The organism is Actinoplanes awajinensis subsp. mycoplanecinus, assembly GCF_001509495.1.
Lineage (GTDB): Bacteria > Actinomycetota > Actinomycetes > Mycobacteriales > Micromonosporaceae > Actinoplanes > Actinoplanes palleronii.
The window spans coordinates 1-41,609 of sequence record NZ_LLZH01000291.1 but is presented as its reverse complement, the minus strand read 5'-3'; the positions used below and the strand labels follow the sequence as shown (position 1 = coordinate 41,609).

The 41,609-nt window shown below is 72.6% G+C and carries 39 protein-coding genes and 1 pseudogene; 20 read left to right on the top strand and 20 right to left on the bottom strand.

The window, feature by feature from the left end; genetic code table 11:
- Positions 1-98 precede the first annotated feature (98 nt).
- Both ADL15_RS32770 and ADL15_RS32765 read left to right on the top strand, forming a co-directional pair.
- Positions 99-1,502 (top strand): alpha-amylase family protein, encoded by a 1,404-nt coding sequence (locus ADL15_RS32770; RefSeq protein WP_067699249.1) that lies wholly within the window; start codon positions 99-101, stop codon positions 1,500-1,502.
- A 112-nt stretch (positions 1,503-1,614) separates the two neighbouring features.
- The gene (locus ADL15_RS32765; protein WP_067699248.1) at positions 1,615-4,227 is read left to right on the top strand and encodes a LuxR C-terminal-related transcriptional regulator; all 2,613 of its coding nucleotides are present in this window, start codon (positions 1,615-1,617) and stop codon (positions 4,225-4,227) included.
- A 48-nt stretch (positions 4,228-4,275) separates the two neighbouring features.
- Here the strand turns inward: ADL15_RS32765 and ADL15_RS32760 are convergent, their stop codons facing one another.
- Entirely contained in the window at positions 4,276-4,722 is a 447-nt protein-coding gene (locus ADL15_RS32760; protein WP_067699246.1) for a DUF7144 family membrane protein, read from the bottom strand.
- A gap of 326 nt (positions 4,723-5,048) precedes the next feature.
- On the opposite strand from ADL15_RS32760, the gene ADL15_RS32755 reads away from it, so the two are divergent.
- Complete coding sequence (locus tag ADL15_RS32755; protein ID WP_067699244.1) at positions 5,049-7,679, top strand: LuxR C-terminal-related transcriptional regulator; 2,631 nt, start codon at positions 5,049-5,051, stop codon at positions 7,677-7,679.
- On the opposite strand, the gene ADL15_RS32750 is transcribed toward ADL15_RS32755, so the two are convergent.
- Positions 7,651-8,499: a YhjD/YihY/BrkB family envelope integrity protein gene (locus ADL15_RS32750; protein WP_157441738.1), complete on the bottom strand. Its 849-nt coding sequence runs from the start codon at positions 8,497-8,499 to the stop codon at positions 7,651-7,653. The genes ADL15_RS32755 and ADL15_RS32750 overlap by 29 nt on opposite strands.
- Before the next feature lie 152 nt (positions 8,500-8,651).
- On the opposite strand from ADL15_RS32750, the gene ADL15_RS32745 reads away from it, so the two are divergent.
- The 7 genes from ADL15_RS32745 to ADL15_RS32715 all read left to right on the top strand — a co-directional run bounded on the left by ADL15_RS32745 (position 8,652) and on the right by ADL15_RS32715 (position 16,870).
- A complete protein-coding gene (locus ADL15_RS32745) occupies positions 8,652-10,574 on the top strand; it encodes a phage holin family protein (protein WP_067699240.1) in 1,923 nt (640 codons plus the stop codon).
- A 58-nt stretch (positions 10,575-10,632) separates the two neighbouring features.
- Complete coding sequence (locus ADL15_RS32740) at positions 10,633-11,469, top strand: class II glutamine amidotransferase (protein WP_067699238.1); 837 nt, start codon at positions 10,633-10,635, stop codon at positions 11,467-11,469.
- 72 nt (positions 11,470-11,541) lie between these two features.
- Positions 11,542-12,900, top strand: coding sequence for an amino acid permease (locus tag ADL15_RS32735; protein ID WP_067699236.1), 1,359 nt, complete (start codon positions 11,542-11,544; stop codon positions 12,898-12,900).
- A gap of 17 nt (positions 12,901-12,917) precedes the next feature.
- On the top strand, positions 12,918-14,135 hold the full coding sequence (locus ADL15_RS32730; RefSeq protein WP_067699261.1) for an arginine deiminase: 1,218 nt from the start codon (positions 12,918-12,920) through the stop codon (positions 14,133-14,135).
- Between the two features lie 22 nt (positions 14,136-14,157).
- The gene (gene argF / locus ADL15_RS32725) at positions 14,158-15,159 is read left to right on the top strand and encodes an ornithine carbamoyltransferase (protein ID WP_067699234.1); all 1,002 of its coding nucleotides are present in this window, start codon (positions 14,158-14,160) and stop codon (positions 15,157-15,159) included.
- Positions 15,160-15,162: 3 nt separating this feature from the next.
- Positions 15,163-16,092, top strand: coding sequence for a carbamate kinase (locus ADL15_RS32720; RefSeq protein WP_067699232.1), 930 nt, complete (start codon positions 15,163-15,165; stop codon positions 16,090-16,092).
- A gap of 52 nt (positions 16,093-16,144) precedes the next feature.
- The gene (locus ADL15_RS32715; protein WP_067699230.1) at positions 16,145-16,870 is read left to right on the top strand and encodes a metallophosphoesterase family protein; all 726 of its coding nucleotides are present in this window, start codon (positions 16,145-16,147) and stop codon (positions 16,868-16,870) included.
- 315 nt (positions 16,871-17,185) lie between these two features.
- On the opposite strand, the gene ADL15_RS32710 is transcribed toward ADL15_RS32715, so the two are convergent.
- Complete coding sequence (locus tag ADL15_RS32710; RefSeq protein ID WP_067699228.1) at positions 17,186-17,677, bottom strand: hypothetical protein; 492 nt, start codon at positions 17,675-17,677, stop codon at positions 17,186-17,188.
- A 58-nt stretch (positions 17,678-17,735) separates the two neighbouring features.
- Positions 17,736-18,458 (bottom strand): ZIP family metal transporter, encoded by a 723-nt coding sequence (locus tag ADL15_RS32705; RefSeq protein ID WP_067699259.1) that lies wholly within the window; start codon positions 18,456-18,458, stop codon positions 17,736-17,738.
- A 152-nt stretch (positions 18,459-18,610) separates the two neighbouring features.
- Between ADL15_RS32705 and ADL15_RS32700 the strand changes: the two genes are divergently transcribed.
- On the top strand, positions 18,611-19,195 hold the full coding sequence (locus ADL15_RS32700; protein WP_067699226.1) for an Rv1733c family protein: 585 nt from the start codon (positions 18,611-18,613) through the stop codon (positions 19,193-19,195).
- A gap of 85 nt (positions 19,196-19,280) precedes the next feature.
- A complete protein-coding gene (locus tag ADL15_RS32695) occupies positions 19,281-20,666 on the top strand; it encodes an MFS transporter (protein WP_067699224.1) in 1,386 nt (461 codons plus the stop codon).
- On the opposite strand, the gene ADL15_RS32690 is transcribed toward ADL15_RS32695, so the two are convergent.
- Genes ADL15_RS32690 through ADL15_RS32680 form a run of 3 tightly spaced genes read right to left on the bottom strand, consistent with a single transcriptional unit; the run spans position 20,641 to position 22,329 of the window.
- Complete coding sequence (locus tag ADL15_RS32690) at positions 20,641-21,489, bottom strand: YihY/virulence factor BrkB family protein (protein WP_232344702.1); 849 nt, start codon at positions 21,487-21,489, stop codon at positions 20,641-20,643. The two genes, ADL15_RS32695 and ADL15_RS32690, sit on opposite strands and share 26 nt — an antisense overlap.
- Positions 21,486-21,923, bottom strand: a complete 438-nt coding sequence (locus tag ADL15_RS32685) for a DUF7144 family membrane protein (RefSeq protein WP_067699222.1) — start codon at positions 21,921-21,923, stop codon at positions 21,486-21,488. Before ADL15_RS32685 ends, ADL15_RS32690 begins: the two co-directional genes overlap by 4 nt.
- 13 nt (positions 21,924-21,936) lie before the next feature.
- Complete coding sequence (locus ADL15_RS32680; protein ID WP_157441737.1) at positions 21,937-22,329, bottom strand: hypothetical protein; 393 nt, start codon at positions 22,327-22,329, stop codon at positions 21,937-21,939.
- Positions 22,330-22,445: 116 nt separating this feature from the next.
- On the opposite strand from ADL15_RS32680, the gene ADL15_RS32675 reads away from it, so the two are divergent.
- A complete protein-coding gene (locus tag ADL15_RS32675) occupies positions 22,446-22,988 on the top strand; it encodes a hypothetical protein (RefSeq protein ID WP_067699218.1) in 543 nt (180 codons plus the stop codon).
- Positions 22,989-23,124: 136 nt separating this feature from the next.
- On the opposite strand, the gene ADL15_RS32670 is transcribed toward ADL15_RS32675, so the two are convergent.
- The 7 genes and pseudogenes from ADL15_RS32670 to ADL15_RS32645 form a co-directional block, all read right to left on the bottom strand.
- Complete coding sequence (locus tag ADL15_RS32670; protein ID WP_067699216.1) at positions 23,125-23,754, bottom strand: MarC family protein; 630 nt, start codon at positions 23,752-23,754, stop codon at positions 23,125-23,127.
- 7 nt (positions 23,755-23,761) lie between these two features.
- A complete protein-coding gene (gene arcA / locus ADL15_RS32665; protein ID WP_067699213.1) occupies positions 23,762-25,018 on the bottom strand; it encodes an arginine deiminase in 1,257 nt (418 codons plus the stop codon).
- Between the two features lie 18 nt (positions 25,019-25,036).
- Entirely contained in the window at positions 25,037-26,482 is a 1,446-nt protein-coding gene (locus tag ADL15_RS55810; RefSeq protein WP_232344678.1) for a basic amino acid/polyamine antiporter, read from the bottom strand.
- A gap of 38 nt (positions 26,483-26,520) precedes the next feature.
- Positions 26,521-27,141: a S1C family serine protease gene (locus ADL15_RS56885; RefSeq protein WP_067699211.1), complete on the bottom strand. Its 621-nt coding sequence runs from the start codon at positions 27,139-27,141 to the stop codon at positions 26,521-26,523.
- 85 nt (positions 27,142-27,226) lie between these two features.
- Positions 27,227-27,352, bottom strand: a pseudogene (locus ADL15_RS57160) (hypothetical protein); the annotation flags it as partial.
- 252 nt (positions 27,353-27,604) lie between these two features.
- Complete coding sequence (locus tag ADL15_RS32650; RefSeq protein WP_067699209.1) at positions 27,605-28,090, bottom strand: DUF1269 domain-containing protein; 486 nt, start codon at positions 28,088-28,090, stop codon at positions 27,605-27,607.
- 243 nt (positions 28,091-28,333) lie between these two features.
- Positions 28,334-29,635 (bottom strand): diacylglycerol/lipid kinase family protein, encoded by a 1,302-nt coding sequence (locus ADL15_RS32645; protein WP_067699207.1) that lies wholly within the window; start codon positions 29,633-29,635, stop codon positions 28,334-28,336.
- Positions 29,636-29,766: 131 nt separating this feature from the next.
- Here ADL15_RS32645 and ADL15_RS32640 point away from each other — a divergent pair, with 131 nt between their 5' ends.
- The 5 genes from ADL15_RS32640 to ADL15_RS32620 are packed head-to-tail and all read left to right on the top strand — an operon-like array spanning position 29,767 to position 32,604.
- Entirely contained in the window at positions 29,767-30,624 is an 858-nt protein-coding gene (locus ADL15_RS32640) for a M48 family metallopeptidase (RefSeq protein WP_232344676.1), read from the top strand.
- 35 nt (positions 30,625-30,659) lie between these two features.
- On the top strand, positions 30,660-30,884 hold the full coding sequence (locus ADL15_RS32635; protein ID WP_067699206.1) for a hypothetical protein: 225 nt from the start codon (positions 30,660-30,662) through the stop codon (positions 30,882-30,884).
- Positions 30,881-31,558, top strand: coding sequence for a potassium channel family protein (locus ADL15_RS32630; RefSeq protein WP_067699204.1), 678 nt, complete (start codon positions 30,881-30,883; stop codon positions 31,556-31,558). Before ADL15_RS32635 ends, ADL15_RS32630 begins: the two co-directional genes overlap by 4 nt.
- A gap of 36 nt (positions 31,559-31,594) precedes the next feature.
- Positions 31,595-32,047, top strand: coding sequence for a DUF7144 family membrane protein (locus tag ADL15_RS32625; RefSeq protein ID WP_067699202.1), 453 nt, complete (start codon positions 31,595-31,597; stop codon positions 32,045-32,047).
- A gap of 29 nt (positions 32,048-32,076) precedes the next feature.
- Positions 32,077-32,604 (top strand): HdeD family acid-resistance protein, encoded by a 528-nt coding sequence (locus ADL15_RS32620; protein WP_067699200.1) that lies wholly within the window; start codon positions 32,077-32,079, stop codon positions 32,602-32,604.
- A 50-nt stretch (positions 32,605-32,654) separates the two neighbouring features.
- Here the strand turns inward: ADL15_RS32620 and ADL15_RS32615 are convergent, their stop codons facing one another.
- The 6 genes from ADL15_RS32615 to ADL15_RS32590 are packed head-to-tail and all read right to left on the bottom strand — an operon-like array spanning position 32,655 to position 38,771.
- Positions 32,655-33,995 (bottom strand): dipeptidase, encoded by a 1,341-nt coding sequence (locus tag ADL15_RS32615; protein WP_067699198.1) that lies wholly within the window; start codon positions 33,993-33,995, stop codon positions 32,655-32,657.
- Between the two features lies 1 nt (position 33,996).
- Complete coding sequence (locus ADL15_RS32610) at positions 33,997-34,398, bottom strand: hypothetical protein (protein WP_083972037.1); 402 nt, start codon at positions 34,396-34,398, stop codon at positions 33,997-33,999.
- Positions 34,395-35,822, bottom strand: coding sequence for an APC family permease (locus ADL15_RS32605; protein ID WP_067699196.1), 1,428 nt, complete (start codon positions 35,820-35,822; stop codon positions 34,395-34,397). The genes ADL15_RS32610 and ADL15_RS32605 overlap by 4 nt, the downstream gene beginning before the upstream one ends.
- A complete protein-coding gene (locus ADL15_RS32600; RefSeq protein WP_067699194.1) occupies positions 35,812-36,294 on the bottom strand; it encodes a DUF2231 domain-containing protein in 483 nt (160 codons plus the stop codon). Before ADL15_RS32600 ends, ADL15_RS32605 begins: the two co-directional genes overlap by 11 nt.
- Positions 36,295-36,330: 36 nt before the next feature.
- On the bottom strand, positions 36,331-37,539 hold the full coding sequence (locus ADL15_RS32595) for a threonine/serine exporter family protein (protein ID WP_067699192.1): 1,209 nt from the start codon (positions 37,537-37,539) through the stop codon (positions 36,331-36,333).
- A complete protein-coding gene (locus ADL15_RS32590; RefSeq protein WP_067699190.1) occupies positions 37,536-38,771 on the bottom strand; it encodes a threonine/serine exporter family protein in 1,236 nt (411 codons plus the stop codon). Before ADL15_RS32590 ends, ADL15_RS32595 begins: the two co-directional genes overlap by 4 nt.
- Before the next feature lie 117 nt (positions 38,772-38,888).
- Here ADL15_RS32590 and ADL15_RS32585 point away from each other — a divergent pair, with 117 nt between their 5' ends.
- Both ADL15_RS32585 and ADL15_RS32580 read left to right on the top strand, forming a co-directional pair.
- Complete coding sequence (locus ADL15_RS32585) at positions 38,889-40,388, top strand: MFS transporter (RefSeq protein ID WP_067699189.1); 1,500 nt, start codon at positions 38,889-38,891, stop codon at positions 40,386-40,388.
- Positions 40,388-41,500, top strand: coding sequence for a M24 family metallopeptidase (locus ADL15_RS32580; RefSeq protein ID WP_067699187.1), 1,113 nt, complete (start codon positions 40,388-40,390; stop codon positions 41,498-41,500). The genes ADL15_RS32585 and ADL15_RS32580 overlap by 1 nt, the downstream gene beginning before the upstream one ends.
- Positions 41,501-41,609: the final 109 nt, after the last annotated feature.

Below are 41,609 nucleotides of genomic sequence, written 5' to 3'. Positions count from 1 at the left end.
GGATTCGCCCTGGCGGCGAACCGGCTGCCCCTGCCCTGCTTCGCAGGGAATCCGTTTCCTCTCCGGCCTGAAGGCCGGAGTATCCACGGAGGTATCCGATGACACCGGTGATCTACGAGATCGACACCTGGCCGTGGCTGGCCGGCCTGGGCAAGGGCGTCACCCTGGCCGACGTGCCGGGGCACGTCTGGGACGAGGTGGCCGCGCCGGGCCTGGACGCGGTGTGGCTGATGGGAGTGTGGGAGCGCAGCCCGGCCGGGCTCGCGGTGGCCCGGTCCAACGACGGCCTGCAGCGCAGCTTCCACGAGGCGCTGCCCGACCTGACCGCCGAGGACGTGGTCGGCTCGCCGTACTGCGTGCGGCAGTATCGGGTCGACGACCGGCTGGGCGGGCCGGACGGGCTCGCGGTGGCCCGCTCCGAGCTGCGCAAGCGTGGGCTGAGGCTGATCCTGGACTACGTGCCGAACCACGTCGCGCCGGATCACCCGGCGCTGGCCGAGCACCCGGACTGGTTCATCCAGGGCACGCCGGACGGGTTCCACGTCGGCGGCCGGGTGATCGCGCAGGGGCGGGACCCGTACTTCCCGCCGTGGCCGGACGTGGCGCAGCTGAACGCGTTCTCGCCGGGGATGCGGGCGGCCACCCTGGAGATGATGTCCGGGATCGCCGATCAGTGCGACGGCATCCGCTGCGACATGGCGATGCTGCTGATCAACGAGATCTTCGCGCGCACCTGGGGTCACCTGGCCGGCCCGGCGCCGGCCGAGGAGTTCTGGCCGCAGGTGACCGGGGCCCTGCGGGAACGGCACCCCGGGCTGGTGCTGATCGCCGAGGCGTACTGGGACACCGAGTGGATGCTGCAGCAGCAGGGCTTCGACCATTGTTACGACAAGCGGCTCTACGACCGGCTGGTGCACGAGGACGCCGGCTCGGTGAGCAAGCACCTCTCCGCGGACCTGGCGTATCAGAACGGCCTGATCCGGTTCCTGGAGAACCACGACGAGCCGCGGGCCGCGGCCACCCTGCCCGGTGGGCGGGAACGGGCCGCCGCGGTCGCGATCGCCACCCTGCCCGGCGCGACGCTCTGGCACGACGGCGAGTTCGAGGGGCGCCGCGTCCACCTGCCGGTCTTCCTGGCCCGGTTCCCCGACGAACCGGTCGACGCGGGCCTGCGCGACTTCCACCGCACGCTGCTGCGCGTCGCGGCGTCCGTCCGGCGGGGGGAGTGGCGGCTGCTCGGCACCGAGGGCTGGCCGGACAACCAGACCCACCAGGACCTGCTGGCCTGGTCCTGGTCCGGGCACCTGGTGGTGATCAACCTGTCCGACCATCCGTCCCAGGGCCGGGTCGAGCTGGACCGGCCGGACCTGGCCGGCCGGGCCTGGCGGCTCACCGACCAGCTGGACGGCCGGGTGTTCGAACGCGGCGGCAGCGACCTGGCCGAGAACGGGCTCTACGTCGACCTGCCGCCCTGGGGAACACATGTTCTTACCCTGGAGTGACCAGGTTGGTACCGAACGTCACGGACTATCCGATCCGGACGATGCGCCGGGGTGCTAGCGCCGGAAGTCTGAACGAGGAGATCGGACGGGGTCGGCCTCGGAGGTGACAAAGGTGTCCATCGAAGTGATCGTGGATCCACCCGGCACTGCCGGATGCGATGGGGAAGGCTCTCTGCTCGCCTCGAAGTTCACGGTGCCGGCCGCTCCACCGTTCATGGTGGCCCGGCCGGCGCTGCTGGACCGGCTGAGTGACGGGGTCCGCGGCCCGGTCACCCTGGTCACCGGTCTGGCCGGCAGCGGCAAGACCCAGCTGTTGGCGTCCTGGGTGCGTGCCCGGGTGGTGGACTGGCCGATTGCCTGGATCACCTGCGAGAGCGGTGACGAGCCGGCCGCGACGTTCTGGTCGTACGTGCTGGAGGGGTTGCGCCGCGCCGGGGTGCCGGTGCCGGTGCCGGCCGTGCCCGGCGCCGCGGCCGGCCGGACGATCCTGGCCCGGCTCGCCGCGGCGATCGACCGGCAGCACACCCCGGTGGTGCTGGTCCTGGACGGCGCGGCCCAGCTGCCCGGCCGGGACTGGGCGAGCGGCCTGGAGTTCCTGCTCGAGCAATCCCGCGGGCTGCGCGTGGTGCTGGCCGGCCGGTGGGACCCGCCGCTCCCGCTCTACCGCTACCGGCTGGCCGGGCAGATGCGCGAGGTGCGCGCCGCGGACCTGGCGTTCACCGCCGACGAGACGGCCCGGCTGATGGAGTTGCACGGTGTGCCGCTGGCCGATACCGACCTGTCCGCGCTGCTGGAACACACCGAGGGCTGGGCGGCCGGCATCCGGCTCTGCGCCTGCGCGATGCAGGGCAGCGCCGACGTCACCCGGATGGTCACCACGATCTCCGGCGACGAGTCGACGATCGCCGAGTACTTCATCGGCGAGGTGCTGCGGACCCAGCCGCCCGACATCCGGCGCTTCCTGCTGGAGACCAGCCTGCTGGACCCGTTCTCCGCCGACCTCGCGGCCGCGGTCACCGGCCGGCCCGACGCGGCCCGGCTGCTCGCCGTGCTGACCCGGCGGAACGCGTTCATCCAGCCGGTCGGTGACGGCACCGATTTGTTCCGGTACCACCGGCTCTTCGCCGAGCTGCTGCGTGCCCAGCTCGCCTGGGCCGAACCGGACCGGGTGGCGGCGCTGCACCAGCGGGCCGCCGCCTGGCTGGCCCGCAACGGCCGGCTCGCCGACGCGGTCGGGCACGCGGTCATCGCGGCCGACTGGGGCACCGCCGCGTCCATGGTGATCGAGGACTTCGCGGTCGGCCGGCTGATCGTCGAGGGCAGTGCCGGACGGCTCGGCACCCTGCTCGCCGGGCTGCCCGACCACCTCGACCTGCCCGAGGTGGTGGTGGTGCGCGCGGCGCTGGCCTACGGCGACGGCCGGGTGGACGAGGCCCGGGAGCTGTTCAGCTACGCCGGCAACCTGCTCGCGATCCAGGGCAGCGACTGCGGCGAGGGGCTCACCCTCACCTGTTTCCTGATGCGGCTGCTGCTGCTGGCCGGCGGCCCCGAGCCGGAGCAGGTCGAGGAGCTGGCGCCGGTCGCCGACGCCTTCCTGTCCGTGGTCCCGGCCCGCAAGCTGGCCCGGCACCCCGAGCTGCGGGCGCTGCTGCTGGCCGCCGAGGGCGCGGCGCGCAGCGCGTGCGGCGACGTGGACACCGCCGTGCAGGTGCTGACCGAGGCCGCGGCGGTGGCGCCGGCCGGCTGCGAGTCGCTCAAGGTGGACTGCCTGCGCACGGTCGCGGCGCTGGAGGCGTACCGGGGGCGGCTGAGCCGTGCGGACAGCGCGGCCCGGCAGGCGCTCGACCTGGCCGCGCAGTGCGGCCCGGACGCCGGGCACTGGCCGGTGGCCGCCGAGGTGGCGCTCGCCTGGGTGGCCCTGGAGCGGTACGACATCGAGTCCGCCGACCGTCACCTGCGCACCGCCCGGCTGGGCGACGACCCGCTCGCCGTCGCCGTGCACGCCGTGGTCAAGTCCCGCCGCCTACAGGTGCGCGGTGAGCTGCGCGGCGCCCTGAACGCGCTCACCTCGATCCCCGGCGCGCCCCGCTGGCTGCGCCGGGAGATCGACCTGTCCCGGGCCCGGCTGCTGATCACCGCCGGTCAGGTGGACACCGCGGCCGAGGTGCTCGCCGGATACCCGGTGCCCCGCACCCCGGACGTGGCGGTCCTGGACGCCGCGATCTGGATGGCCCGCGGCGACCCGGCCCGGGCGCACGAGGTGGCCCGGACGGTCGCCGACGCGTCCGGTGTGTCCGCTCCGGTGTCCCTGGACGCCTGGCTGCTGCTGGCGATGCTGGCGGCGAGCGAGGACGACGCGCCCGGCGCCCGGGAGGCGCTGCGCCGGGCGTTGCGGGTGGCCGGGCCGGAGAACGTCCGGCGGCCGGTGCACCAGGTGTGGGGCGTGCTGCGGCGGGTGCTGCGCGACGACGAGAAACTGGCCGCGCTGGGCAGTGCCGGCCCGGCACAGGCGGTCGCCGAGCCGGTGGTGGTCGAGGCGCTGAGCAAGCGCGAGCTGGACGTGCTGCGGGGGATGGCCGAGATGCTGCCGACCGAGGAGATCGCCGCCTCGATGTTCGTCTCGGTCAACACGGTGAAGACCCACGTCCGCAGCATCCTGCGGAAGCTGTCCGCCTCCCGCCGCAACGAGGCGGTCCGCCGGGCCCGCTCGCTCAAGCTGATCTAAATCCGACCCTGGTGGAGGGCCGGCCCTGATCGAGGGCCGGCCCTCGATCTAGGGGCGGTGGCGGCGGACCTCGCTGCCGTGTGCGGTCAGGGCGTAGATGACCAGGATGTCCATGCTGATCAGGATGGTGCACCAGACCGGCGAGGCGGCCAGGAACAGCAGGTGCAGCAGGGCACCGAGGAAGGTGATCAGCACGCCGAGGATCCGGCCCCAGAGCCGGCCGAGCAGCACGCCGGCCCCGGCGGTCAGCGAGAGCAGGCCGAACAGCAGGTGTGTCCAGCCCCAGACCTGGTAGTCCATCTCCAGTAACAGGCCGTCCGAGGTGACCAGGTAGAACCGCTCGTGATAGAGCGCCACGGCGCCCTCGATGCCCTGGAACAGGCCCAGGGTCAGCAGCATGATGCCGCCGAACACCACCAGGCCCACCCAGCCGGTGACCGGCGGGGCGGGTGACGTGGCGCCGGACGGTCGTTCGCTCGCATAGCTGGTCGACATGCCACCAGGAAACGGCGGAACGGGCGGTGCCGCCTCGTGCGCCAGGGGTGAAAGCCCGGCGTGCGTTCTTCGATACTTGCGAATACCGATGGTTGCTGCCCGCGTACTTTCTGTGATTCGGTGTCCGGGTGACACATGCCGGTGCATCACTTTTTGTCAGCGATCTGCTCGGGGGCGGGGGGAATTGCTGGGGAAAAGAGGGATTCATCTTCACTCTGCGTGATGGTCACTGTCGGGGGTTCAGGACGACGAGCAGGTACCACGGGGGTGTCCGTTCGCGCCGGATCGCCGCCGTGCCCACGCCTGCCAGGGGTAGGGGGCGACACATGCGCGACCACGTGGGCAGCGGCCCGCCGGCGGCGACCGACCGGGCGGGCCGGCCGAGGCTGCCGCAGGGAGTGATCTGGCGGGACCGGCTGATCCGGGCGCTGGACGCCGGAACCCGCCGTCCGGCGACGCTGATCTGCGCCGGGACCGGCTGGGGCAAGACCGCACTGGTCTCGGCCTGGGCCGGGGCCCGCGGGCACGCCGGCCCGATCGCCTGGCTCACCCTCGGGCCGGAGCACAACCGTCCGCACGTCTTCTGGTCGGATCTGCTGCTGGCCCTGCACACCGGAGGCGCGATCCGGGACGGCCACCGGCCACCGGACCGCGGCCCGGCCCTCGCCGTGGACGCGCTGGCCTTCCTGCGCCGGATCGGCTCCGGGCCGGCCGTCGCACCGGGCCCGCTGGTCGTGGTCCTCGACGACCTGCAGCAGGTCACCGACCCGCGAGTGCTGGACGCCCTGGCCGGGCTGCTGCGCCGCCCGCCGGCCCGGCTGCACCTGGTCCTGATCACCCGGGCCGAACCGGAGCTGCCGCTGCACCGGCTCCGCGCGGCCGGCGACCTGACCGAGATCCGGGACCACGACCTGGCGTTCCGCGTCGAGGAGGCCGCCGAGCTGGCCGCACAGACCGGGCGGCACCCGGACATGCCGATCGACGAGCTGGCGGTCCTGGTCCGGGCCACCGAGGGCTGGGGCGCCGGCCTGCGCCTGGCACTGGACGCCCCGGCCGGCGTCGGCCCGGACGAGGCGGCCTCCGACTACCTGGTGCGCGAGGTGCTCGACGGGCTACCTCCGGACCTCCGCGAGTTCCTGCTGCACATCAGCCTGCCGGACCGGATCTCCGGCGGCCTCGCCGAGGCGCTCACCGGCCGGCAGCACGGCCGGCAGCTGCTGGAACAGCTGGAACGGTCCCACCTGATGATCGAGGCGGTGGGCGGCGGCGGCTGGTTCCGGTTCCACCGGCAGTTCCGGGCGGCGCTGCGGCAGCGCCTCGCCGAGGAGCGCGCGGACGTGCCACCCCGGCTGCACCTGCTGGCGGCGCAGTGGCACGCCCGGGCGGGCAGCCCGCTCGCCGCGCTCAGCCACGCCGCGGCGGCCGCCGACTGGGAGCTGGTCGGCCGGCTGGTGGTGGACCACGGGATGCCGCTGTTCGCCTCGGCGGACCGGGCCGAGCTGGTCGCGCTGCTCCAGCGCATCCCGGTGGACCGCCTGACCCGCAGCGCCCCCCTCGCGGTCTGCGCGGCGCTGCTGACCTACGCGCTCGGCGACGTGGCCGGCCTGGCGTCCCAGCTCGACCGGGTCCGGGCGCTGCTGCCCGAGCTGGGCGACGGCTACCGCGCGGTGATCGAGCTGGCGCTGCGGACGATCGAGGCCGGCATCGTGACCCGCTGGCAGGGCGACATGCCCCGGCTGGTCCAGGCCACCACCGAGATCCTCGCCGCGCTGGCCCGGCTGCGCTGGGACCAGGTGCCGGCCATGCCGCAGTACCGGGCGATCACGCTGCTCAACAAGGGCATCGGGCTGCTCTGGTCGGACCGGCTGGACCACGCCGACCGCTACCTGTGGGCGGCCGCCACCACGGCGCGGGCGTCCGGGGCGCCGCTGCTCGAGGTCAGCGCGCTCGGCCACCTCGCGTGGCTCGGCATCATGCGGGGTTCGCTGAGCGCGGCCGAGGAACATGCCACCGCCGCCCTGGATGTGGCCCGCCGGATCGAGGCCGGTGACCGATCCGCGGCCGCCGTGGCGTACCTGGCCCGGGCGGTGATCGAGGTGCAGCAGGGCGGTGACGTCGAGGCCGAGGCGACCCTGCGCAAGGCCCTGCACGCCTCCGGTGACCAGCCGGAGGCCGCGGTCAGCCTGCTGTCCGGCGCGGTGCGGACCTACCTGCTGGTCGGCCGGGGAGAGCCGCACAGCGCGCAGGCCGTCCTCAGCCGGCTGGCCGGCGAGGCCGGGCCGCGGCTCGACGCTCCGCTGCTGCGGCGCGTCGTCGACCTGGCACAGAGCGAGATCGACCTGATGCTGGACGACCCGGTGCCGGTGCTCACCCGCTACGCCCGGCGGCGCGACCTGTACCCGGGCGAGCAGGTGCGGCTGGCGCAGGCGTACCGGGCGACCGGGCGGGCGGCGGAGGCGGACCAGGTGCTGGCCGTGGTGCGGACCGGCCCGGACCGGCTCAACGCGGTCTCCGCGTGGCTGCTGACCGCGCTGGCGGCCGACGCGCAGGGCCGGGGCGGCCAGGCCGGCGAGGCGCTGACCCGGGCACTCTCGGCAGCCGAGCCGGAACGGATCCGGCGGCCGTTCCGGCACTTCGACGCGGACCGGGTGCTCGCGCTGGCCGAGCGGCAGCAGTGGCTGACCGAACCGCGGGGCCCGTCCGGCGACAGTGTCCTCGCCGAGATCACCGGGGAGATCCCGGTGGCCGGCGCCGGGCAGTCGGCCGGGCCGCTCAGCGAGCGGGAGATCGACGTGCTGCAGTACCTGCCGACCGTGCTGACCGCGGCGGAGATCGCCGAGAACCTCGGGATCTCGGTCAACACGGTGAAGGCGCACATGCGCTCGATCTATCGCAAGCTGGGCGCCGGACGCCGCCGGGAAGCCGTGGTCACGGCCCGTCAGCTGGGCCTGCTGTGAGCTCACCCCGGCCTGCGGTGATCATGCCGCCGATCACCGCGGACAGCAGCAGGCAGAAGGACAGCACGTAGAGCCAGCCGATGAAGGTGAACGCCAGCCCGATCGTGCCGTACTTGTCGGTGCTGGACTGCAGCGCCCGGGGCAGGTAGATCGCCCCGGCGCCGCGCACCGCGATCATCAGCAGGGCGAACACCACGCCGCCGGCCAGCAACGGCCCGCGCGGCGCCCGCCCGCCGAGGAGCAGCCACGGCAGCAGGATCGCCAGCGCGCCGTCCGCGATCACCGCGACCAGCACACCGGACGCCCGCGGGGCCGGCAGCAGCGAGGCCAGCCAGGCCAGGAAACGGGCCGACAGCAGCAGCGCGACCAGGGCCACCACCGCGCCGACCTGCCGGCCGGTCGCCGCCACCCCGGTCGGTTTGCGGTGCACGCCCCACACCGCCTGGTAGGAGCGGACCAGCGCCCGGCTCAGCCCGGTCGCGGAGAGGATCACGATCAGGCACCCGACCACGCCGAACGCGCTGCTGCGGCTGCCGCTCAGCGCCGCCTGCAGCAGCCGCTCACTGGCGTCCGGCAGCCGGAGCAGGTCGGTGAGCTCGGCGCGGTGGGCCGGCCCGAGCAGCGCCGCCAGCATGATCAGCAGCGGGAAGATCGAGGTGAAGGACTGCGCCGCGAGGGTCATCGCCCGATCGAAGATCTGCACCCGGACCAGCTCGCCGAGGCCGTGCAGCACCAGCGCGCCGAGCCGGCTGCCGAGCACCAGCGCCGCGCGCGGCCGCAGCCCGTGCGGCACCCGCTCCATCCAGGCCGGCTCCGGCATCGCGGTCACCTCCGGGCTCACTGTCGCCGGTCCGCCGCCGGGCCGACCCATCCCGGGTGGGTGAAACCGCCGGGGGTACGACCGGAGCACCCGCCCCGCGTTCATCCCGCCGGTGTGAGGCCGGCCCGCCCGCCGGGCGGCAGGCTGTCGACATGCGGGTCACGGCGCAACTGGGCACGGTGGCGCTGGGTGCGGTGGCGCTCGGGTTCACGGTGGCCGTGCTCCCCGGGATCAGTGCGGAGAACGGCCTCGCGGTGCTGACGGCGGCGATCCTGGTCGGGTTGCTCGGCGCGGTGCTGCGGCCGGCGCTGGTGAAGCTGCTCGCGGCGACCGGCTGGGCCGGTGTCGTGGCCGGCTGGCTGGTCAGCCAGGCGTTGCTGGTCTACGCCGCGCTGGAGCTCACCCCCGGGGTGCACGTGGACGGGTTCGCCAGCGCGTTCGGCGCGGCCTGGCTGGGTGCGGCGGTGATGAGCGCGGGGCTCTGGGTGGTCACGGCGGGACAAGACGGTGTGGTCACCCAGCACCTGCTCCGGGTCAACCGGCGATTCCGGCGCAGCGTGCCCCGGACCACCACCCCCGGCGTGATGATCATCCAGGTCGACGGGTTGTCCGCGCCGCTGGCCCGGTGGGCGATCGAGGCCGGGAACCTGCCGACGCTGGGCCGCTGGCTCGGCGCGGGCAGTCACCTGCTGGCCGAGTGGCACGCCCAGCTGCCGGCCACCACACCGGCCAGCCAGGCCGGGCTGCTGCACGGCGCCAGCGACCGGGTCCCGGCGTTCCGCTGGTACGAGAAGACGTCCGGCCGGATGATCGTCACGAACCGGCCCCGGGACGCCGCGCTCGTCGAGTCCCGCTGCTCGGACGGGCACGGGCTGCTCGCCGACGGCGGGGTCAGCGTCAGCAACGTGTTCTCCGGCGACGCGCCCACCTCGCTGCTGACCATGAGCACCGCGCGCCGCGCCGCCGCCGGCCCGGCCCGGTACGTGAGCGCCTACCTGCTCGACCCGTTCGGGCTCACCCGCTCGCTGGTGCTGACCGTCGGCGAGATCGTCAAGGAGCTGCACCAGGCCCGCCGGCAGCGGCTGCGCCGGGTGCTGCCGCGGATGCGCCGCGCCTGGTCGTACGTGCTGTTGCGGGGTGCGACGAACGTGCTGCTGCGGCACCTGAACCTGGCCGTGCTCGCCGAGCAGATGATGCGCGGGGCGCCCGTGGTGTACTGCGACTTCGTCGACTACGACGAGATCGCCCACCACGCCGGCCCGGCCCGGCCGGAGGCCCTCGCGGCGCTGGAGGGCATCGACGCGGTGCTGGCCGTCCTGGCCGGGATCGCCGAGGCGGCGCCCCGGCCGTACCAGTTCGTGGTGCTCTCCGATCACGGGCAGAGCCAGGGCGCGACGTTCGCGCAGCGCTACGGGATCCGGCTGGAGGACCTGGTCGCCGGGCTGACCACGGCGGGGGCGGTCGTCGCGCCCGCGGAGGACGAGCAGGCCGGCCGGGCCCGGGCGCTGCGGGCCGGGCTCACCCGTACCGTGAAGAACGACGCGGACCCGGCGGCGGACCGGCCGCAGATCGTGGTCGCGGCCTCGGGGAATCTCGCCCTGATCTATTTCGCCCGGCGCGCCGGCCGGGTCAGCCTCGAGGAGATCGAGCAGGAACACCCGGCGTTGCTGCCCGGCCTGACCGGGCATCCCGGGATCGGCTGGGTGCTGGTCCGCTCCCGGCGCTGGGGCCCGATCGTTCTCGGACCGGCCGGCCGCCGGCGCCTCGCCGACGACCGGGTCGACGGGGTGGATCCGCTGCTCGGCTTCGGCCCGCACGCCGCCGCCGACCTGCGCCGGCACGACAGCCTCGCGCACACCGGCGACCTGGTGGTGAACAGCCTCTGGGATCCGGTCAGCGGGCAGGTCGCGGCGTTCGAGGACCTGATCGGCTGCCACGGCGGGATGGGCGGGGCCCAGGACCGGCCGGTGCTGATCCACCCCCGCGACTGGGAGCCGCCGGGCGCGCTGAACTCCGCCGACGAGGTGCATCACTACCTGCGCGGATGCCTCGCGAAGCTCATCCCGCCGGGGTGAGCCCGCCGGCCCGGAACCCGGTGACGATGGCCCGCATCGACACCGGAAGGAGCCGTCCATGTGCCGCTGGCTGGCCTACTCGGGCACGCCGATCCGCCTGGAGGAGCTGCTCTACAAGCCGCAATATTCGCTCATCGACCAGAGCCTGCACTCCCGGCTCGGCGTGGAGACCACCAACGGCGACGGGTTCGGGGTGGGCTGGTACCCGGTCGACGGGCCGCCCGCCCCCGCGCTGTTCCGCGGGACCGGGCCGGCCTGGAACGACGCGAACCTGCGCGAGATCGCCGGGTCCATCTCGTCGCCGCTGTTCCTGGCGCACATCCGGGCCAGCACCGGCACCGCGGTGCAGCAGACCAACTGCCACCCGTTCCGGCACGAGAACTGGTTGTGGGTGCACAACGGATCGATCCGTGAGTTCAGCACGCTCAAACGGGACCTGACACTCGCCGTCGACCCGCGGCTCTACCCGTCGCTGGCCGGCTCTACCGACTCCGAGGTGATGTTCCACCTGGCGCTGACGTACGGCCTGCGGGACCGCCCGGTGGCCGCGGTGGAACGGATGGCCGGGCTGGTCGAGGCGGTGGGCCGCGCGCACGGGGTCGCCGATCCGCTGCAGATGACCGTGGCCACCACCGACGGTGACCGGATCTGGTGCTTCCGGTACTCCAGCGAGGGCCACAGCCGGTCGCTGTACTTCAGCACCGAGACCACCGCGCTGCAGGCGCTCTACCCGGAGAACCGGCAGCTCCGCGCGCTCTCCGAGGAGACCCGGCTGGTGGTCTCCGAGCCGCTGGGCGACCTCGAGGGCGCCTGGCAGCCGGTGCCGGAGTCGAGCTACGGCGTGATCCAGAAGGGCGCCGACGAGATGGGCCGGTTCACGCCGGCCGCGCCCTGAGTCATCCCCGCGGAAGGATGCCCCGCCCGGCAGACCCGGGCGAGGCTGCCCGCAGACCGAACGGAGGGCCCGATGAACCGGAGCCTCGGACTGCCCCAGGCGACCGCCCTGATCCTCGGCACCATCATCGGTGTCGGCATCTTCAACCTGCCGTATTCGCTGTCCGGGATCGGGCCGATCAGCATCGTCGCGATGGGGCTGACCACGCTCGGTGCGCTCGCGCTCGCCGTGATGTTCGCGGTGCTCTCCCGGCGACTGCCCGCCGACGGCGGCCCGTACGCCTACGCCCGTGCCGCGTTCGGCAACACCGTCGGGTTCGTCAACGCCTGGTCGTACTGGATCACCGCGTGGGCCGGTAACGCGGCGATCGTCACCGGCTGGGTCTTCTACGTCGAGCACTTCGTCAACAAGGACTCGGTGACCGGCTGGTCCATCGTGATCGCCCTGATCGGCCTCTGGATCCCGGCGCTGATCAACCTGACCGGTGTGAAGAACATGGGCGCGGTGCAGCTCTGGACCACCGTCGTCAAGTTCATCCCGCTGCTGATCATGTCCACGGTCGGGCTGTTCTTCATCAGCACCGCGAACTACCAGCCGGCCAACGTCAGCGGCGACAACGACTGGCAGGCGATCGGCAGCGCGATGGCCATCTGCCTGTTCAGCTACCTCGGCGTGGAGTGCGCCGCGGTGGCCGCCGCGAAGGTCCGCGACCCGGCCCGCAACGTGCCCCGGGCCACCGTGCTCGGCACGATCGGCGCCGCGGTGGTGTACCTGCTCTCGATGATCGCGGTCTTCGGCATCGTGCCGACCACCACCCTCGCCGAGGACCAGGCGTCCTACTCGGTGGCGGCGAACACGATCGCCGGCGGCGGGACCTGGGCCGGCGACCTGACCGCCCTCGCGGTGATCGTGTCCGGGCTCGGCGCGCTCAACGGCTGGACCATGATCTGCGCGGAGATGCCGCTGGCCGCCGCGAAGGACGGGGTGTTCCCGGCGATCTTCGGCAAGCTGTCCGCCCGCGGTGTGCCGACCGCCGGGATCCTGTCGTCGACCGTGTTCGGCAGCCTGGCCATGACGGTCAGCTACATGGGCGCCAGCGGTGCCACGGTGTTCAACACCCTGGTGCTGATGACCGGGATCACCGCGGCCATCCCGTACGCGTTCTCTGCCCTCGCCCAGCTCAAGTGGCGCCTGCAGGACCGCCGGCTGGGCAACCGCGCCCAGTTCGTCCGGGACTCCACGATCGCTCTGCTCAGCCTGATCTTCTCGATCCTGTTCGTCTGGTACTCGCGCAACACCGGCCACGACGACTGGTACGTCGTCTGGGGCCCGTTCCTGATGGCCGGCGCCGCGTTCCTGCTCGGCGTGCCGGTCTACCTCGCCACCCGCAACCGGATGACGGCGCCGCCGCCGGTCCCCACCTACGAGTGATCACCAGGGAGATCACCATGAGTTTCCACGTGGATTCCGAGACCGGCCGGCTGCGGCAGGTGATCCTGCACCGCCCCGGCGTCGAACTGAGCCGGCTCACCCCGGACAACGTCAAGGACCTGCTGTTCGACGACATCCTCTGGGCCCGGCGGGCCCGGGAGGAGCACGACGCGTTCGCCGAGGTGCTGCGCGAGCGCGGGATCGAGGTGCACTACTTCGCGAAGCTGCTCGCCGACGTGCTGGACATCCCGCACGCCCGCACCTGGGTGCTGGACCGGATCATCACCGACGACACGGTCGGTCCCACCCTGGTCGGGCCGCTGCGCCGGCTCGCCGAGCAGGCCGAGAGCGCCAAGCTCGCCGACTACCTGATCGGCGGGGTGCTCAAACAGGAGCTGGCCGGCTTCACCGTGAACAGCCTGCGCTGGGAGCTGATGGGCGCCGACGACTTCGTGCTCACCCCGCTGCCCAACCACCTGTTCCAGCGGGACAACTCGGCCTGGATCTACGGCGGGGTCAGCGTCAACCCGATGGCGATGCCGGCCCGGCACCGCGAGTCGGTGCACAGCTCGGCGATCTACCGGTTCCACCCGATGTTCACCCTCGCCGACTTCGACATGTGGTACGGCGCCGACGACCTGCCGCACCAGCCGGCCACCCTGGAGGGCGGCGACATCCACGTGCTCGGCAACGGCGCCGTGATGATCGGGCTGGGCGAGCGGTCCACCGCGATGGGCGTGGAGAACCTGGCCCGCAACCTGTTCCAGGCCGGCGCGGCGACCAAGGTGATCGCCATCGAGCTGCCGCACTCGCACGCCATGATGCACCTCGACACGGTGATGACCATGATCGCCCGGGACACCTTCGTGATGTACCCGTACCTGCAGGGCGCCCTGCGGTCCTGGACCGTGCTGCCCGCCGACGACCCGGACGGGCTGGAGGTGGTCGGCAACGACGACCTGTTCGCCACGATCGCCGAGACCCTGGGCATCGACAAGATCCAGGTGCTGGAGACCAACGAGGACGTCCGGGCCGCCCAGCGCGAGCAGTGGGACGACGGCAACAACTTCCTGGCGGTCGAGCCGGGCGTGATCGTCGGCTACGAGCGCAACGTCACCACCAACACGTTCCTGCGCCGGCACGGCATCGAGGTGATCACCATCGCCGGCGGCGAGCTGGGCCGCGGCCGTGGCGGGCCGCGCTGCATGACCTGCCCGATCGAACGCGACGCCTGATCCTTCGTCGAAAGGCCCGACCATGTCCGTGAACCTGCGCAACCGCAGCTTCCTCAAGGAACTCGACTTCACCCCGGACGAATGGCGCTTCCTGCTGCGGCTCGCCGCCCAGCTCAAGGCCGCCAAGTACACCGGTACCGAGGTGCCCCGGCTGACCGGGAAGAACATCGCGGTGATCTTCGAGAAGACCTCCACCCGGACCCGGTGCGCGTTCGAGGTGGCCGCACACGACCAGGGCGCGCACGTCACGTTCCTGGACCCGGTCAGCACCCAGCTCGGCCACAAGGAATCGATCGCGGACACCGCCAGGGTGCTCGGCCGCTTCTACGACGCCCTCGAGTACCGCGGCTTCGGCCAGGAGGGCGTGGAGACCCTGTCCCGCTACGCCGGCGTGCCGGTGTGGAACGGCCTCACCGACGAGTGGCACCCCACCCAGACCCTCTGCGACCTGCTCACCATGCGCGAGCACACGGTCAAGCACGACAACGAGATCACGTTCGCGTTCCTCGGCGACGCGCACAACAACGTGGGCAACTCGCTGCTGGTGGGCGGCGCGATGATGGGGATGGACGTGCGGATGGTCGCACCGCAGTCGCGGTGGAACCCCGACGAGGTGATCAAGGCGGCGCGGGCGATCGCGGAGACCACCGGTGCCCGGATCACCCACACCGAGGACGTCGGCGAGGGGGTGCGCGACGCGGACTTCCTCTACACCGACGTGTGGCTGTCGATGGGTGAGCCGAAACAGGCGTGGGACGAGCGGATCGGGTTGCTCAAGCCGTACCAGATCAACAGGGGCGTGGTGCAGGCCACCGGGAACCCCGCGGTGAAGGTGATGCACTGCCTGCCGGCGTTCCACGACCGGCGGACCAAGGTCGGCGAGGAGATCTTCGAGCACACCGGCCTGGACGCGCTGGAGATCACCGACGACGTGTTCGAGTCGCCGTACTCGATCGTCTTCGACCAGGCCGAGAACCGGATGCACACCATCAAGGCGATCATGGTCGCCACGCTGGGGGCCTGACCGATGCGCATGGTCATCGCGATCGGGGGCAACGCGCTGCTGGAACGCGGTCAGCGGCCGGACGCCGCGGTGCAGCGCGCCAACGCGGTCCGCGCGGTCGAGGCGCTCGCTCCGCTCGCCGGCGATCACGAGATCGTCATCACGCACGGCAACGGGCCGCAGGTCGGGATGCTCGCCCTGGAGTCGGCGGCCGACCCGGCGCTGCAGGTGCCGTACCCGTTCGACGTGCTCGGCGCGCAGACCCAGGGCATGATCGGCTACTGGCTGCTGCAGGCGTTGCAGAACGCGCTGCCCGGCCGGCAGGTCGCCGCGATCCTGGATCAGACCCTGGTCTCCGCGGCCGACCCGGCCTTCGGCAGCCCGGCCAAGTTCGTCGGGCCGGTCTACGACGAGCAGACCGGCAAACGGCTGGCCGCCGAGCGCGGCTGGACGGTCGCCGCCGACGGCCCGCAGTGGCGGCGGGTGGTGCCGTCGCCACAGCCACAGCGGATCGTGGAGACCCGGATCATCCGGTCGCTGCTGTTCGAGGGCACGGTCGTGGTCTGCGCCGGCGGCGGCGGGATCCCGGTGATCCGTGACCAGGACGGGCAGCTGCGCGGCGTCGAGGCCGTCGTCGACAAGGACCTGGCCACCGCGGTGCTCGCCGAGTCCCTCGACGCCGACGCGCTGCTGCTGCTCACCGACGTGCCGGCGGTCCAGCGCGGCTTCGGCGGCCCGCAGCCGTCGCCGATCGCCCGGGCCACCCCCGCCGAGCTGCGGCGGGAACGGTTCCCGTCCGGCTCGATGGGTCCCAAGGTGGAGGCGGTCTGCCGGTTCGTCGAGCTGACCGGCGGGGTGGCCGCGATCGGCGCGCTCGACGACGCGGCGGCGATCCTGTCCGGCAAGGCCGGGACGGTGGTGACGCCGAGCGGAGAGGGCCTTCCGCCCCGGTGAACGCCTCCGTCGCGTCGGCCCGGCCCGGATCACCTCCGGCCGGGCCGGTGTCATGCTGACCGTCGCGCACGTCTCCGACCTGCACCTCGGCGCGCACGATCCGGACACGGTGCGGTCCCTGATCGCCGACGTGACCGCCGCGCGGCCGGTGCTGACCGTGGTCACCGGCGACGTGACGATGCGCGCCCGGGTGCGCGAGTTCCGCCAGGCCAGGACGGTGCTCGACCGGTTGCCGCAGCCGCTGCTGGTGGTTCTCGGCAACCATGACCTGCCGCTGATCAGCCCGCTGCGGGTGCTGTGGCCGTACGGTCGCTTCCGGACCTGGATCACCAGCGATCTGCAACCGGTGGTGCGGGTCCCGGGCCTGACCGCGGTGGGGCTGTCGTCGATGCCGCGCTGGCGGTGGAAGGACGGCCGGATCACCCGGCGCCAGGCGGCGCGGATCACCGGCACCTTCGGCGCCGCCGCGGAGCAGGACCTCCGGCTGGTCGCGCTGCACCATCCGCCGGGCAGTCTGGCCGGCCGGGGCCGGCTGCGGGAGGCGGTGCGCGAGGCAGGCGTCCACCTCCTGGTCGCCGGACACACCCACATTCCTGACGTACGACCGGAGCACGGCACCGTCGTGGTGGTCGCCGGCACCGCGACCAGCCATCGCACCCGCGGCACCGGTCAGTCGTGGAACCTGATCCGGATCAACTCCACCACGATCACCGTCTGCGAGCGGTATGCCACCGGCACCGGCTGGAGCACCGGCCGAGTGATCAAAGTCAGCCGCTAGCGGCCCCCGGCTGGCCGCGACATGCGCCGCAGTCCGGTCCAGTTGCGGTCCCCGGCTGGTCGTGAGGGGTGCCTCGGCACGCCGTTGGCACCCCTCACGACCAGCCAGACCCGCGCCGCGCACCGCAGTCCGTTCGGTAGCGGTTCCCGGCTGGTGCTCAGGGTTGTCTCCCGGCCGTTGAGACACCCCTGAGCGCCAGCCGGGGGCGGGAGGCGCGCCGCGGTCCGGAGGGGGCGCGGTGTCGCGTCGCCTCACGGGCGGGACTCGGCTCGTAGCCTGCGGGCGGGCGCTCCGTACTCGTACCGGATGAGGGTTTCAGTGGAGCGCGGTCTTGAGCAGGATCATGGCGGCGCCGAAGGTGCCGGCGACCAGGGTGGACACCAGGCGTTCCGCGGTGGTGAGGCGGCCGTCCGCGCCGATGCGCCAGCCGGCCACACAGAGCAGCAGCGTGCTCATGCACAGCGAGAGGATCTCCGCGGTGAGCAGGCGGGTGCCGGTGAGCCGGACCGCGATCAGGGTCAGCAGCGGCAGCACCGACGCGGTGACCAGCTCCCAGCCGGAGGTCAGCTGCTCGCGGACGGTGTGCCAGGCCGGTCGGTGACCCTCGTGGATGCGCTCGGCGACGATCCGGGCGTAGCGTTCCGCGGCCCAGTAGACGATCAGGGTGACCAGGACCGCGATGACGTCACGCCACGCCCGGTCGGCGTGCGCGGCGACCAGGACGGCGGCGCCGACGATGATGCCGTAGATGCCGGCGGCGGTCGCCTCGGCGGACTCGTGGGTGAGGCGGATGCGGCTGCCGGTCATGGGTCGAGCGTCGCCGGAACACCGGCCCGGATCGTCACCCCGCCAGGGTGAACCGGGCTCAGATCGCGGACAGCCCCAGCGAGACGGCGAAGCCGACGACCACGAACGGGCCGGTGAGCACACCATCCACCTCGTACGCCTCGGGCAGCAGCGTGTCGGAGAGCATGGCCAGCAGCGCGCCCGCCGCGAACGCCTGCGTCAGCGCGCCGGTGAACTCCCCCTGCGGATCGAGCAGGGCGTATCCGGCGGCCGCGGACAGCGCGGAGACCAGCACCACCGAGGACCACATCAGCAGCACCCGCCGTTGTGGCCAGCCCGCGGCGCGCAGCCCGCTGGACGACGCCATCCCCTCCGGCAGGTTGGAGAGCACCACGCCGGCCAACAGGGCCAGGCTGACCTGGCCCTGCAGCACGGTCAGGCCGAGCACGAACGACTCGGGGATGCCGTCCAGCACCGAGCCGAGCAGGATCGCCAGCGGTGAGCCGGTGGACTGGGCGCCCTCGGCGTCCTTGCGCTCGCCGCCGCCGCGCCGGCTCAGCAGCCAGTCACCGGCGGTGAAGACCGCCGCGCCGAGCAGGACGAACACACTGACCGCTGCGACCGTACGGGTCCGCAGCGCCTCGTCGATCAGCTCGAACGAGACCGAGCCGAGCAGCACGCCGGTGCCGAGGGCCATCACCGTGGCGATCACCCGCCGGCCGAGCCGGAACCGGTACGCCAGCAGCGCGCCCACCAGCAGAGCCGACGCGCTGACCAGGCCCCAGAAGAACGCCTCCGCCACGGTGCCGGCCCCTTCCCGGGCCGGCCCGCGCCGCCCCGGAACCACGGTGACGCGGCCGGTTCCCCGGCGAATCATCCGCGGCGAATGGCGACGCCCGGTGACGCCGGAACGGATTCTCGAGTCCGGGCGACGGCTGGGGGAGGAACCGCGAAATGATCGGTCGAGGGGCCGCCCGCCGGTTCGGCGGGGAGCGCAACGTGCTGCGCCGCACCACCGACCGGGTGGAGAGCCTGCTGGTGTTCGTGCTGGTGTTCACGTTCCTGGCCGGCGCGCCGCTGCTGGCCTGGCAGGCCGGGGAGGCCAGCTACCGCTCCGACGTGCGGGCCCGGGAGTGGGAACGCGACCACATCTTCCGGGTGGACGCGGTGCTGGCCGAGAACGCCGGCGCGTTCGGTCCGCAGGGGACCGCGTCCACCCTGCCGCTGGCCGCGCGGGCCACCTGGGCCGCGCCCAACGGTGCGCCGCGCGCCGGGATCGTGCAGGTCGACCCGGGCGCCCGCGCCGGCGGCCGGGTGCAGATCTGGGTGGACGAGACGGGTGAGCAACGGGCCGGGCCGGCCCGGCGGCGGCCGGTCTCCCAGGCGGTCCTGGTCGGTGCGGCGGTGGTGCTCTGCCTGGCCGCCGGGCTGACCGGCCTGCACCGGATCGGCCGGGCACTGCTGGACCGCGGGCGGGACCGGGCCTGGACCCGGGAGTGGCGCGAGGTCGGCCCGCGCTGGAGCGGCGACCGCCGGTGAAAGTCATGCGCCCCGGAGGATGCCGGGAGCCGCACGCCGGGGCAGTGTGCGCCGGGACCGAGCAGACCACGGAGGCGGTGCAGCGATGACCGGACGTTTCCCGGCGGAACTCAGACGGGCCCTGATCCCGTTCGCGCTGGCCCAGTTCATTTGCAGTTTCGCCGGCTCGAACATGAACGTGATGATCAACGACATCAGCGAGGACCTGGACACCACGGTCGCCGGAGTCCAGGTGGCCATCACGATCTTCCTGCTGGTGATGGCGGCCCTGATGATCCCGGGCGGCAAGCTGACCGACCGGATCGGCCGCAAACGCTGCCTGACGATCGGCCTGCTGATCTACGCGGTCGGCGCGCTGCTCAGCTCGGTCGCACCGGGCCTGGGCGTGCTGATCCTGGGCAACTCGATCCTGGAGGGGGTCGGCACCGCGATGCTGATCCCGCCGGTCTACATCCTGACCACCCTGCTCTTCACCGACCTGGCGTCGCGGGCCCGGGCGTTCGGCATGATCAGCGCGCTGGGCGGGGTCGGCGCGGCGGCCGGGCCGCTGATCGGCGGGCTCATCACCACGGTGTTCAGCTGGCGGGCCGCGTTCGTGTTCCAGGCGCTCGTCGTGCTGCTGATCGCGGTGCTCAGCCGGCGCTGGGTGCGTGACCCGCTGCCGCCGGACCCGACCCAGCCGACCGACCCGGCCGGTGCGGCGCTCTCCGCGCTCGGCCTGGTACTGGTGGTCTCCGGCATCCTGCTGGCCGACAACAACCTGCTGCTGTCCGTCGGCCTGGTGGTGGCCGGCGCGGGGGCACTGACCTGGTTCTTCTTCTCGATGCGCGCGAAGGAACGGTCCGGCCGGCCGGCGCTGCTGTCCACCGCGCTGTTCCGCGACCGGACCGCGAACCTCGGCATGATCACGCAGTGTCTGCAGTGGCTGATGCTGATGGGCACGTCGTTCGTGGTCTCGGCATACCTGCAGGTGGTCCGGGGCTACAACGCGATCGAGACCGGGCTGGTGTTCACCGCCACCACGGCCGGGTTGCTGCTCTCCTCGCTGGCCGCCGAGCGGTTCGCGAAGCGGCGCGCTCAGCGGACCCTGATCGTCGGCGGCTTCCTGATCACCGTGGTCGGGGTGGTGCTGCTGATCTCGCTGGCCTTCGCCTGGCACTCGGTGTGGGCGTTCGTCCCCGGGCTGTTCGTGACCGGGTTCGGGCTGGGCGGCATGCTCACCCCGTCGGTGAACGTGGTGCAGTCCGCGTTCGGCGAGGAGCTCCAGGGAGAGATCTCCGGGCTGTCCCGCAGCGTCTCCAACCTCGGGTCGGCGCTGGGCGGCGCGGTGGCCGGGACGATCCTGGTGGCGGTGGTGGGCAACCGGCCGGGCACGGCGTACGCCCTGGCGATGCTGGCCGTGGCGGTGGCCGGCGCGATCGGGCTGGTGGCGGCGTGGTTCCTGCCTAAGACCGAGCCTGTTCGCGCGTGAGCAGTTCCTGGGCGTGCCGGTCGGCCTCGGTGGGCCGGGCCGGGTCCAGGCCGCGGGGCCAGAGCCGGGCGTGCCGGACCGCGGCCACCTCGGCCGCGCCCACCAGCATGTTGCTGAGCAGGTAGAGCAGGGTGAACAGGCCGGCCACGGTGGCGAAACCGCCGTAGACCGGCCCGGCCCGCCGGATCAGGCCGGGCAGCAGCACCGCGCCGAGCTGGACCAGCAGGATCACCGCGCCCGCACCGAGCAGCGCGGCGGGCCAGAGCGACCGCAGCGGCGCCGGCCGGTCCAGCAGCACCCACGCGACCAGCAGCAGCACGACGAAGGCGCCGGCGAGCGCGCCGACCGCCGGCAGCGTGGCCACCAGCACGATGCCGGCCAGCAGGGCCGCCAGGGCGGCCAGCACCCGCAGGTAGCGGGAGACCAGGCCGGACCGGTCCCGGTAGGGGACCGCCGCGAGATGGTTGAGCGTCTGGTGCGCCGAGAGCACCACCCCGGCGGCCGCGTAGGCGAGCCCGGCCACCCCGAGGGCCAGGGCGGCGTACGACGTCGGCATCCCCGCGATCGCCGCGTCCACGTCCGCGCGCAGCGGCACCGGCACGATCGCGTCGACCACCTCGCGCCGCAGCTCCGGCCGGTCGGCCAGGATCTGCGACACGATCGTCACGCCGAGCAGCAGCACCGGGAAGAGACTGAGGAACCCGTAGTACGTGATCAGCGCGGCCTCCCGGGGCCCGCCGTCGTCCAGGTACTTGCGCAGCACCGCGTACCCGAAGCCGGGCACGCGGTGCCGTCGCTGCCAGTCGTCGAGCCCGCGGATCACGATCCGAAGGCGGCCGGCGTCGGCGGGGCCATGGCGTCGGCGACCTCGTCGCCGTGCATGGCGGCCGCCCAGGCGATCAGCGTGGCCAGCACGACCGCGATGATCGACCACACCGGGAAGACCGCGATGAACGTGAAGTTCACCAGCGCGGCCAGCACCGCGAGCTGGATCGCCACCACCCGCGCCCAGGTCAGCCCGCGGATCAGCCCGGCGCCGGTGACCAGGGCGAGCACGCCCAGCGCCAGGTGCATCCAGGCGAGCGCGGTCAGCGACACCGGCAGCAGCAGGTCGGCCCGGTCGCCGGCGATGAACTCCGGGCGCAGCAGCGTGACCAGCCCGACGGTCAGGTGTATCGCGCCGAGCAGGACCAGCAGGATGCCGCCGAACAGCACCCAGGCGACCCAGCCGGTGGCCCGGCTCTCCTCGATCTCCATCGTGAACCCCCGCTCAGCAGGTCGAGGCCATGGCGTCGCGCAGGGTGTGCGCGCTGGCCCGGACCGAGGTGACCGAGGTGCGGACGGTGGCCAGGTTGGCCACGCTCGGATCGCCCTGCGCGGCCCGCAGGTCGGCGCCGAGCTGGTCGACCGCCGTGCGCAGCGCTTCGGCCTGCGGCGCGAACTGGGCCTTGGCGTCCAGGTAGAGCTGGTTGAACTGGTCCTTGAGCTGGGTCAGGTACGGCCGCAGCGCGGACAGCCCGTTCTCCGAGACGTTGGTGTTCCGGATGTGGTCGACGGTGTTCTGCACCGACGCCAGGCTGTCGCAGACCGGTGGGGTGGACGGCTCCTCGGCGGCGCAGCCGGCCAGGCCGAGGAGGAGCACTACGACGAGGAAACGCTTCATGACCGGAGCGTGCCGCGTGGCCCGGCGAGTGGCTTCACCCGCGCCGGATGAGGCGGCGCCGGGTCCGCCGAACCGAGGATCGGGGGAGAGCACAAAGCAACCAGAAGGGGCAGCAGATGGCCATCGGACCGGTACAGCTGATCGTGCTGGGCTTCCGGCACCCGGACTTCCACGGCGAGGTCATCGCCGAGTTGGAACGGCTGCGGCAGACCGACACGGTACGAGTGATCGACGCCCTCGCCGTCTACAAGGACGCGCAGGGCGAACTGGAGGTCGAGCACCTCAGCAACCTGACCCGGGAGGAAGCCGTCGAGCTGGGCAGCAAGATCGGCGCGCTGATCGGGCTCGGCATCGAGGGTGAGGCCGGGATGGAGGCGGGAGCGGCGCTCGGCGCGGCGGCCGCGGACGCCGAGGGCGGTGTCGCGGTCTTCGACGATCCGCAGGCCTGGGACGTGCTGGGCGAGATCCCGAACGACAGTGCGGCCGCGCTCCTGCTGATCGAGCACCACTGGGCGGTGCCGCTGCGCGACGCGATCGCGCGGGCCGGCGGCGCCCGGCTCGCGGACGGGTTCATCAGCCCGTTCGACCTGATCGGGATCGGCCTGGTGAACGCCGAGGAGGCCAAGGAACTGCACGACCTGGAGACCGCGGGAGCCTGAGGGGAGACATCATGTTCGGATCACGGAGAGTGGCCCGGCGTACCGGGCGGCGCACCGCCCGCCGGGTGACCCGGCGCGTCGTCCGCCGGCGGTAAGCATTGATCGTCGCCCAGGTCCTCTTCTGGGCGACGATCAATTACCAGGCGGCGCGCACCAGGTCGGTGAATCCGTTCACCAGCAGCACCACGGCGATGCTGGTGAGCAGGATCCCGGCGACCCGGTCCAGGATGGCCGCCGCGGCCGGTGAGATCCGGCGCTCCACGTGCCCGGAGAGGTAGAGCGTCAGCCCGGTGACCAGGGCATACGCCACCGCGGCCAGCGACAGCCAGAGCCGGCCGGTCACGCTGCCCACGTCGGCGGCCGCCGCCACCCCGAACGCGAACGTGGTCCCCCCGACGGTCAGCGGGAACGTCAGCGGCGTGAACAGCACCGACCGGGGCGTGGCCGGCGCCACGTGCGTGGTGTCCGCCGGCACCGGATCGCCGGATCCGCGCATCAGCGGCACCGCGGCCAGGATCAGCGCGATGCCACCGGTCGCGGTCAGCGCCGCCGTGCTCAGCCCGAGCAGCTCCAGCAGCGGCTCGCCGACCCAGATGGCCAGCAGCACGAACACCACGACGTTGACGGCCAGCCCGGCCGCCATCCGCAGCTGCTGCGGATGGCTGAACGGCCGGACGTACGGCAGGTAGGACGACAGCGCCGCCACCGGGCTGTAGAGCGCGAACAGCGCCAGGAACAACACCAGCGCCTCATAGTCGAAGGACACCGCGACCTCAGAACTCCACCGCGTCGCGGATCAGCGGGCAGGTCATGCAGTGCCCACCGCCGCGGCCCCGGCCCAGCTCGGCGCCGACGATCGTGATGACCTCGATCCCGGCCCGCCGCAGCAGGGTGTTCGTCTGGGTGTTGCGGTCGTAGGTGAAGACCACACCCGGTTCGACAGCGACCGCGTTGTTGCCGCTGTCCCACTGCTGGCGTTCCGAGGCGTACACGTCGCCGCCGGTCTCGATCACCCGCAGCTGCTTGAGGCCCAGCGACTCCGCCACCACCTCCACGAACGACCGGTCACCCTCGTCGATCACGTCGAGGCCGGTGTCCCGGTCGCTGGGCACCAGGGTGAACGTGTGCACCCCGTCCATGATGTGCGGGTACAACGTGACCACGTCGCGGTCGGCGAACGTGAACACGGTGTCCAGGTGCATGGCGGCCCGCAGCTTCGGCATCCCGGCGACGATCACCCGCTCGGCGGCGCCGGCCGCGAACAGCGCCGCGGCGACCTGGGTGATGGCCTGCCGGGAGGTGCGCTCGCTCATCCCGACCAGCACCACGCCGTTGCCGACCGGCATCACGTCGCCGCCCTCGAAGGTGGCAAGTCCCCAGTCCCGCTCCGGGTCGCCCCACCAGACCGGCGCGCCGGCGAAGTCCGGGTGGAACCGGTAGACCGCCTTCATCAGCAGGGTCTCGTCGTGCCGGGCCGGCCAGTAGAGCGGGTTGAGGGTCACCCCGCCGTACAGCCAGCAGGTGGTGTCGCGGGTGTAGAGGGTGTTGGGCAGCGGGGGCATCAGGTACTCGCGGACGCCGGTGGACTCCCGGGCCAGGGCGAGATAACCGGAGCGGACCTCGGCCGGCAGGTCGGCGGTGGACAGCCCGCCGATCAGGTACTCGGTGAGCTCCCGCGGCTTGAGCTCGCCCAGGAACGCGCGGGTGTCGTCGAGCAGGCCCAGCCCGACCTCGTTGGCGATGATCTTGCGGTCGAGCAGCCAGTCCCGGGCCTCGGTGATCGCCATCGTCTCGGCGAGCAGGTCGTGCAGCTCGACCACCTCCACGCCGCGGGACCGCAGCTTGTTGACGAAGTCGGCGTGGTCGCGCTGCGCCATCTCCACCCACATGACGTCGTCGAAGAGCAGGTCGTCGGCGTTGCTCGGGGTGAGCCGGCGGTGCGCCAGGCCGGGCGCGCAGACCAGCACCTTGCGCAGCCGGCCGACCTCCGAGCGCACACCCAGCGTGGTGGCGTCGTGGTCGAGGGACATGGGTTGCCTCCTGAAAGGTCAGATGGAGATCCAGCCGGTCGCGAGCGCCGTGATGCCGGCGACGGCGCCGATCACCGAGACGGCGAGGATGACGAGTTCGCGGCCGGAGAACAGCTGCCGGCCCTGCTCCCGGCGGGCCAGCACGAACAGCAGCGTGGCCGGGGCGTAGACGATGAACGAGACGAGCAGGAACTTCGGCCCGGCCGCGAAGAGCAGGAAGATCGTGTACGCCACGGCCAGCACCCCGACGGTCAGCTCCCGCCCCCAGCCCCGTGGCTGCTCGCGGTAGGTGTCCCGGGTGACGGCGAGCTTCAGCGCGTACGCGGCGGCGAGCAGGAACGGGATCAGGCTCAGCGCGCTGGTCAGGTCGAGCGCGAAGTTGAACGCGTCCTCGGAGAAATACGTGACCACCAGGACCACCTGGATCAGGGCGGTGGTCAGCAGCAGCGCGGCGAACGGTACGTCACCGGCGGTGGTGCGGCGCAGGAACCGCGGCATGTCGTCGTCCTGGGCGGCCACGTAGAGCACCTCGGCGGCCATCAGCGTCCACGCCAGGTAGGCGCCGAGCACCGACACGATCAGTCCGATACTGACCAGGACCTTGCCCCACTCGCCGACGGCCGCCTCCAGCACCCCGCCCATCGAGGGCTGACGCAGCGCGGCGATCTCGTCGCTGGGCAGGATGCCGTACGACACGATCGTCACCGACGCGAAGACCGCGAACACCGCGAGGAACCCGAGCACGGTGGCCCGGCCGACGTCCTGGCGGCGCTTGGCGTGCCGGGAGTAGACGCTGGCCCCCTCGACACCCAGGAACACGAAAACGGTGACCAGCATGGTGCCCTTGACCTGCTCGAACAGTGATCCCATGCCGGTGCCGCCGCGCAGGTTGTCGGCAAACACGCCCGGGTCCAGGGCGAAGAGCGCGAGCAGCACGAAGACCAGGATCGGCACCAGCTTGGCGATGGTGACGATCCGGTTCACCACCGCCGCGTCCTTGACACCGCGCTGGATCAGATAGAAGAAGACCCACACGCCGACCGTCGACAGCACTATCGACAACCAGGTGTCGCCGTCGCCGAGTCCGGGAACGACCGCTCCGACCGTCGACATGATCAGCACCCAGTAGGTCACGTTGCCCACACAGGCGCTGGCCCAGTACCCGAACGCGGAGAAGAACCCGAGATATTCACCGAACCCCGCTTTGGCGTACGCGTAGACGCCGGCGTCCAGGCCGGGCTTGCGTACCGCGAGGGTCTGGAAGACGAACGCCAGCATCAGCATGCCCGCGCCGGCGATGGTCCAGGCGATCAGCGCCCCGACCACCCCGGTCTCCTGGGCGAAGCGACGCGGCAGCGAGAACACGCCGGCGCCGATCATCGACCCGACCACCATCGACGTCATGGTCAGGAAGCTCAGCTTCTGCACGGTCGACGCGGGCGGTGCGGTGTCGGTTCCGGCCACGGTGCTGTGCCTCCCTATCCGGGTGTCGCCACGGGCCTCTATCCGGGCGTCGCCACGGTCACGCCGGCCCGCTGCGGTGCGCCGGCCCGCTGGAATCCGACCTGGACCGTGTCGCCCGGCCGGTGCGCCTGCACCGCCACCAGCAGCTGGTCGGTGCTGGTCACCGCGACGTCGCCGACCTGGGTGATCACGTCGCCGGCCCGCAGCCCGCCCCGGGCGGCGCCGAGTCCGGGCAGCACCTGCTCGACGTAGGCCCCGCGCGGCAGCCCGGTCGACCGGGCCATCTCGTCGGTGACCGTCACGCTCAGCACCCCGAGCACCGGGTGCTCGGCGCGTCCGTTCTTGATCAGCTGGTCGGCGACCGACACGGCGAAGTCGATCGGGATGGCGAAGTTCAGGCCGATGCTGCCGCCACCACCGTCCGGGGTCTGCGCCCCGGCCGAGTTGACGCCGACCTGCCGCCCCGCGCAGTCGGCGAGCGGGCCGCCGCTGTTGCCCGGGTTGACCGCCGCGTCGGTCTGCACCGCGTTGATCAGCGCGGCCGGCTCCTCGCCCTGACCGACGTCGACGTACCGGTTGAGCGCGCTGACCACGCCGGCGGTGATGGTGGCGCTCAGGCCGAGCGGCGAACCGGCCGCGACCACCGGCTGCCCGACCACCAGGGCCGAGGAGTCGCCGAGGGGTCACCGGGGTGAGCCGGGCCGCACCCGGGTCGACGCGGAGCACCGCGAGGTCGGTCGCCGGGTCCCGGCCCACTATTGTCGCGGCGACACCGGCCGGGCCGCGGGCGAAGTCGACGGTCACGGTGCCACCCGCCCCCGGCGCGACGACGTGGTCGTTGGTCAGGATGTTCCCGGCACTGTCGAGCACCGAGCCGGACCCGATCCCGCTGACGTCGCCGCGCCGCACGTGCACGGTCACCAGCGACGGGAACACCCGCGCGGCCACCCCGGCGACGTCGCACGACCCGGCGCCGGCCGGCCCGGCCGACGCCGTCGTCGTGGTGGCCGGGTCGTCGTCGGCGATCAGCGCGCCCACGACCCCACCGGTTCCGCCGGCGACCAGGGCCAGCCCGGCCGCCGCGGCGACGACCCGTCCCGTGCTGGCGTGCACGCGGGTTCCTCAGGCCGCGCCGAGCTCGGCGGCGAGTTCCCGCTCCTGCTCGTGCGTCAGCGACGTCTGCAGGACCTCGCCGCCGAACGGCCGCAGCGCGTCGAGGAACTTGTCCTCGGTCCGCTGCGCACTCATGATCACAACGGCGGACTTGCCCGGCGCCAGCAGGTCGTGCACCCGCTTGCGGAACGAGTCGTTGATCCCGGCCTTGCCGAGCTTGCCGAACAGCGCCCCGAGCGCACCGCCGACCACCGCCCCGGCCACCGGCACCAGGAACAGGATCCCGAACAGCGCACCCCACAGCGCCCCGCCCGCCGCACCGGTCTTGACCAGATGCCCGGGCGTGTCGACGTGGCTCTTACCCTCACTGTCCACGTTCACCACCGCGAGCCCGGTCAGCTCCACGATGTGGTCCTTGTTCAGGTCGATGATCTGCTCGTAGGCCCGCACGGCGGTGTCGTGGTCCTCGTACCCAATGATGATCAAGTCAGACATGGTTCTCCCTCTCGCAATCGGCGCCCCGGAGCCTAGGCACCACCCATCCCGCCCCAGCTCATCCAGAGCGGATGATTGCCCCACCCCGGGCCGGCGCTGACGGCTGCCTCGGGTCCGCCGACCCAGCCGTGGGCACCAGCCGCCGGACCCTGGCTGGCTTCCAGGGGTGTCTCGCCGACGGCGAGACACCCCTGGAGACCAGCCGAAGCCGCCGAGCCGCGAAAAACGCGGCGCGGCGGTGTCTCACGGCTGGCGAGGCACCCCTGGCGACCAGCCGGCGGCCAGGTGGCGCAGGCGGGTCCAGTCCAGCTGCGGGGGCGGGGCGGGGACGCCCGGGCGGTCGCGGGGCACCCGGACCCGCAGCGCGCCGGGGCGGATCGCGCAGTGCACCGGCGTCGGCAGCAGCAGCGCCTCGCCGTCCACGCCGACCGGTACCTCGCCGGTGTCCGCGTCGACCACCGCGGAACGGGCCGCCCGCACGGTCAGCGCCCGGGCCCGGCCGCGCCGGCCGATCAGCCCGGCCGCGTCCATGGCGCCGCGGACGGTCACCGCGAGCACGCCCAGCTCGCCCCGGTCCAGCCGGGGCCGCTGGCCGGAGTCGGTGCGGTAGGCGTTGTTGCTGATCAGCACGGCCTGCGGCCCGGTCACCGTGGTCCCGTCCACGGTCAGGCGCAGCGGTTCCGCGCCGGCCAGCGCGGTGGGCAGCAGGTCGAGCGCGGTGCCCAGCTTGGCGTCCCGGTAGGCCGGGCTCTGCACCACGGCGGCGTAGGCGCCGAACGACGCGTTGTTGACGAACGTCCGGTCGCCGATCAGGCCCAGGTCGATCCGCAACTCCTCGCCGTCGGCGAGCGCGTCCAGGCAGGCCGCTGGGTTCTCCCGGTCCAGGCCCAGGTCCAGGGCGAAGTGGTTGCGGGTGCCCGCCGAGATCACCAGGAACGGCAGGCCGTGCTCGGCCGCGACCCCGGCCACCAGCGCCTGGGTGCCGTCGCCGCCGGCCACCCCGAGCAGGTCCGCGCCGTCGCGGATCGCGGCCCGGGCCACCTCGGCGACGTCGACCGCCGGTCCGTCCAGCAGGAACACCTCGGCGCCGAGGTCGCGGGCCCGTTCGTCCAGGTGGAACCGGCCGACCTTCCCGCCGCCCGAGCGCGGGTTCATGATCAGGTAGGGCCGGTGCGGCGGCGGGGTGACGACCGCGTCCGGCCCGCCGTCGGTCACCGCGAGTGCCCGCCGGCCGGCCGCGACCGCGCCCGCCCAGAGCAGGCCGAACAGCACCACCACCCAGATCAGCCGGGCTCGCGCGTAGAGCACCGCCACCACCAGCGGGGCGAGCACCACGATCAGCCCGGCCACCCAGCGCAGCAGCCCGCGGTGGGTGAGGAACCACCAGGCCGCGGCCAGGGTCACCGCGCTGCCCAGGACGGCGGTCAGCAGCAGCGCCAGGCTGCCGCCCAGCCCGGCAGCCGCGAGGACCAGCACGGTTGCGGCCGCGGCGGCGACGAAGGCCAGGCGGGCGAGCCAGGGCCGGCTCGGGTTGAGGTCGGTCATGGCGTCCAGCGTCGCGGGTGGCCGGGGCGGCGGCCTCACTCCGGCGGGATGAGGTGGCGACGGGATCTCTGGTGGAGCGTGGCAGCGAGCCGCGGCGTCCCCGCGGCATCGGGAGGAGAGGAGGGCCGACTGTGTCGACTCCAGCGGTCGGCAAACGGCTGCGGCACCCGGCCGAGATGCCGTTCTACGTGTTCATGGTGGTGCTCAACCTGGTCATCATCTGGCTGATCCTGCAGGCCGCGATCACCCTGCCGGTGCTGCCGGAGCGGCTGCGCGACGGGGCCTGGGGCACCGCGGTGCGCAGCGCGTTCCTCGGGCTGTTGCTGCTGATCCCGGCCCTGGTGGTGATCCGCGAGACGCAGCGTGCCTCGGTGCGCGGCAGCGCGGTCCAGCTGAGCCGGCACCAGTGGGGCGACCTGTACCGCACCGCGGACGACTTCGCGCATCGGCTGGGCCTGCCCCGCCGGCCGACGATCTACCTGGCCAACGGCAACGGCACGCTCAACGCGTTCGCCGCCCAGGCCACCGGCCACGACTACGTGGTGCTGGCCAACGAGCTGTTCGTCAATCTGCGGGAGAACAACCGGGACGGGCTGCGGTTCATCCTGGGCCACGAGCTGGGCCACATCCGGCTGCATCACGTCTCGCTGTGGTACCAGCTCTCGGTCGCCTATTCGGAACGGATCCCGCTGCTCGGCCCGGCCCTGTCCCGGCTGCGGGAGTACTCCTGCGACCGGCACGGCGCACACCTGTGCCCGTCCGGCGCGAGCGGTCTGGTGCTGCTGACCTCCGGGCGGCACACCGAGCACACCACCGACCTGGAGCAGCTGCTGCGGCAGGGCCGGGCGCTGCGCGGCTTCTGGGTGGGTCTGGCCCAGCTGACGCGGTCGCACCCGTTCACCGTGCGGCGGATCGAGCGGCTCTTCCAGCTCGGGCTGCTGCACGCCGGAGTCCCGGAACGTTCCGCGAAAGAAGACTTCGCGACATAGGAGTCAGTCAATGAAAAACCAGGAGGGAGCGAGCGATGCCGGATGCCACCTACCAGGTGCGGGTCTCCGGAGAGCTTCCGGCCGAGCTGCTGGCCGAGCTGCACGACCTGACCGTCAGCGTGGAACCGCCGGAGACCGTGCTGCACGGAAGCCTGCCGGATCAGTCCGCCGTGGTCGGGTTGATCTCCCGAATCCACGGGCTGGGTCTGCGGTTGATCGAGGTTCGCCGCCTGCCGGCGGATGATTCTCCGGCCGGATGAGACCCCGATCCGGGTACGGCCTGGTCCTGTGCCTGATCGTGGGCACATACCTGCTGGCCCTGGTCGCCGAGCGGCGCTGGATGGTGACCGTCCTGCTGGCGGTGCAGACCGCCACGGTATGGCAGTCACTGCGGGTCTCCGGCGCCCGCCCGGCGCTGCGGCTGGCCGGCGCGGGAGTGTTCGCGCTCGCGCTGACCGCCGCAGTGATCAACCTGGTCGCCCGCGGGCAGCCGCTGACCGCTGTGGCGTTCTCCGCGGCCAGCGCGCTGTACCTGCTGGCACCGTTCTCGATCGTCCGGGACCTGGGCCGCCGGGACCGGGTCGACGCGCAGACGATGCTCGGGGCGCTGGCGGCCTACCTGCTGATCGGGATGGCGTTCGGGTTCGCCTACGCGTGCGTGGCGGCGTGGCAGCCCGGACCGCTGTTCGGTGAGGGCGGTGATCCACCGCTGTCCCAGGCGCTGTTCTTCAGCTTCGTCACGGTGACCACCACCGGGTACGGCGACCTGGTCCCGGCCGGCAACCCGGCGCAGACGATCGCCGTCGTCGAGGCGCTCACCGGCCAGCTGTTCCTGGTCACCGCGGTGGCCAAGGTCGTCGAGAACTGGCGTCCGCGGAACTGGCGTCGCGGCTCATCCACCGGGGATGACGCGGCCGCGCCGGACGTCCGGTGAGCATGCCGCTCATCGATGAGATCTGGAGGAAAGAACATGTCGGAAACACAGCAGAGAGCCAACTTCGCGGACGAGGAGCCGTACAACCCGTCCAGTGCCCCGCCGCCCAGCGCCTGGGTCGGCATGGTGGTGTTCGCCGGCGTCATGCTGCTGCTGATGGGCGGCTTTCAGGCGATCGAGGGCATCGTCGCCCTGGTCCGTGACGACTACTACCTGACCACCCGTTCCGGGCTGGTGCTGACGTTCGACTACACCACCTGGGGCTGGACCCACCTGCTGATCGGGGTGATCGCGCTGCTCACCGGTGTCGGTGTGCTCCTCGGCCAGATGTGGGCCCGGGTGGTCGGCATCATCATCGCGGTGCTGGGCGCGCTGGCGAACCTGATGTTCCTGCCCGCCTACCCGATCTGGGCCACCATCATGATCGCCACCGACGTACTGATCATCTATGCCCTGGCCGCGCACGGCCGTGAGGTCCGGTCCCGCTGACCGGGACCCTGTCAGGAGAGGCGGCCCAGATGGTCCGCAAGACAGGATGGCTGAGCCTGACGGCCGGGGTGTTCGCCCTGGTCCTGGGGATCGTCGCGTTCGCCTGGCCCTCGGCCACGCTCAAGGTGGTCGGGTTCCTGTTCGGATTGAACCTGCTGATCGTGGGGGTGATCCGGATCCTGCAGTTCGTGTTCACCCCGGAGGCGCCGGTGGCCGGCCGGGTGCTCGGGGTCATCTTCGGGGTACTGGTCGGCCTGCTCGGCATCCTGTGCCTGCGCAACCTGGCCGGCTCGGTCACGCTGCTGCTGGTCATCGTGGCGCTGGGCTGGCTGCTCGAAGGCCTTGCCGAGATCTTCACGAGCGTCGGCGACGGCGGCGCGGGCGGTGGCGCACGGATCGCGCTCGGCCTGGTCGCAGTCCTCGGCGCGATCGCGGTGCTGGTCTGGCCGGGGCTGGGGCTGGCCACGTTCGTGTTCATCGGCGCGACGACACTGTGCTTCGTCGGTATCGCCGGCATCTTCGCCGGCGTCGCCAGCCTGCGGGCCCGGCCCGCCTGACCCGCACAGCGAAGGGCCCGGCGCTGATCAGCGCCGGGCCCTGTTGCTGTTTACTTCTGGTAGCTCTGCAGGAACAGCGCCTCGGCCAGCGCCAGATCGGCGATCTCGCGCGGGTCGACGCTCTCGTTCGGGGCGTGGATCAGCGCGTGCGGCTCCTCCACCCCGATCAGCATGATCTCGGCGTCCGGGTAGGTGTCGGCGAACACCGTGCACAGCGGGATCGACCCGCCCTGACCGAGCGTCGTCATCTCCCGCCCGTACGACTCGCGCATCGCCGCGGCGAGGGTCCGGTACGCCGGCCCGCCGGTGCGCGCCTCGAACGGCTGCCCCAGCGCCTCCGGCAGGACGTCCACCCGGACACCCCAGGGCGCCACCGCGTGCAGGTGCGTGATCAGCGCGTCCTGGGCCTTGGTCGCGTCGACGCCGGGCGGGACCCGCAGGTTGAGCCGGGCCCGGGCGTGCGGCTGGATGGCCGCGGCCGAGCCGACCACCGGCGGGCAGTCGATGCCGAGCACGGTCACCGCCGGCCGGGCCCAGACCATGTCCGACACCGATCCGTCGCCGAGCAGGCCCACGCCGTCGAGCAGGCCGATGTCCGAGCGGAACTGCTCGGGCGGGTACGGCCCGCCGCTCCAGAACTGATCGTGCTCGAGCCCCGCGACCGTGGTGTTGCCGGCCCGGTCCCGCAGCGTGGCCAGGATCTGGATCAGCGCCGCCAGGGCGTCCGGTGCGGCGCCGCCGAACATGCCGGAGTGCAGCTCGTTGCGCAGCGCCTCGACCGTGACCACCACGTTGACCATGCCGCGCAGCGTCACCGTGGCGGCCGGCACCCCGACCGCCGCGTTACCGGTGTCGCAGACCAGGATCGCGTCGGCGCGCAGCAGGTCCGGGTGGCGGACCACGAAGTCCTCCAGCCCGCCGGTGCCCTGCTCCTCGGAGCCCTCGACGATCAGTTTGAGATGCACCGGCAGCGGGCCGGGACCCAGCGCCCGCAGCGCGGTCAGGTGCATCACGATGTTGCCCTTGCAGTCGGCGGCGCCCCGGCCGTACCAGCGGCCACCGGACTCGGTGAGCTGGAACGGCGGGGTCCGCCAGGCGTCCTCGTCCAGTGGTGGCTGCACGTCGTAGTGCGCGTAGAGCAGCACGGTCGGCGCGTCCGGGTCGCTGCCCGGGCGCTCGCCGTAGACCGCGTGGCTGCCGTCGCTGGTCTCGTGCAGGCCGAGCCGGGTGAAGCCGGCCTCGGCGAAGTTGTCCACCACCCAGTTCGCCGCCCGCAGGCACTCCTCGGGCGGGAACTGCCGCGGGTCGGCCACCGAGCGGATCGCCACCAGGTGGGCCAGGTCGTCGTGGGCCCGCGGCATGAGCGCGGCGATGTCGTCACGAAGCGCCATGTCACGCGTCCTTCAGATCGTTGATCACGTCCTGGAAGGCGTCCACGTACTGCGGGCAGTACACCTTCATGATCAGAAGCTGGCCCTGCATGAGGTTGTTGTCGACCAGCACCGGGCGCTGCCCGGGGCCGGCCGCGCCGTTGGTGAGCATCCCGTAGAGCGTGCTGCGGCGCAGCGCGTCGGTCGGGTCGGCGCAGATCGCGCCGCCGTCGTCACCGAGCACCCGGACGAGCTGGTCCCGGGTCGGCACCCGCAGGCCGGCCGTGGCCAGCGCGGTCTGCAACTGCTCGGCCTTCGCGATCGCCTGCTCGGTCTCCTTCTTGCCGTGGTAGGAGACCAGGGCGACAGTGCCGAGCACGATGAACAGCACGCCGGCGACGAGGTAGACGATCCGGTTCTTCACGAGGCCTCCTTCCAGGACGGTTTGCGCAGGCGGTAGAAGAGGTACGGCACCAGCAGGCCGAGGCCGAGCGCCCCGCCCGCGACGATCGCCAGGTACACGCCGACGCTGCCGCCGCCGAACTGCGACGACGGGACGAAGCCGATCAGCAGGGCGGCCAGTGAGGCGGCGAAGCCCACCCCGCACAGGGCGGTGAGCATCGGGGCCTTGTACCCGCGCGGGTGGTCCGGCTGGTTGCGGCGCAGGCGTACGGCGGCCACGAACATCAGCAGGTACATGATCAGATAGACCTGCGTGGTGATCACCGAGAAGATCCAGTAGACGCTCGACACGTCCGGGATGAACGCGTACGCCAGCGCGATGACCGTGGTGACCAGACCCTGGGTGACCAGGATGTTCTGCTGCACGCCGTGCTTGTTGAGCCGCTGCAGGAACGGCGGCAGGTAACCCTCCTGGCGGGAGATCAGCAGCAGCCCGCGGGACGGACCGGCCAGCCAGGTGAGCATGCCGCCCAGCGACGCGGCGACCAGCATGACGCCGAGGATCGGGGTCAGCCACTGCGAGTCGAACGCGGCGAACACCGCGTCGAACGCCTGCATCACCCCGGCGGTCAGCGAGAGCTGATCGGCCGGCACGATCCAGCTGATCGCCAGCGCGGGCAGGATGAAGATCAGCAGGACCAGGCCCATGGCCATGAACATCGCGCGCGGGAACTCGCGGCCGGGCTTGCGCAGCGAGGAGACGTGCACGGCGTTCATCTCCATGCCCGAGTAGGACAGGAAGTTGTTCACGATCAGCACCAGGCTGGACAGCCCGGCCCAGGCCGGCAGCAGGTGACTCGCGGTCATCGGCGCGGCCGACTCGTGGCCCTGGCCCAGGAACGCGATGCCCAGGATCACCAGCAGCGCGCCCGGCACCAGCGTGCCGATGATCAGGCCGCCGCTGGCCAGACCGGCCACCCCGCTGGTGCCGCGGGACGACACCCAGACTCCGGCCCAGTAACAGACCATGATCACGATGGCGGTCCAGACACCGCTGGACGCCAGGTCCGGGTTGATCACGTAGGCCAGGGTGCTGGCCACGAAGCCGAGCAGGCTGGGGTAGTAGAAGATGGTCATCGCGAACTGGCACCACACGGCCAGGAAGCCCATCGGCTTGGACAGGCCCTCGCTGACCCAGTTGTAGACGCCGCCGCTCCAGCCGGACGCCAGTTCCGCGGAGACCAGCGCGGTCGGCAGCAGGAACACGATGGCCGGTACGACGTAGAGGAAGATGCTGGCCAGGCCGTAGACGGCCATCGTCGGCGAGGGACGGAGGCTGGCCACCGAACTGGTGGTCATCAGGGCCAGCGCGACCCAGGAGATGTAGGCGACGGTACGCTTGGGTTGCGGTGGCGCCGTCGCTTCGTTTTCCGCCTCAGCGCTCATATCGTCCCTTTCGGATAGGTGAGACTCCGGCGGAATCATCGGTGGGCTCCGATGCCGTGCGCCTCATCCGTGGGGGGCGGTTCGGATCCAGCCGGCCGCCGTACCAGGCGCTCGCGACGGCGGTGGCGCAGCCGAGGACCTCCAGCAGCAGCACACCGGGCGCGACGACGCGGTCGCCGCTGCGCACCCGGACCAGGGCCAGCACCGCGAACGCGACGAGCACGCCCATGTCGAGCAGCAGGATCAGCGCCCGGCGCGGGTCGCCGACGGCGTCGACGCTGCCGGCCACCGCGGCGAGGACGCCGCCGAGCAGACCGGCGAGCACGTTCCAGAACGCCAGGGTGCCGACCAGCGCGGGTGCACCGAGCTGGGTCGCCAGATCGAGCAGGGCGGCCACCGTGAAGAATCCGAGCGGGAACATCAGCAGCAGCGGCTGGACCGGGTTGCCACCGAGACGGAGACGGCTCTGCATGACCTCTGAGCCTGCGCCCGGCCGGTCCGCGGAGCGTCACCCCGTACGGATGAATCGTCCGACCGATGCGGCGCCGACCAGCATGCCGACCGCGATCGCGACCAGCAGCGACACCATGTCGGCCACCCCGGTCACCCCCTGGATCGGGTCCCCGCCGATCCAGCTCTCCAGCCCGCGCAGCCCGTGCGACCCCGGCGTGAGCACGTAGAACGCGCCCAGATAGAGCACGTACGCCGGTGGCAGCCCGGGCCGGCGGCCGAGCAGCAACGCGGTCACCGTCATCACGATCGCGCCCAGGAACGTGCCGGCCGGGTCGCCGGCCGCGCGGGTACCGGCCGCGGTCACCGCCGCAGTCAGCAGCACCAGCCCGAGCGCCCACGGGAAGTCCCGCAAGGACATCGAGAACGTCAGCATCACCCCGATCGCGAACAGCACCCAGCCGCCCCACACCTCGAGCGGACCGAGCGTGCCCGGCACGGTCACGTCGAACAGCGCGCTCTGCGGCACCCGCAGCAGCACCGTCGCGATCAGCGCGCCGAACGCCAGCACCAGCAGCACCACCACGCTGTAGACCAGCCGGGCGGCGCCCGCGGTCATCCGGTTCGCGGCCAGCTCGAGCGCGGCGGCGCTGATCGCGTCGCCGGGGATGAAGTAGAACAGCGCCGGCACGATCAGCTGGATCGGCCCACCGGCGATCAGGTCGTGCCGTTGCAGGGTCAGCACCACCATCGTGACCAGCAGCGACGCCAGGAACGGCTCGATCAGGGCGAGCCGCCGGTGACCGCCGCCGGCCACCACCAGCAGCCCGATCAGCAGGCCGGTCAGCGCGGACACGCCGACCTGCTGCCAGGTGGCCTGCACCGAGACGCCGAAGCCGACGGTGAAACAGACCAGCCCGAGCACCTGCCAGGGCTTCGCCCAGCGCGGCGGCAGCGCGCGGATCGCGGCCAGCCGCCCGGCGGCCTCGGCGGCGGGCAGCCCCTGGCGGATCTCGGCGAGCAGCCGCTTGGTCCGGGTGACCTGGTGCAGCGGCGGCACGCCGGGCTCGCGGGCGAACGACAGCGTGCGCTCGCCGACCGACAGCAGCGCCGCGTCGGCCAGGAACGTCGTCTCCACGGTGTGCCCGTACCGTCCGGCCACCTCCCGGACGATCGCCTCGCACCGCATCGTGCCCTCGAAACTGGAGCTGAGCAGCCACTCGGTCAGCGGCCCGAGCAGCGCGAGGAGCTCCTTCTCGGTGGTCATCGGGCCAGGGCGCGGTAGATCGGGTGCCCGCAGAGCACCCCGAGCGCGATCGCCACCATCGAGCCGGTCGCGCCGATCAGGTCCTGTACGCCGCGGACGGCGTCCTGGCCGAGGTACTCGGTCAACCCGATCAGGGTCAGCGCACCGGGCACCAGCAGCCAGAACCCCGGCAGGAACGAGACCAGTGCCGGTGGCCCGGAGGGCAACCGCTCCACCAGATAGGCGACCACGGTCAGGACCAGCCCGCCGACGAACCCGCTCAGGTATCCGCCGAGCACCAGGTTGCCCAGGTACTGGCCGGCCCATCCGGCGTAGAGCACCAGCAGCAACCAGCCGAGCGACCGGCGTGGCCCGGCGAGCAGCAGGAAGTCGCCGATGCCCACGACCAGCGGACCCAGCCACGGCGCCCAGCCACCCACGGTGCCGGCCGCGGCACCGCTCTCCGGCGCCGGCACGCCGGCGACGTGCGCCGCGCCGACGATCCCGAAGGCGAGCAGGAGAAGCTGCAGGCCGCCGGCGACCAGGCGGCTGGAACCGGCGACCATTTCGTACGCGGACAGCTCCACCACGCCCATGGTCAGCATCGCCCCGGGCAGGAACGTCACCAGCGGCGCCACCATGGCCCGCAGGTCGGTGCCCGCCCAGCCCACGCCGGACAGCAGGAACGTCGCCGACGAGACCACGAACGCGGCGACCACCGGCATGATCATCTGTACGCTGGCCCAGCGCGCGCCGACCAGCCGCAGCACCCCGATCAGCACCCCGAACATCCCGGCCAGCAGCACGTCGGCCCAGGTCGGTACGAGCAGCAGGCAGACGCCGGCGGTCAGCACGGCGTGCCCGAAGACCCGGGTCACCGCGCCGAACCGGGGTGGCATCCGCACCGCGGCGAGCACCTGGCGGACACCCTCGGCGGGGGACACCTCGCCGCGTTCGGCGGCCCGGAGCACGTCGTACACCGCGGTGGTCTGGTCCAGCCGCAGCCCGCCGCGCAGGGCCCGGGTCGGTTCCAGCGTGGCCGGGCGGCCCGGCTCCAGGGACAGCACCACGTAGGTGGGCAGCACGCTGACCCGGGCCTGCGGGGCGCCGTAGGCCGCGGCCACCCGCAGCAGCCGTTCCTCGATCTGGTTGACCGCCTCACCGGCGGCGGTGAGCGCGCTGCCCAGGAACAGCAGGAGTTGCTGCAGGTCCTTTTCGTCCGGTGGGGTGTGCGACACGGTCGATTCGGCCATGGTGTCCGAAGGTAGGGGAGCCGGGCGGCCGGGCGATTCATCCGGCGCGAGCGATGCCCGGGCCCGGCATCGCCGGAAAGCTGGCTGCCATCGAGCCCAACCCCTCAGGAGCGGCCCATGCCGGCGATCGACTCATCGAAGCAGGACAGCCGGGCCGCGGGGCTCGGCGTGTTGCTGGCGGCCTGCGTCTCCGCGCTGGTGGTGAACGCCAACACGTCCGCGGTGACCATCCTGCTCCCGGCGATCAGCCAGGACACCGGCGCCCCGGTGGACACCCTGCAGTGGGCGGTGACCGGATACATGCTGGTCGGCGCGGCGGTGATCATCACCTCGGGCGCGCTCGGCGACGTCTTCGGCCGGCGCCGGATCTTCCTGACCGGGCTGGTGCTGTTCGTGATCTCCTGCGTGCTGATCGCCTTCTCCACCGGTGCCGCCGGGGTGATCGGCGGCCGGATGATCCAGGGCGCGGCCGGCTCGACCATCCTGGCCTGCGGGATGAGCCTGCTCTCGGTGGACTCGGCCGGGGCCGGGCAGCTGCGGGCGATCACGTTCTGGGGCGCGGCGTCGGCGGTCGGCGGCGCGGCCGGGCCACTGATCGGCGGGGTGCTGGTCGGTGTCACCGGCTGGCAGGGACTGTTCTGGATCGACGCGGCGATAGCGGCCCTGTGCGTGCCGCTGACCCTGCGCACCGTGCGGGAGTCCCGCGACCCGGACCGGCCCCGGGAGATCGACGTGCTCGGCACGGTGCTGGTCGCGGTGGCGCTGGTCCCGCTGGTGCTCGCGCTCAGCGAGGGCGGCACCTGGGGCTGGCTCTCCTTCCCGACGATCGCCTGCCTGCTGCTCGCGGTGATGGGCGGCGTCGGCTTCGTGATCGCCGAGCGGCACGCCACCACGCCCCTCGTCGACCTGGCGTTGCTGCGCAACCGGGTGCTGGTCGGTTCGACCCTGGCGATCCTGCTGGTGGCCGGTGTGATCAACGCGCTGATGTACCTGCTCAGCCTGTACTTCCAGAACCCGGACGGCTTCGGGATGAGCGCACTGGAGGCCGGGCTGGCCACCCTCCCGGCGGCGGCCGCCATGATCGCGATCACCCCGCTGATCACCCCGCTGGCCGTGAAGATCGGCGCTCGGGCCGCCGTCGCGATCGGTTTCGGTCTGGCCACCGTCGGGTTCGCGGCGCTGGTGTTCGTCGACCCGTCCTGGTCCTACGGCGCGTTCGTGCTGCCGCTGATCGTGCTCTCGGTCGGCCTCGGCCTGGCCAACGGCCCGGCGTCCTCGGCGTCCACGGCGGCCGTCGACCCCGACCAGGTCGGTCAGGCCTCCGGCATCTCCAACATGGCCCGGTACGTGGGCGGATCACTCGCGGTCGCCGCCGCCGCCACGGTCTCCACCGCGGTCAGCTCCGGCCGGGCCGCCGACGGTGAACCGGCCGACGCCGTGCTCGCCGCCGGACTGGCCGGTGGCGCCCTGCTGATGACGCTCATGTCGGCCGCCGGGGTGGCCCTGGTCCTGCTGCTGCGGCGGCACCGGTCCGAGCCGGCCACCGCGGTGCACCTGGCCGCGGCCGCCGCGGTCACCAGCCACACCATCCCGACCCGGCCCACCGGAGGTGCCTGATGGCCCCGTTCACCAGCAAGGACTTCACCCAGCGGATGGAGCGGGCGGTGGCCCAGGCGGGGGAGGCCGGGCTCACCGGCCTGCTCGTCACCCCGGGCCCCGACCTGACCTACTTCACCGGCTACCGACCGACCGCGATCACCGAGCGGCTCACCGCGCTGGTGCTGGACCGCGACCACGAGCCACGGCTGATCGTCCCGGTCCTGGAACGGCCGGACGCGGCCGCGGCGCCCGGAGCGCCCGCGGTCACCCTCAGCGGCTGGGCGGACGGCGCCGACCCGTACGCCACCGCGGCCCGGCTGCTCGACCCGGTCGGGCGCTACGCGATCTCCGACTCGGCGTGGGCCCTGCATCTGCTCGGCCTGCAGCAGGCGCTGCCCGGGACGTCGTACACGTCGATGACCGCGACGCTGCCGATGCTGCGAGCGGTCAAGGACCCGGACGAGGTGGAACGCCTCGCGGCGGCCGGCGCGGCCGCGGACGCCGCCTATCTGGACATCCTCGGCGTGCCGTTCGCGGGCCGTACCGAGCGCGCGGTCGGCGCCGACCTGGCCCACCTGCTCCGCGAGCACGGCCACTCCCAGGTCGATTTCACCGTGGTCGGCTCCGGCCCGAACGGCGCGAACCCGCACCACGAGATGGGCGACCGGGTGATCCAGCGCGGCGACATGGTGGTGCTGGACTTCGGCGGTCTCAAGGACGGGTACGGCTCGGACACCACCCGTACCGTGCACGTCGGCGCGCCCACCGCGGAGGAGCTGGAGATCTTCGACGTGGTGCGGCGGGCGCAGCAGGCCGCGTTCGAGGCGGTCCGCCCCGGCGTGACCTGCCAGGAGATCGACCGGACGGCCCGGCGGGTGATCGAGGCCGACGGGTACGGCGAGTACTTCATCCACCGGACCGGCCACGGGATCGGCCTGACCACCCACGAGCCGCCGTACGTGGTGGAGGGGGAGCGGCAGGCGCTGCTGCCCGGGATGTGCTTCTCCATCGAGCCGGGGGTCTACCTGCCGGGCCGTCTCGGCATCCGGATCGAGGACATCGTGACGGTCACCGAGACCGGCGGCCGCCGCCTCAACAACACGCCCCGCGACCTGCACATCGTCGCCTGAGTCTGCCTTCCGTTCGACACGTCGCGGGCCGATGGGGGTCGCTCGCGGCGTGCGGGGTGCGGGCCGCCGCGTCCGTTCACGTTCCGGCCGGCCCCCCGCCCCTCCGCCC

Bases quoted from the DNA above. Each gene is read 5' to 3' on its own strand.
- ADL15_RS32720 (WP_067699232.1), top strand. From the start codon at position 15,163: ATGCGCATGGTCATCGCGATCGGGGGCAACGCGCTGCTGGAACGCGGT.
- ADL15_RS32710 (WP_067699228.1), bottom strand. From the start codon at position 17,677: ATGACCGGCAGCCGCATCCGCCTCACCCACGAGTCCGCCGAGGCGACC.
- ADL15_RS32635 (WP_067699206.1), top strand. From the start codon at position 30,660: ATGCCGGATGCCACCTACCAGGTGCGGGTCTCCGGAGAGCTTCCGGCC.
- ADL15_RS32645 (WP_067699207.1), bottom strand. From the start codon at position 29,635: ATGACCGACCTCAACCCGAGCCGGCCCTGGCTCGCCCGCCTGGCCTTC.
- ADL15_RS32600 (WP_067699194.1), bottom strand. From the start codon at position 36,294: ATGCAGAGCCGTCTCCGTCTCGGTGGCAACCCGGTCCAGCCGCTGCTG.
- ADL15_RS32685 (WP_067699222.1), bottom strand. From the start codon at position 21,923: ATGGAGATCGAGGAGAGCCGGGCCACCGGCTGGGTCGCCTGGGTGCTG.
- ADL15_RS32755 (WP_067699244.1), top strand. From the start codon at position 5,049: ATGCGCGACCACGTGGGCAGCGGCCCGCCGGCGGCGACCGACCGGGCG.
- ADL15_RS32770 (WP_067699249.1), top strand. From the start codon at position 99: ATGACACCGGTGATCTACGAGATCGACACCTGGCCGTGGCTGGCCGGC.
- argF (WP_067699234.1), top strand. From the start codon at position 14,158: ATGTCCGTGAACCTGCGCAACCGCAGCTTCCTCAAGGAACTCGACTTC.
- ADL15_RS32700 (WP_067699226.1), top strand. From the start codon at position 18,611: ATGATCGGTCGAGGGGCCGCCCGCCGGTTCGGCGGGGAGCGCAACGTG.
- ADL15_RS32740 (WP_067699238.1), top strand. From the start codon at position 10,633: ATGTGCCGCTGGCTGGCCTACTCGGGCACGCCGATCCGCCTGGAGGAG.
- arcA (WP_067699213.1), bottom strand. From the start codon at position 25,018: ATGTCCCTCGACCACGACGCCACCACGCTGGGTGTGCGCTCGGAGGTC.
- ADL15_RS32615 (WP_067699198.1), bottom strand. From the start codon at position 33,995: ATGGCGCTTCGTGACGACATCGCCGCGCTCATGCCGCGGGCCCACGAC.
- ADL15_RS32760 (WP_067699246.1), bottom strand. From the start codon at position 4,722: ATGTCGACCAGCTATGCGAGCGAACGACCGTCCGGCGCCACGTCACCC.
- ADL15_RS32585 (WP_067699189.1), top strand. From the start codon at position 38,889: ATGCCGGCGATCGACTCATCGAAGCAGGACAGCCGGGCCGCGGGGCTC.
- ADL15_RS32745 (WP_067699240.1), top strand. From the start codon at position 8,652: ATGCGGGTCACGGCGCAACTGGGCACGGTGGCGCTGGGTGCGGTGGCG.
- ADL15_RS32620 (WP_067699200.1), top strand. From the start codon at position 32,077: ATGGTCCGCAAGACAGGATGGCTGAGCCTGACGGCCGGGGTGTTCGCC.
- ADL15_RS32590 (WP_067699190.1), bottom strand. From the start codon at position 38,771: ATGGCCGAATCGACCGTGTCGCACACCCCACCGGACGAAAAGGACCTG.
- ADL15_RS32730 (WP_067699261.1), top strand. From the start codon at position 12,918: ATGAGTTTCCACGTGGATTCCGAGACCGGCCGGCTGCGGCAGGTGATC.
- ADL15_RS32750 (WP_157441738.1), bottom strand. From the start codon at position 8,499: ATGCCGGAGCCGGCCTGGATGGAGCGGGTGCCGCACGGGCTGCGGCCG.
- ADL15_RS32630 (WP_067699204.1), top strand. From the start codon at position 30,881: ATGAGACCCCGATCCGGGTACGGCCTGGTCCTGTGCCTGATCGTGGGC.
- ADL15_RS32650 (WP_067699209.1), bottom strand. From the start codon at position 28,090: ATGTCTGACTTGATCATCATTGGGTACGAGGACCACGACACCGCCGTG.
- ADL15_RS32675 (WP_067699218.1), top strand. From the start codon at position 22,446: ATGGCCATCGGACCGGTACAGCTGATCGTGCTGGGCTTCCGGCACCCG.
- ADL15_RS32605 (WP_067699196.1), bottom strand. From the start codon at position 35,822: ATGAGCGCTGAGGCGGAAAACGAAGCGACGGCGCCACCGCAACCCAAG.
- ADL15_RS32625 (WP_067699202.1), top strand. From the start codon at position 31,595: ATGTCGGAAACACAGCAGAGAGCCAACTTCGCGGACGAGGAGCCGTAC.
- ADL15_RS32735 (WP_067699236.1), top strand. From the start codon at position 11,542: ATGAACCGGAGCCTCGGACTGCCCCAGGCGACCGCCCTGATCCTCGGC.
- ADL15_RS32595 (WP_067699192.1), bottom strand. From the start codon at position 37,539: ATGACCACCGAGAAGGAGCTCCTCGCGCTGCTCGGGCCGCTGACCGAG.
- ADL15_RS32680 (WP_157441737.1), bottom strand. From the start codon at position 22,329: ATGAAGCGTTTCCTCGTCGTAGTGCTCCTCCTCGGCCTGGCCGGCTGC.
- ADL15_RS32580 (WP_067699187.1), top strand. From the start codon at position 40,388: ATGGCCCCGTTCACCAGCAAGGACTTCACCCAGCGGATGGAGCGGGCG.
- ADL15_RS32695 (WP_067699224.1), top strand. From the start codon at position 19,281: ATGACCGGACGTTTCCCGGCGGAACTCAGACGGGCCCTGATCCCGTTC.
- ADL15_RS32715 (WP_067699230.1), top strand. From the start codon at position 16,145: ATGCTGACCGTCGCGCACGTCTCCGACCTGCACCTCGGCGCGCACGAT.